Below are 41,724 nucleotides of genomic sequence, written 5' to 3'. Positions count from 1 at the left end.
GCGACAGCACCTCGGGCGGTCTGCTGAGCGGTGTGACCGATACGGTGAGCGGCCTTCTGGGCGGTGACAGCACCTCGGGCGGCTTGCTGAGCGGCGTGACCGACACGGTGAGCGGCCTGCTGGGCGGCGACAGCACCTCGGGCGGTCTGCTGAGCGGTGTGACCGATACGGTGAGCGGCCTTCTGGGCGGTGACAGCACCTCGGGCGGCTTGCTGAGCGGCGTGACCGACACGGTGAGCGGCCTTCTGGGCGGTGACAGCACCTCGGGCGGCTTGCTGAGCGGCGTGACCGACACGGTGGGTGGTCTGCTGGGCGGTGACAGCACCTCGGGCGGTCTGCTGAGCGGCCTGCTGGGCGGCGACTCCCTCCTTGGCGGAACACTCGATACCGTGGCGGATACGCTCGACACGCTGCTCGGGAACCACTCGTCGCTCGCCTGACCGGGCCGCGACGGAACTGCGCAGGGCGGCTGGCTGCCGTCCGCGCCATGCAACCGCGCCTTCCGGGCTCGTCCCCGGAAGGCGCCTTCGTCTGTCGGGAGTTCTGTCGGGGCAAGGAGTGTGCTGCCCCGGCCGATTGAGGCAGAAAGGCATCGCCAGGCTCATTGCCCCCGGACTTTTGGGCGTTAGGGCTTGTTCGCCCGAGCGGACAATCGCTACAAACGCTACAAAGGGACGGGAATCAGATACAAAGGGGAAAAATGGCGGTCGAAATCTTTTCCGCGACACCGTCGTCGGGGGCGACTGCCCGGACCTATGGGTCGGAGCTCTCCGTCAAGACAGGGTCAGATATCTATTTCGGGAAAGGTGCCCCCGGAATCGCCTATTTCGAAAAGGCGGGTGCCGACCTTCGGGTGACGCTGCTGGATGGCCAGGAGGTCATGCTGCACGATTTCTTCGTCATCGGTCCGGAAGGCAATGCGAGCCGGCTGCTCGACAGCGCGGGCGGTCCGGTCGAGGTGACTGGCCTGCTGGCCCCCGAACCGTTCCAGCCCGAGACCGGAGCCATCGATCCGGACCGGCAAGCCGCCCATGCCGGGCCGAACCATTCCGACAATTCTTCTTATTCTGAGGCCCCGGCGCAGGGGACTCCGCAGGGTGCGGCCGGGGGCGATCCGTCCGCCGCCGCGGCAACCGGTTCGCAGACGGTTTCGCAAAGCGCGGAGACTGCCGCGGGACAGGGCGCTGAGGGCTCTGACGGTTCGGCATCCGATGGGGCGGCGGCCGATGGAGGCGGCTCCGGCGGCTGGACGCTGTTCGGGCTGGGGCTGGACAAGCTGGCGTTTTCGAGTGCGCTCGGGGCGATCCTGGGCGAGATCATCGTCTCGGATGACAACAGCAGGCATACGTCGGGCACCGCGGCCGAGACATCTTCGGCCGATACGGCGGCTACTGCGGAAACCGCAACCGCCGATACCGCAGTCGTGACCCAGGGCAGCGCCACGGGAACCGGCTCTTCGGAGACGGCGGCGGCGGACACGACCTCCGGAACGAGCGCAACGGACACGGCATTGACGGATACGACCGCCGCTGCGGAGCTGGTTTCCTCTCTGATCGGCGATGCCACGTCGAGCATCGATACCTCGGCGCTGAGTTCCGCGGCCAGCGGATCCGCCGGATCCGATGTCACGGCGGCGGACAGTTCTGCCAGCGCGGCCAGCGCTTCCGACACCGCCACGACCGATACCGCGGAGGCGGCCGGGGCGACCGACAGCACCGAGGCCGTTCTGACCGCGACGGCACTGACCGAAAGCGAGGCCACCTTTGCCGATCTGATGCAGGGGGGCGACGATGTTTACGGCGGCTGAGACGATGGCGACACAACCCGCCGGGCGCGGCGCGGCATGAGGCTCATTCCGCTTCTTGCCGGAACCGTCGCCTGTCTGGCGATGCTCGCGACCGAAGGCGCCGCGATGAGCTATCGCGATGCGTTGCGGGCGGCGACCGAATACGATGCGGGTGTCGCGGCGCTGCGCAAGAAGGTGTCGCGCGCGACCACCGACATCGCCTCGGCCAAGGATGCCTGGTTCCCTTCGGTCAGCTTCGCGGCCGAAACCAACAACACCGCGACCGGCGGCCCCAAGGCGCTGATCACGCTGTCGCAGGTTCTGTTCGACTGGGGGCTGATCCGCAGCAAGGTCAGCATCGCCTCTTATGACCGGGTGAAAGCCGTGGCCAAGCTGAAAAGCTCGGTCGAAGAACTGGCCTATGATATCGCGCAGCAGTTTCTGACTGTCGAGACGATGGACCGCAAGCTCGTCTGCACCGAGCAATATGCTGCCTTCGCGCGCCGCATTGCGGGCTATTCGCAAGATCGCGTCAACGCCGGTATCGCCGATTCCGCCGAGATCGCCCGCGCCCGGCTGGAGATCGCCCGCGCCGAGGATCAGCTGGCGCAGATCCAGGCGGATCGGCAGATGGCGCTGGCACAGATCGAGTATCTCATCGGCAAGACGCCCGACAGCGTCGATCCGCTGCCCGATCTGGGGTTCTCGCGGCTCTACGGTTCCAGCTCGGCGATCATCTCGGCGGTGATCGTGGCGCCCGATTACATCTCGGCCAAGGCCGATGTCAGCATCGCCGAGAAGAACGTCGACAAGGCCAGGGCCTCGCGGCTGCCGACAATCTCGATTCAGGCGCAGGGCAAACAGGCGCTGAACGGCGAGCGCGCGCAAAGCGGCTCGATCGGCGTGGCGGCCTCGATGGACCTCGATGCGGGCGATTTCCGCGGCCGGGCGCTGACCGGGGCGAAGCAGGATCTGGAGGCGGCGCAGTCCTCGTTGCTGTCGACCGAGCGCGATCTGCAAAACAAGGTCCGCACCTCGGTGTTGCAGATCCAGGTGTTGCAGCAGACCGAGGTGGCGCAGGAAAATCAGCTGAACGAGGCCGACAAGGTGCTGGAAACCTACGAGCAGCAATTCGTTGCCGGCAAGCGCGAGCTGGTCGATCTGCTGTCGACGGGGCGTGATCATTACGATGCGCAGATCAGCACGATCGACACCTACAACACGTTGAAACAGACTGAATATCAGGCGGCGCAGTCAATCGGGGTGCTGGGCTCTCTGGTGGTGCGCTCGGGCGGCGGCAAGCGTGCGCCGTGACGGGCTTTCACAGTGACGGGCGTGCGCCGGGACGGGCGGACGCGAAGGCGGGCGGGGGCGGAGACATGACACGGGGACAGTCGCGATGACCATGGCCGGGCAGGGACAGAACGACCCTTTCGTCGTCGCGCTGGTCGAGTTGTGCCGGCTGAACGGCATCCAGGTTCCGCCGGAACGGCTGAGCGACGGGCTGACCGGCGGCGATGTCGCGGGCGGCGATGTCGCGGGCGGCGGTGAGGCCCGGCTTGCCCCCGAGCACGCCGCCATCGCGCTGCGCCGCGCTAACATGAGCTGCCGGATCAGCTCTCCGGCGCTGGCGGATATCCCGCCGGCCTCGCTGCCGGCGCTGTTGTTCCTGCGCGATGGCCAGTATGCGGTGCTCGAGAGTGTCGAGGACGCGCGGTGCATCCTCGTCCATCCCGAAACCGGCGGCGGGCGCGAGGATTGCGCACTGTCCGAGCTGACCGGGCGCTATGCCGGGCGGGCGCTGTTCGCGCGTCCGCTCGATGTGCTGTCGGACCGGCTGGGCGAGACCGTGACCGCCAGCCGGCACTGGATCATCGGCCCGGTGCTCGACAATCTGCGGATCTATCGCGATGTGGTGCTGGCGGCGATGATGGCGAACCTGCTGGCGGTCGGGGCTTCGCTGTTCTCGATGCAGGTCTATGACCGCGTTGTGCCGAGCGGTGCCTTCGACACGCTGTGGATTCTGGCCAGCGGCGTAGGGCTGGCGATCTGCCTCGAATTCGTGCTGCGGATCATGCGCGCGCGGCTGGTAGATGTGACCGGGCGCGATCTCGATCTGCGGCTGTCGTCGCAGCTGTTCGAGCATGTGACCAACCTGCATCTGTCGCAACAGCCGCGCTCGACCGGGGTGTTCGCCAATCAGGTGCGCGATTTCGCCGTGGTGCGCGAGTTCTTCACCTCGAGCACGGTGGCCGCGCTGTCGGACCTGCCGTTCACACTGATCTTCATCGCGATCATCGCGTTCATCGGCGGGCCGGTGGCTTTGGTGACGCTGGTCGCCTCGGTGGCGATCGTGCTGCCGGGGATCGTGCTGCAAAAGCATCTGGCGCAGGTCTCGCGCGAGCATAACAAGGAAAGCGCGGCGCTGAACGGGATCCTGCTCGAGGCGGTGTCGAACCTCGAGACGGTCAAGGCGGCGCGTGCCGAGGCCCGGTTGCAGCGCGCTTATGCCCAGCTTTCGGCGACGATCGCCGGCTCGTCGATCCGCAGCCGCGAGCTGACCACGCTGATCTCGCAATTCGTCGCCTCGACCCAGCAGATCGCTTATGGCGGCGTGGTGATCGTGGGCGTCTACCGGATCAGCGAGGGGCATATGACCGTCGGCGCGCTGATCGCCTGCACGCTGCTGTCGGGCCGCGCGCTGTCGCCGATGAGCCGCGTCGCCGGGCTGCTGGCGCGCTGGCAGGGGGTGCGCGCGGCGATGGAGGGGCTCGACCGGATCATGGCGATGCCGGTCGAACGTCCGGCCGACCGGCAATATCTGCGCGCGCCGCATTTCGCGGGCGCCTACCAGCTGCGCGATGTCACCTTCTCGCATGAAAAGGACAGCCCGCCCGAGCTGAGCATCGCCGGTCTGGAGATCGCGGCGGGCGAGCACGCGGCGCTGATCGGTGCGAACGGGGCGGGCAAGTCGACGCTGCTGCGGCTGCTGGCTGGCTTCACCGCGCCGACCGCGGGCAGTCTGCTGGTCGACAACCTGTCGCTGAGCCAGATCGACCCGATCGACCGGCGCCGCCAGATCGGCTATCTGCCGCAGTCGGTGGCGCTGTTTCAGGGCACGCTGCGCGACAATCTGCTGCTCGACCGAGGGATCCATTCGGATGACGAGCTGATGGCGGCGCTCGATGCGGTCGGGCTCGGGGCCTATGTGCGCCGGCACGTGCGCGGGCTGGATCTGCGCATTCACAGCAACGCCAATGTCTCGGGCGGGCAGCGCCAAGCGATCGGGCTGGCGCGGGTGCTGTTGCAGGACCCGCGCATCGTGCTGCTGGACGAGCCGACCGCAGCCTTCGATCAGATCACCGAAAAGCATGTCATCGCCTATCTGCGCGACTGGCTCGGCTCGCGCACGGCGATCATCGCCACCCACAAGCGCGAGGTTCTGGCGCTGACCGAGACCGCGCTCGTGCTCAAGGACGGGGGGATCGCCTATCATGGGGCCCTCGGTCAGGTGATCGACCTCGGCAACCATGCGAACGGGATCAAGACGGTCAAATGAGCACCCTGTCCCCCGATGCCCCGAGTTTCGCCGACGGCTCACGCCGGGTTCAGGCGGTGCGTGTCGCGCGCCAGACGATCTGGGTGATCGTCGCGACGATGCTGATTGCGCTGATCTGGTCGGCGCTGGCGCAGGTCGACGATATCACCCGCGGCGAGGGGCGGGTGGTGCCGCTGCGCCGTCAGCAGACGATCCAGAGCCTCGAAGGCGGTATCCTGTCCGAGCTGCTGGTCCATGAGGGCGATACCGTCCAGCCCGGGCAGGTGCTGGTCAAGATGGATCCGACGCAGTTCCGTTCGGCCTATCTGCAGGCCCGTGCCGAGATGGAGGTTCTGGAAGCCGAGGTGCAACGCCTCGAGGCCGAGGTGCTGGAGAAGAACGATGTCGGCTTCCCCGATCCGATCTCCGAGATTCAGGCAACCGAAGAGCGGCTGTTCATCGCGCGCCGCACCAAGCTGCAGGAATCCATCGATTCGGTGAACAACCAGATCCGGCCGATCCAGACCCAGATCGACATGACCGCGCCGCTGGCCAAGGGGGGCTCCGTCAGCCAGGTCGATCTGCTGAAGCTGCAACAGCAGAAGGCGACGCTTGAGGGCAAGATCACCGAATTGCGCAACGCCTATGTCCAGGATGCTTACAGCGAGCTCGCCGATACCAAGGCCAAACTGCTGTCGTTGCAGCAAAGTATCGTGCAAAAGCAGGATCAGCTGGCGCGCACGGATCTGCGCTCGCCGGTGGCGGGGCGGGTGAACAACGTCAACATCACCACGCTCGGCGGGGTCGTGCAGCCCGGCGAGTCGATCATGGAAGTCACCCCGATCGACGACCAGCTGCTGATCGAGACCAAGGTGGCACCGCGCGATGTCGCCTTCATCGCGCCGGGGATGCCGGCGAGCGTGAAGATCACGGCCTACGATTTCTCGGTCTATGGCGATCTCAAGGGCACGGTCGAGCAGATCAGCGACGATACCGTCGAATCCGACAGCTCGGACGGTCGTCAGAGCTTTTACAAGGTCATGGTGCGCACCGACCGCGCCTATCTGGAACGCCAGGGAGAGCGCTTCCCGATCCGGCCGGGCATGGTTGCCGAGGTCGATATCCAGACCGGACGCCGCTCTGTGCTGAGCTACATGATCCGGCCGCTGATTCGGGCGCAGCTGCGATGAACTGGCTCCGTCCCCCCCTGATGCAGGAAAGGCCCGAGATGACCTGTTCGATCCTTCGCACCGCTCTGCTCCGGTCGCCGGGCGCGTGTCTGGCAACGCTCCTGTGTGTTCTGCCGCTGACCGCGCCGGCCCAGACGGCCCCGCAGGCCGCTCCGCAGACTGTGGCCCCGCAGACTGTGGACCCGCAGACGGAGCCGGTCGCTCCCGAGGCAGCCGCTCCGCCGGCGCAGACCCGGCACATGAGCCTTCGCCTCAAGGTCGGCGAGGCGAAGTTCATCCGCCTGACCGAGCCCGCCAGCGCGATCTTCCTGTCCAGTCCGCAGGTCGCCGACGTCGATATGCAGTCGGCACAATATGTTTATGTCGTGGGCAAAGGCATCGGTCAGACCAACCTGTTCGTTCTGGGCAGCGACGACCGGGCGCTGATCGAGGCCGATGTGCAGGTCGACATCGACCTTGGACGGCTGCAATCGGCGGTCAGTCAGGCGGTTCCGGGCAGCGCGATCCGGCTGTCGACGGCGGATGGCGCGATCTTCATCAACGGTTCGGTCGAAAGCGATACCGATGCGCAATCGGCCGAGACCGTGGTCACCAAGCTCGCCGGCAATGCCGCGATCGTGGTCAACAACCTCAAGCTGACGACCCCGCCTCAGGTCAATCTTCAGGTCACCATCGCCGAGGTCTCGCGTTCCATCGAGCAGGACCTGGGGATCTCGCTGACCGGCTCGTCGCGCAATCGCGGCTTCACCTCGCCGGCTTCGACCATTCCCGGCTATTCGGTTTCGGCCAACATGGGCAACAACCTCGGGCTGGTGCTCGATGCACTGTCGACCTCGGGTCTGGCGACGATCCTGTCCGAACCGAATCTGACGGCGCGTTCGGGCGAACAGGCGACATTCCTGGCCGGCGGACGCATTCCCTACCGGACCGGTGCCACTCAGGACGACACCCGCGTCGCGTTCGAGCCGATCGGCGTCGAGCTGACCTTCACCCCCACGGTCTATGACAAGGACCAGATCCACATCCAGCTCGACACCAAGGTGCGCTCGATCGACGAGGCGCACTCGACCACGGACGGCAAGGCGATCTCGGAACGCTCGGCCTCGACGACGGTCGAACTCGGCAGCGGCCAGAGCTTCGCCATCGCCGGCATGTTCCGCGCCGACCGGCAGCAGTCGAAGAGCGAGTTCCCCGGGCTGGCGAAACTGCCGATCCTCGGGGCGCTGTTCCGGTCCTCGGCCTTCCAGCGCGGCGAGACCGAGCTGGTGATCATCGTCACCCCTTACGTCGTGCGCCCGACCACGCGCGACCGGCTGAAGACGCCGCTTGACGGGATGGCGCCGGCGGCGAACGGCGTGCAGCAGATGGCGACCGGCAAGATGGTGCGCCCGGATGTGACCACCGGCGGTCAGGCGCGCAGCCGGGCCGGGTTCCTTATCAACAGGTGATGGCGATGATGCGCGTGTTCCCAGACGGTTCTCTTTGCGCTGCCCTGCGGGCCCGCGGTGCGGCGTTCGGCGCCGTGCTGATGCTGCTTGGCGGCTGCGAGGGCGAGCCGGTGCATCCGTCCCAGACCCGGCTTTCGCCCGAGGTCACCAGCGCCCATGTCAGCTATGCCTTCGCCCATTGCTCGGCGCGGATCCCGGCCGCGGATCAGAAGCGCATCCGCGCCCTTGTCGCCACCGCCCGGGCCGAGGGGGCCGATGCGCTGATCGCGACGGTGCCGCGCGGCTGTGCGCCGGGGCAGGATGCGGCGCGCGCGCGCGCGATCCGGGCGCTTCTCGGCCAGACGGTGGCGCATGTCGATGTGCGGATGCCCGCGGTCGCCGATCCGCCGGGCGATCTGGGCATCGTGCGCATGGTGCAGGTGAGCGCGGTGCAGATCGACCGGGCAGGGTGCGAAACCCCGGCCGGCGGCTGTGCCGTTGCCGGCAATCTGGCCGCCCAGCTCGCCGATCCGGCCGAGCTGATGTATCCCTCGGCCACCGCGCGGCCGGGCTATCATGTGCCGCCGCCGTCGCAGAGCGCGGCGCAAGACAGCGGCACGGGTTCGGGCGGCGGGATGTCCTCCTCCGGGAGCGGCAGCTGATGCGCCGGCCGGGTCTCGCAGCCATGCGCCGGGTGGTGCGCCGGCTGCGCTCTGGCGCCGGTGCCGAGGCCGGCTCGGTCTCGGTCGAATTCGTCATCGTCTTCCCGGCGCTGGTGATGATGCTGGCATTGATCGCTTTCGTCAGCCTGCTGATCGCGGCGCAAAGCGAGGTTCAGCAGGTCGCTTTCGAGCTGGCGCGCAAAGGGTTCGCGCTGGTCAGCCAGAATTACGACGGCGATCTTTGCCTGAAGCTCGGTCAGGACTATCTGCCGGCGCTGGCGGGCAACAGCGTGACGTTGCAGGCGTCGAAATTCGCGGCGATGGGCAGTTGCCCGGGCCAGCCCGCGGCCTCGGGGATGCTGACGATCAGCGTGACCTATGACCTGACCGGCGGCGCGGCGGCGCAGTTTTCGCAGATGCTCGGCGTCAATCTGGGGCAGATCACCCGCTCGGCTTCGGTTCTGGTGAAGTGATGCGGCCGGCGGCGGCGCACGCCGTCACTGCACCAGCTGCGACGAACAGCTGTAGTCGCTGACGGTCAGCTCTGCCGGGGCGAGCTCGATACCGAGCGCATCGAGCAGCGTATCCACCAGATCGTTCAGGAACGTTCCCGCGATCAGCGAACTCAGCCCGTCGATCACCCAGTTCACCACATCGAGCAGACACCCCAGCCCGAGGAAACCGCACTGGCTCTTGTCGCTCTTCAGGCTGCTGCTGAGGTTGCTCAGCAATCCCGAGACGAAAGAGGTCAGCCCGGTCAGCCGGATCGGCGTCTCGACCGAGACCGGCTGACCGAGCTCGCCCAACAGCACCGAGACGACCTGTCTGCCGCCGAACAGCGCGATATCGTCGCTGGCGCCGCGCGTGCTGCCGTCGATCACCCCCGGGACGGTCAGCGCCAGCCGGAGCGCGACGGGGGCCGTCCGGACATCGAAGGTTGCCAGCGTGTCGCCGGGCCGTGTCGCGGCGCAGTTCAGTCCGGTCGCCGTCGCCGTCGCCTGCGCGCCCGAAACGCCGAGGTCGAGCGTGATGAAGGACACCAGCTTTGCCCCGAGGTTCAGCGACAGCTGACTGACCGTTGCGGTGACCGGCGGCACATCGTCGATGAACCCCGCAGCCATGACTGCCGAATGCACGATGCCGAGCGACAGGTTGAGTTCGGCGATATAGGGGATGCTCAGCGACAGCGGCACGCTGACGAGGCCGTTGCCGAGGGTGCCGTTCAGGCTGGCGACGGCCATCAGCAGATCGAAGGCATTGAGCGACAGGTTGGGCAGGATCTGCCCGATCTCGACATTGGCGGCACTGGGCGACAGGCTGAGCAGGGAACCGAGAGACAGCGTCGCGTTCGATACGGTTGTGGTGCCCGCCGGCAGCACGCCGAGCGCGCTCAGCGCCTGAACGATGACCGGCGTGCCGATGCCGAGGCCGAGAATATCCTGATAGTTCAGCACCTCGCCGGCCACATCGAGACTGACCAGACCGAGCAGCTTGTTCACGTCGACCCCGAGGCCGAGCACCCCCGACGTGTCGAGCACCCCCGCCGAGATATCGACGCCGAGCAGCCCCCGAAGCACGCCTTCGAGGATCGAATCGCTGGTGTCGAGGGTCAGCAGCGAGTTGCGCAGGCCGAACGCGATGGCGGCGCGTTGCCGGGCTGTCGCGCTGCGGCTGACGGTCAGACCAGAGGACATCACCGGACGCAGCAGCAGCGGCGTGTAAGGCGAGGCCACGCTGACGCGCACGGCGTTCACCCCGGTCGCCGATGTCTGGTCCGCTGCGGGGATGAAGCTGCCGGCGACATAGCTGCCGAACACCACGTCGCCGCGTGCGAGTGTGACCTGGCCATAGGCATCGTTGGCGCTGACCACCCGTTGAGCGCTTTGGCGGGCGAGCGCGAGATCCGGCAGCACGCGCGCCGCGCTTTGCGCCGCGAGGTCCGATTGCGACTGGACGTATTTCTTCTGGGCATTGATCAGGCAGATGTCGGTGCCGATCCCGCCGATCAGAACGATCGCGGGGATCAGCATCAGCAGCAGGATCGCGATAGAGCCGCTCTCGTCGCGCGGACGGCCGCAAACCGCCATGGCACGGGCCAGACGGGTGAAAAACGCGCGGAATATCGGGGGTGTCTGCGGCACGGCTGCTTCTTCGGTTGATCGGCGGCAGTCTAGGCTGCGGGAACGGCTGGTCGCAACGCCAATTTGAGGTTTGTGGACAGACTCCTTGTCAGGAAGATATACTAAAGTTAATAATGCCAATACTAAGTTGAATATCTTTTAGGATCATGCCGCAGGCCCGTCCGGGGGCATCCTGACCAGGAGGACCAGTTCACATGCGTTTCATTCTCAAGGCGTTGGTTGTCGGGTGTCTCACGCTTGGCGCGACGGGCGGGGCGATTTCGGGACCGGCAAAGACGGCGGCGGGCCAGACCGGGCGGACGGTTTTGCAGATGATCGGCGGTTCGCCCGAGCATACGACCTTCGCGGCGATGATGGAGGCTTCGGGTTTCGCCCGGACGCTGGAGGGGCGGGGGCCGTTCACGGTCTTCGCGCCGGTGAACGCGGCTTTCACGGCGCTGCACCCCGGAACGCTCGACGAGTATGTGAGCGGGGTGGATCGCGCCAGTCTGAGCCGCTTCGTGGCCTGCCATGTCATTCCGGGCCGGGTCGATATGGCGGCACTGAAGAGGCTTTATGCGATTCAGAGCGGGCCCTACATGATCGGCACGCTCGGCGGGTGCTACCTGCGGGTGTCGATCCGGGCCGGGGCGGTGCAGCTGCAGGACGAACGCGGCACCGCGGTCTCGGTCCTCGCGCCCGATGTGGGGCGCTCGAACGGCGAGGTGCAGGTGATCGACAAGGTTCTGATGCCGGGCAACTGAGCGACCGCAGGCACGCGCCCCGGGCGCGGTCTCCATCCGCGACGGCGGGGTTTTCATGCGCTTGCGGTGCCGCTTCCGGCTTCGGACGGGTCCGTTACCGGCAGGAAGAGCATCGCGTATCTGCTGGAGAACGTTTTCCGCCCTTCAGGTGCCGGACGGGGCGCCGATCAGGGCCCGGGCCAGATCGGCTTCGGTTTTGCCGGCTGCCGCCGCTAGGTCCAGCAGCGAGGCCGAGGGATCTGACGGCGCGATTCCGGCGGCGGAGAGGCGCGCGCTCAGCGCCTCGGGGGACAGCGCGAGGGCCGGGGCGATCTCGGCCACGGTCGCGCCGAGAATTCGATGGGCCAGCGCGAACTGAGGCGGTGCGACGCGGCCTTTGCCCGAGGCTCCCGGCACGAAAAAGGCCAGTGCCGCGATCAGGCTGAGAGCCAGCGCGATCGCCATCGGGGTGCGTTTGAAGTAGTTGGCGAAGGCGCGCCAGTTGCGTTGCAGATGCAGCACGAAAGGCACGATCAGCACCATGCTGAGCCATTCGTGCATCGGATGGAGGGCGCCCGGCCCCCAGTGAAAGAACAGCGCGATGCCGCTGAGCAGAGAGACGAGGAACAGTCCCGTGACGAACGGGGTGGCATAGCGCGAGAACAGGGCGGGCATTGGGGTCTCCGGTTGGGTCGGCCCGTTGCCGACGGTTGGTTTCTCGCTTCGGGTGAGGGTTTCCGTCGCGAGAGCGACAGCCCGGCCGGAGGCCGCGGGCCAGTGCGGTGTCCGAGGGCGAGGTGCTCCGCCGCGGAAATCGGGAGCGGGCTCTGCCTAGCGGAAGGAGTGAGAGGGGGCTCTGCCCCCTCGGGCCTGCGGCCCTCACCCCCGGGATATTTGCGGAAAGATGAAAGGAGGGGCGCGGGTTCGCACAGGGCGACGGTTGGCGCGCCGCGATGGGGGCGTCAGAGGGGGGGCGGGGCCAAGGGCTGCGGTCGTGAACCGTTTCGTAACGTCTTTGCGCCACCGTGGGATGGACGGCGCGGCGAGGATTGCGGAATGGAAAGGAGGGGGAAACGCTCGTGGCGTTTTGGCGCGGTGCGCTGGCTGTGCCTCGCCTGGGGGGCGGCGGCCATGGCGGGGTGCGCGGGACCGCCGAAGGTGGAGGAAGGCTCTGCGCTGCGCATCGTCGTGCTGCATCAGCCCCATGTGCGCGCCTATGCCGGGGCGGTCGCGGGACTGCGCGGATGCAACGGGATGGAAAGCCGCCATGTCGAGGGACAGATCTATCCCGGGCGCGGGTTCGCCGAGGCCAGCCTGTGGCAGAGCCGGCTGGGGGTTGGCCGGCCAATGCTCCTCGCACGGTTTACCGCGATTTCGCCGCGCGAGACGAGGCTCGATGTGGTGTCATTGCTGGCGCAAGACCGCGACGGTGCGATCAGCTGGCTGCAATACTGGGCGAAAGGGGGGCAGGCCTGCCCGAGGCTGCGCTATTCCGAGGCGCCGCCGCCGGTGTGATCGCGGAGCTCGTGCCAAAACGGACGTGACCCCCTGTTGCGGGGCGGGATGCTCGATTATACCCGGACGGGATCGGAATCGCGCCCGGCCGTGGGCGCCGCAAACAGGAGAGCCCCCGCATGGCAGGATCGGTGAACAAGGTCATTCTCGTGGGCAATTTGGGGCGCGACCCTGAGGTGCGCACCTTCCAGAACGGCGGCAAGGTGGTGAACCTGCGGATCGCTACCTCGGAGAACTGGCGCGACAAGGCCACGGGCGAGCGCAAGGAACGCACCGAGTGGCATTCCGTCGCGATCCTGAACGAGAACCTCGGTCGCATCGCCGAGCAGTATCTGAAGAAGGGCTCGAAGGTCTATCTGGAAGGTCAGCTCGAGACCCGTAAGTGGCAGGACCAGAGCGGTAACGACCGCTATACCACCGAAGTCGTTCTGCGCCCCTATCGCGGCGAACTGACGCTGCTGGACGGTCGCGATGGCGGTTCGGCCGGCGGCTCGTCGTCGGGCGGTTCCTATGGCGGTGGCTATGACGACGGTCCGTCTTATGGCGGGGGGGCGTCGTCGTCCCCGGCACCGCAGCAGGGTGGCGGCCGGTCGAATTTCGACGACGAAATTCCGTTCTGAGAACGCGGGTTTCCGGCTGCGGGAGAGAGCCCCGGCGACGGGTCGGAGGCGTTCTTTGCGCGTGGCGGATGCGCTACGATCTGAGCCGGCCGGTGGCCGGGCAAGGCATTTCATGGACGGCGGCCGGAAACCCGGCCGTCGTCTTTTCTTTTCCTGTAATGGCATGTTCCCTGATGGTTTGAGAACGGCGCCGCGATGTCCCGGGCATGCCCGGGAGGGGACTGCCTCCGGACCATTTTCACTTGCATGAGGCTGTGGCGATTTGCGCGGCGGGGTCGTTGCCATCCGAAGCGGTCGTGTGGCAGGCGCTCTGAGCGGGAGCGGGAGCGGGAGCGGGAGCGGGAGCGGGAGCGGGAGCGGGAGCGGAACCCCGGGCCCGGTTGCCGCTTCCCGGAGCCTGCCGTTCCTGCGAGGTCCGTGCGACACCGGGCCATGGCTTGTTGAGGGCCATTTCCTGATGTCCATCCGGACGGGGGCTTTTGTCGTGGCAAAGAGAGGCGCTGTGTAGGGGTTAGGGCCTCGTGAGAAAGCGATCGTGAAGGGGGCACCGGAACGATGGTCCGGAGCCGTCACGGACCGAGAATTTCCGGCCGATACGGGCCGTCGCGGGCCGCGGCCGGGCCCTCCGTCCCGTCAGTTTTCAGAATGAGGTGTTTTTCCGCCCAATTGCCTGTTCGGTCCGCAGCGCGATCCCGCCCCGCTCTCATGGCGCGTCCCGCGGCGTTCTCAGTGGAAATCGCGGCTTGGAAACAGGCGTTTCGCCTGGTCCCGGGGGTGGCGGGCGGCGGCGGCCGGTCTGGTGCGGGGAGCGCTGTCGGTCTGTGGGGTCGTTTCGCCGATCGCCGCCCCCAGCGGATGACCGAGCCGCGCGAGCAGCTCTGAACGGTCCTCGATCCGGTTCGCGATGACATGGACCACGCCGCTTTCGCGCTGCAGATACCCTGTGACCTGAAGCAGCCGCCCGCCCATCACCACGCGGCGAAATCTCTCGTAAACCTTTGGCCAGACGACGATATTAGAAACGCCCGTCTCGTCCTCGAGGGTCAGGAACACCACGCCCGAGGCCGTGCCCGGCCGCTGGCGCGTGATCACCAGGCCGGCGACCGCAACGGCGCCCGTAGGCGCCCCGGTCAGCGCCGCGTGCGGGATTGTGGTGCGCAGATGGGGGCGCAGCAGCTCTATCGGATGGGCGCGCAGGGTCAGGCGGGTGGCGATGTAATCCTCGACCACCTCCTCGCCCAGGTGCATCGCGGGCAGGGCGACGACGGGTTCATGCCCGCCCTCGCCGTCGAGCGGGTCGGCGAACAGCGGCAGCGGTGCCGGGGCCCGGATGGCGCGCACCGCCCAAAGTGCGTCGCGCCGCGTCAGCCCCATCGGCGCGAAGGCATCGGCCTCGGCGAGACGTTCCAGAACGGCGGGGGGCAGACCCGCGCGCAACCACAGGCTTTCGGGATCCGGATAGCCATTTCCCCGCGCCGCCGCGATCCACTCGGCATCGGGTGCCCTGAACCCGCGGATCTGGCGAAAGCCGAGGCGCAGCGCCAGCGCGCCGTCCGGGCGCCGTTCCAGGCTGTTGTCCCATGTCGAATGGTTGACGGAGACCGGGCGCACCTCGACGCCATGTTCGCGCGCGTCGCGCACCAGCTGCGCGGGGGCGTAAAAGCCCATCGGCTGGCTGTTCAGCAACGCGCAGGTGTAGATCGCCGGGTGGTGCCGCTTCAGCCAGGCCGACACATAGGTCAGCATCGCGAAGGCGGCGGCGTGGCTTTCGGGAAAGCCGTAATCGGCGAAGCCCTCGATCTGGGCGAAGCACTGCGCGGCGATCTCGGGCGCATAGCCGCGGGCCAGCATTCCGCGGATGAACCGCTCCCGGTGCAGCCCGATCGTGCCCATGCGCCGGAACGAGGCCAGCGAGCGGCGCAGCCGGTCGGCCTCCTCGGGGGAATAGCCCGCGCCCTCGACGGCGATTTGCAGCGCCTGTTCCTGAAACAGCGGCACCCCCAGCGTCTTGCGGGTGATCGCCTCGAGGGCGGGGCCGAAAGGTTCCGGCGCCTCCAGCCCCTGACGGCGGCGGATATAGGGTTTGACCATGCCGCCCTGAATCGGGCCGGGGCGCACGATGGCGACCTCGATCACCAGATCATAAAACGTCGCGGGCTTCATCCGGGGCAGGAAATTCATCTGCGCCCGGCTTTCGACCTGAAACACCCCCACGGCATCGGCCCGACCGAGCATGTCATAGGTCGCCCGGTCCTCCTGCGGCACCGAGGCGAGGCTCAGCTGCCGGCCCTCGTGCCGCCCGATCATGTCGAAGGCCTTGCGGATGCAGCTCAGCATTCCGAGTGACAGGATGTCGATCTTCAGGATCTTCAGCGCGTCGATGTCGTCCTTGTCCCATTCGATGCAGGTGCGCGCTTCCATCGCCGCGTTGCCGATCGGGCACAGCGCATCGAGCCGGCCATCGGTAATGACGAAGCCCCCCACATGCTGGCTGAGGTGGCGTGGAAAGCCGATGATCTCGCCGATCAGTGCGACGGTCAGCTTCAGGCGCGGATCGTCGGGGTTGAGGCCGACCTCGCGCAGCCGCTCCGGATCGGCCCCGCCGTTCGAGATCCCCCAGATCTGCCCGGACAGTGCCGAGGTCACATCCGCCGACAGCCCCATCACCTTGCCGACCTCGCGGATCGCGGCGCGCGAACGGAAATGGATCACCGTCGCGCACAGCCCGGCCCGCTCGCGGCCGTATTTCGCGTAGATCCACTGGAAGATTTCCTCGCGGCGCTCGTGCTCGAAATCGACGTCGATGTCGGGGGGCTCGCCGCGGTAGCGGGAGATGAACCGCTCGAACACCATGCCGATCATGTCGGGGTTCACATCGGTCACCCCGAGGGCCCAGCAGATGATCGAATTGCCGGCCGAGCCGCGCCCCTGGCACAGGATACCCTGCGTGCGGGCATGGGCCACGATGTCGTGCACGGTGAGGAAATAGGGGGCATAGGACAGCTCGGCGACGACGCCGAGTTCCTTGTCCAGAAGCGCCAGATAGCGGGGCGGGATGCCGCCGGGGCAGCGCCGGGCCAGCCCGTCGCGGGCCAGTCGCTCCAGACGTTGCTGCGGGGTCTCGTGTTGCCCGGCTTCGCGGGGGTAGTCGTAACTCAGATCGCCGAGGTCGAAGCTGATCCGTCCGGCGATGTCGAGGCTGCGCTGCACAGCCGCCGGATGGCGCGCGAACAACCGGGCCATGTCGTCGCCGCTTTTCAGCCGGCGTTCTGCATTGGGCAACGCCCGGGTGCCAAGGGTGTCGACGGTCAGCCCCTCGCGCAGGCAGGTCAGCACATCGGCCAGCGGCCGGCGGCTGGCGCGGTGCATCAGCACATCGCCCACCGCCACCATCGGCGCCGAGGCCCGCAGCGCCAGCGCCGCGCAGCTGTCGAACCAGGCCTGATCCGTGCCATCGTAGCGCGGCACCGCCCCGGTGAACACATACCCCGGAAAGCGGCGCTGCATCGCGCTCAGCGGTGCAAGGCAGCGCCCGATGTCGGCACGGGGCAGCGCGATCAGGATCATTCCGCGCGCCGCGGCCTGCAGATCGGCCAGATCGAGCGCGCAGTCCCCTTTCTCGGCGCGGCGCTTGCCGAGGGTCAGCAGCTGCGACAGGCGCCGGTAGGCCTCTGTATCCACCGGCAGCGCCACCCATTCGAGCGGATCGTCGCGCAAGACGATCCGCGCGCCGACCAGAAGTTTCGGCAGCGTCGCGGGGGCACGACGATCTGGAGAGCCGGGATCGGACGAACCGGGATCGGGGGCGCCGTCTTCGGGATGGGGGGCCTCCTCGCGCAGGGCCTTCAATGCCGACCACGCCCGCACCACGCCCGCGAGCGAATTGATATCGGTGATCGCCAGCGCCGACAGTCCCAGCTCGGCGGCGCGCAACACCATCTCCTCGGGGTGCGAGGCCCCCTTGAGGAAGGTGAAATTCGTCGTCGCGCAGAGTTCGGCATAGGGGGTCACAGGAATTCCCCCTGAACGAACCAGCGCGGGTTTTGCGGCGTGAAGAACAGCCACAGCCGGCGGCCCTCGCGGGTGTCGATGCGCCAATAGTCGCGCAGCCCATAGCTGTCGGGGGGCTGCCACCACTCCGGCGCGATCCGCTCCGGCCCGGTGGCCCGGCCGATGGTGAAACGCATCCGCCGCCAGGTGAAGCCGCTCGGCGGATGGCCGCGCACGGCGATGGGTTCGGGCGCGAAGATCGTCAGCGGCCGGGCCGGGCGCGGCGGCCAGGGGCCGCAGGCAGGTTCGTCGGCCGCCGCCACCAGCGCGAAACCGCGCTCGGGCACATGGCAGTCGCGGGGCTGAAAGCGGCGAACATGGTCAAGCCCGATGCGGGTGCCGATACGGGTCATCAGCGCCTCGATCCGGTCCGCGCGCTCGGCCCCCGATCCCGCCTGCAGGGCCGGCATCGGTTCGACCACGGTGGCCTCGAGGCGCAGCTGGTCGATGCCGAACCCGGCCTCGACGGTTTCCAGCCCGCGGGCGAACAGCGGCAGGATGCGCGCCGGATCGCGCATCGGCGCGGCCAGCCGCAGCGGCACGTCCTGCGCCTGCCGGTCGACGCGGCGCAGCGTCAGGCACAGCGCACGCGCCCCCACATCTTGCGCCCGCAGCGTATCGGCCAGCCGTTCCAGCAGCCGCGCCAGCCCCGCCTCGATGTCGGACAGCAGCCCGATCGGCTCCGGCAGGGTCAGGCGCACGCCGTAATGTGCAGGCTCCGGCGCAGGAGAGAGCGCTTCGGGCAGATCGCCGAAGGCCCGGTCGAGCTGATCGAGCAGCCCCTTGCCGAAGCGCCGCGCGAGGGGCGCGCGCGCCGCCCCTGCCAGATCGGCGATCCGCCGCAGCCCGAGGCGTTGCAGCGCCGCGTCGGTCTCGGGCGGCAGGCGCAGCAGCGCGACGGGCAGGGGCCCGAGATGCGTCCGCACCGCCCCCTCGGGCGCCAGCCCGCCCCCCGCATGGGCCAGCGCCCAGGCGGCGCCGCGCGTCGGCGCGATGCCCACATGAAGCGCGAATCCCGCCCGCCCGAGCCGTTCCCGCATGTCCAGCGCCAGCGCCGCCTCTCCGCCCAGAAGATGCGCGGCGCCGGTGATGTCGAGGACGAGCCCGTCGTCCCCGTCGCAGGCGGCCCAGGGACAATAGCGCAGCGCCCACCGCCGCAAGGCCTCCAGCGTCTGCGCATCGGCTTTCGGTGTCGCTGCGCGCACGACCAGACCGGGACAGAAGGCGCGCGCCTCCGATACGGCCATGCCGCGGCTCAGCCCGGCGCGTTCGGCCTCGGCGTTCAGCGCGTGCAGGCAGTCGCGGTTGTGCACCCGCAGGCTAAGGGCGAAGGGCCCCCTCACCGGGCTCAGCCGGAGCGCCCGGTCCGAGGCGAACCGGGGAAACCACATCGAGACGATGCGCCGTCCTGTTCCAGCGAACATGCCAGACCCCAAGAGTTCCCTTTTTGTTCTTTGTAATTTCCCATCGCATCAGAGTCGAGTCCCCGCTTTCCGGGTCGAAAAGCGGGGCGCAGTGCCAGCGCGTTTCCGCCGCGTTGGAGCCCATCCCCTGCGCGATCAGGCACAGCCCCGTCGAGCGTCCGGCCCCGGCCGCAAGCTGCAGCCGGCGGCCCTCGCGCAGGCTCAGCGGCCGGGTGATGTCCACGATGACGACGGGGACGGCGCCGTCGCGCAGGGCCTCTTCGGCGGCGGCGAGACTGTCGGTCTCCGTAGCCGTCGCGACGCCGATCACGGCGGAGGGGGGGATGATGCCGGCCAGCCCGTCGGGCAGGGGCTGGTCGCCCAGCCAGGCGGGGCGGATCCAGAACAGGGGGCTGCCCGCCTGCCGCGCGCGGATCAGCGCGAAGGCGACGGCCGAAGGGCCGCCGACCTCGTGGACGCGGCCGCTCAGAAGCGGAAGGGGGGCATTCGGACAATCCATGCCCACACGATACCACGGTGCGGCGCGGGCGCACAACATGGCGGCGGGACCGCTTGCCTCGGTTGCGGTGCCTCGGTCGTGGTGTCTCAGTCGCGCAGGAAGCCCATTTTGCCGAGAAAGCCGAACATGTCCTCCAGCGCGGCGGTGCCGACCCGATTGCGGATCGGATAAAGGGATGCAAGCCGGGGCTGACGTGCTGCGGCCGCGATCAGATCCTGCTGTGACGGGGGGATCCCCGGCACCGTGATCGGGGAGCGGCGGTCCAGATAGGCCCGCAGATCCGGCGGCACGGGCTGATCCCAGAAGAGCGTCAGGAAATCGCGGATGATCTGGTCTGAGACCGGGCCGATCTGTGCTTTCGCCTCGGGCGGGAGCGGGATGCCGGGACGGGTCTGCGCCGACAGGGCGATGTCCAGCGGCTGGTCGAAGGCCTCGCCCCAGCCGGCCGGATCGGTGCCGAGCGGGCGGGCGTCCCGCATCAGCCCCTTGTCGTCGAACCGGCACAGCAGCGTCCCACCGGCGCCGTCCGCAGGGGCAGGTCGCGTAGGACAACTGCATGGTCCCTGCGGGCCAGGTGCACAGCTCTTTGACCAGCTTGCCCCGGTCGGGGCTCAGGCTCGTCCAGTCGGTCCAGCGCGAGTCGATGGCGGATCGCTCGCAGGCTGTGTCCTCGACCGGCTTGTCCGGCGGGAAGGTCGTATAGAGCGCGATCCGTGCAATGCCATCCACCCCCGGCGCGATGGGCACAGCCCGCAGAACCGGCAGGCTCCCGCCGTCTTCCCTTCCGGCGTAAGGCCGGGCCGCGTGGGCGCGCTGGATGTCCAGCCTGGGGGCCATTTGAACGCGACGTGGGTGGTGTCGGGGTGGCTGAGATGGCGGGCGAAAGCTGCGGCGCCGACCAGCAGGGTGCCATCGTCGGACAGGCTGACCGCCGAGGGGGTCAGAACGGATCCATCCGCGCCCGCGATCAGCCTCACCGTTCCGTCGGGCAGAAAAACCGAGAGCAGGGAATGTGTCGTTCCAAGATCGATTCAGACGGGAAAGCTGTCCATGAGGCAGCTGTAAATAACATTCTCAATATCGTGCCGGGAACCAGGGGCCGCGCAACGCGTCTGTCCGCTCCGCCCGGGATCGGGGTTCGGGCGGAAACGCTCCCGGTATTTTCGGGAAAGAGGGTCGTGACCTGCACCCGGTCCGGGATCCTGTGCGACCGGGCGCGGGGACGGCGGCTTTCCTGCCCATCTGTGAACCATACCCGGTCTCGGAACGCAATCGTGACGCGGGAGCAGCATGACCGCGGAGTCCCATCCGGGGGGATGGGGCGCCCCCCGGGGGGCTTGCGGCCGCAGATTGCCGCGCATCCCCGGGGGGGAGGGCGGTCAGACCCCGATGTCGCGCAGAACCTGCGGGATCTGCTCGGGCAGATCCTCGGCGATCAGGCCGGGGCCGAAGCTGCGCGCGGCGGCGGCGTGAAGCCAGGCGCCGGTGCCGGCGGCTTCGAACGGGCTCAGCCCGCGGGCGACGAGTCCCGTCACGATGCCCGCCAGAACGTCGCCCGATCCGGCCGTCGCGAGCCAGGGCGCCGCCATGTCGCCCACGGCGCGATGCAGGGCGGTCTGTCCATCGGGGGCGGCGATGGCGGTCTCGGCACCTTTCAGCAAGACCGTTGCGCCGCAACGGTCGGCGGCGTGCCGGGTGGCTTCGACGCGGGTCAGCGCGCCGTCGCGCAGCTGCGCGGCAAGGTCGGGAAACAGCCGGGCGAATTCTCCCAGATGCGGGGTCAGCACCGCCGCACGTCCGCGCAGCGCCTGAAACAGCGTCTGTGGCTCTTCGGCGAAGGCGCTGAGCGCATCGGCATCGAGGACCAGCGCCCGGCCAGGCGCGTCATCCCCGGCCTGGGCGGCACAGGCGAGTGCCGCGGGCACCATCTCGCGTGCCCGCTGCAGGCCGAGCCCGGGGCCGAGCAGGATCGCGTTGATCCGCCTGTCTCCCTGCAGCATCCCGCGCAGCGCATAGCCGTCGGCCAGCGGCGACAGCATCACCGCGGTCAGCTGTGCCGCATGTTCGGCCATCGCGGCCTGCGGCGCCAGCACCGTTACCAGCCCCGCCCCGACCCGCAGCGCGGCCCGCGCCGCAAGCCGCGCCGCACCGCCCTTGCCGGGCCCGCCGGCAAGCACCACGGCATGGCCGTAGCTGTATTTATGGGCCTCCTCGCGCTTGGCGAGGCGGTCGCGCAGCGCGGTGTCGGGGGCGATCTGGAGTGTCATTGCTCCTCCGTCTGGCGATCATGCGTCGGGTCCTGTGCGGCAGGGCCGTGCGGCAGGCCGATGTCGGCGACGACGATCCGTGCCCCGGTCTGGCGCAGCCCGGCGTGGACCGGTTTCTCGGCATGGAATGTCACGACGAGATCGGCGGCGAAAGGGGTCTCGGCGCAGGGTTTGCCGGTGTCGCTGTCATACCCCGTCGGAATGTCGATGCTGACCCGGACGGGCTGGACGGGCAGGGCCGCGGCGGCTGCGGTCCAGGGGGCGAGAAGGGCGGTGCAGTCGCGGCTCTGTCCGATGCCGAGGAGCGCGTCCACCACCACCGCCCCCGGTCCCGCCTGAGCGAGCCAGCCACAGATCGACCCCGCCTGCCAGGGCAGTTCGGGCACCCCTGCCGCCTCTGCCCGCAAGGCATTGGTCGCGGCATCCGAGGGCAGCAGCGCCGCCGGGCGCAACCGGCAGGTCGCCACCTGCCAGCCCTGCGCGCGCAGTATCCGCGCCACGACATAGCCGTCTCCGCCATTGTTGCCCGGCCCGCACAGGATCAGCGCCGCCCGGGCACCGGGCCAGGTGGCCGCGATCGCCTGCACCACGGCGCGGCCTGCGCGCTCCATCAGCTCTAGCCCGCTGACTCGGCCAGAGCCGATCGCCGCCGCTTCGAGGGATTTCATCTGCGAACTGGTCAGGATTTCAGCCATTTTGCCCACTTTGTTTGTAAACAGCCCATGAAAAGAGCGTATTGCCTAAATATTGTGCGACGTATATGGATTTCCCCGGAGGAGCGAGACGCCCTCAGTTTAGCCGATTGCGGCCCTTTCGGGAAAGTGGTCTGTGAACGTCGGCACATCTTGTTGGGGGGAGTCGGTTAAGAATGAAGAAGGTCGAAGCGATCATCAAACCCTTCAAGCTCGATGAAGTGAAGGAAGCGCTGCAGGATGCCGGGATTCAGGGCCTGTCGGTGATCGAGGTCAAGGGATTCGGTCGCCAGAAGGGACACACCGAACTGTATCGCGGTGCCGAATACGTGGTCGACTTCCTTCCGAAGGTGAAAATCGAAATGGTGCTGCCCGACGAGATGGTCGAGACCGCGGTCGACGCGATCATCGCCGCGGCGCGCACCGAAAAGATCGGCGACGGCAAGATCTTCGTCTCGCCGGTCGATCAGGCCATTCGGATCCGCACCGGCGAGACCGGCGACGACGCCGTGTGATCCATACCGAAATTCGGGCTGCCCGGCCCGGAAACCCCATGCTCAACGAAAGGGTAAGTAACAATGAGCGCAGTTAAAAAAGCTCTCGAACTGATGAAGGCCGAAGACGTCGAATACGTCGACGTCCGCTTCACCGATCCGCGCGGCAAACTGCAGCACGTGACGCTGGTCGTCGATCTGATCGATGAGGACTTCTTCGAGGAAGGCTTCATGTTCGACGGTTCGTCGATCGCTGGCTGGAAGTCGATCGACCAGTCCGACATGAAGCTGATCCCCGATGCGACCTCGGTCTACATCGACCCCTTCTATGCCGAGAAGACGATGTGCGTGCACTGCAACGTCGTCGAGCCGGACACCAACGAGCCCTACACCCGCGACCCGCGCTCGACCGCGGAGAAGGCGGAAGCCTACCTGAAGTCCTCGGGCATCGGCGATTCGTTCTTCTGCGGCCCGGAAGCCGAATTCTTCATCTTCGACGACGTCCGTTACTCGGTCACGCCGCACAAGGTGTCGTATCAGGTCGACGCCGAAGCCGCTGCCTGGAACACTGACGCCGAGATCGAAGGCGGTAACCTTGCCCACCGCGCCAACTTCAAGGGCGGCTACTTCCCGGTGAACCCGGTCGACGAAGCGGCCGATCTGCGCGGCGAGATGCTCTCGACCATGAAGCGCATCGGCATGAAGGTCGACAAGCATCACCACGAAGTGGCGACCTGCCAGCACGAGCTGGGCATGATCTTCGGCACGCTCACCGAGCAGGCCGACAACATCCAGAAGTACAAGTATGTCATCCACAACGTCGCGGCCGCCTATGGCAAGACCGTGACCTTCATGCCGAAGCCCATCAAGGGCGACAACGGCTCGGGGATGCACGTCAACATGTCGATCTGGAAGGACGGCAAGCCGCTGTTCGCCGGTGACAAGTATGCCGACCTGTCGCAGGAAGCGCTGTATTTCATCGGCGGTATCCTGAAGCACGCCAAGGCGCTGAACGCGCTGACCAACCCGACGACCAACTCCTACAAGCGCCTGATCCCCGGCTTCGAAGCCCCGGTTCTGCGTGCGTATTCGGCCCGCAACCGCTCGGGTTGCGTCCGTATTCCGTGGACCGAGTCGCCGAAGGCCAAGCGCGTCGAAGCCCGTTTCCCCGATCCGGCGGCGAACCCCTATCTGGCGTTCTCGGCGCTGCTGATGGCCGGCCTCGACGGCATCAAGAACAAGATCGACCCCGGTGCGCCCTCGGACAAGGATCTCTATGATCTGCCGCCCGAAGAGCTGGCCGAGATCCCGACGGTGTGCGGTTCGCTGCGCGAAGCCCTGACCGAGCTGGAAGCCGACATGGACTTCCTGCTGGCCGGTGACGTGTTCACCAAGGACCAGATCGAAGGCTACATCGCGCTGAAGTGGGAAGAGGTCTACGCCTTCGAACACACCCCGCATCCGGTCGAGTATCAGATGTATTACTCCTGCTGATCGACGATCGGCACGGAGACGGAAAGGGCGCCTCAGGGCGCCCTTTTTCGATTTCAGAGGGCACTCCGGGCGGTTGCCGGGGGAGGGGGGCTGTCCGCCCCCCGATCCGGCTGCGCCGGATCTCCCCCCGAGGATATTTGTGGAAAGCCGAAAGGGAGGGCGCGCCCTTGTGCCTTTCGATTCGCCCCAAATATCCCGGGGGTGAGGGCCGAAGGCCCGAGGGGGCAGAGCCCCCTTGGCCCCGGCAGCCGCCGAGAGATCTTGCCCGGTTTCCGCGCCCGGGCTAGAGGGGGCTCATGGAACATCTCGCCTATACCCCGCGCGGCGTGCTCACCGCGAACCGCTCCCTCGCCGATCTGACCTGGCTGCGCGTCGGCGGTCCGGCCGACTGGTTCTTCCAGCCCGCCGATGTCGAGGATCTCTCGGCCTTCCTCGCCGCGCTGCCCGCCGATATGGCGGTGTTTCCGATGGGGGTGGGCTCGAACCTGATCGTGCGCGACGGCGGTATTCGCGGCGTGGTGATCCGGCTCGGGCGCGGCTTCAACGAGATCGGGGCGGGGGACGGCATCGTCACTGCAGGCGCGGCGGCGCTCGATGCGCATGTGGCGCGGCGCGCGGCCGAGGCCGGGCTCGATCTGACCTTCCTGCGCACCATCCCCGGCTCCATCGGTGGCGCGGTGCGGATGAACGCGGGCTGTTACGGCAGCTATATCCGCGATCATCTGGTCTCGGTCGAAGCGGTGCTGCGCACGGGCGAGCGGGTCACGCTGCCGGCGGAGGCGCTGAACCTCGCCTATCGTTCCAGCACGCTGCCCGAAGGTGCGGTGCTGACCCGCGTGGTTCTGCGCGCGGCCCCCGGCGATCCTGCCGCGCTGGAGGCGCGGATGGCCGATCAGATCGCGCGCCGCGACGCCAGTCAGCCGACGAAGGAGCGCACCGCCGGCTCGACCTTCCGCAACCCGGCGGGGTTCAGCTCGACCGGGCGGGCGGACGATGTGCACGACCTCAAGGCCTGGACGGTGATCGACGCTGCCGGGATGCGCGGCGCCCGGGTGGGCGGCGCGCAGATGAGCGAAAAACACTCGAATTTCATGCTCAACACCGGCGGCGCGACGGCGGCCGATCTGGAAACCCTGGGCGAGGAAGTCCGCAAAAAGGTTTTGCAGACCCAGGGAATTTCGCTAGAGTGGGAAATCATGCGCGTGGGCGATCCCTCGCCGCGCGACGGACAGTGATTCAACAATTCCACGGGGGCCAACCCCGGGAGAGGCGGTTGTGGCGGGTATGTCGAGCAGGGCAACCCACCTGGTAGCGGTATTGATGGGCGGTCCTTCCTCGGAACGGGAAGTGTCGCTGTCCTCGGGGCGCGAATGCGCCAATGCGCTCAGGGTGGCTGGTTTCGAAGTCGTCGAGATCGACGCCGGCCCCGATCTGCCGGAGCGGCTGGCGGCTGTCGGGCCGGACTGCGTTTTCAATGCCTTGCATGGCCGTTTCGGCGAGGATGGATGCGTTCAGGGCCTGCTCGAATGGCTGCGCATTCCCTATACCCATTCGGGCGTTCTGGCCTCGGCTCTGGCGATGGACAAGTCGCGCGCCAAGGAGGCGTTCCGCGCCGCCGGTCTGCCGCTCGTCGAAAGCCGCCTGGTGCCCAAGGCCGAGGTCATGGCCGCCCATGTCATGCCCACGCCCTATGTCGTCAAGTCGAACAACGAGGGCTCCTCGGTCAACGTCTACATCGTGCCGGCGGGCGCGAATACGCCGCCGCGCCTTGCGCCGGAGGCCCCGGAGACGGTGATGGTCGAGGCCTATGTCCCGGGTCGCGAGCTGACCTGCTCGGTTCTCGGCGGCAAGGCGCTTGGCGTGACCGAGATCGTCGCCGATGGCTGGTATGACTATCACGCCAAATATGCCACGGTCGGCGGCGCGCGCCATGTCTGCCCGGCGGACATTCCCGAAGACGTCTATGCCGCCTGCTGCGATTACGCCGAGCGCGCCCATGCCGCGCTTGGCTGCCGCGGGCTGAGCCGCACCGATTTTCGTTGGGACGACAGCAAGGGCGCGGCGGGTCTCGTCGTTCTCGAGGTCAACAACCAGCCGGGCATGACGCCCACATCGCTGTCGCCCGAGCAGGCGGCCCTTCAGGGCATGTCCTTCCCCGAGCTGTGCAGATGGCTGGTGGAGGATGCCTCATGCGGCCGCTGACGCCTGACCCGAAGCAGGGCCGGGGGCGCGGGCAGCCGCCACGTTTCTACGCGCGTCGCGACCGGGCGCCGTCACGGCTGGCGTTTCGTCTGGAACGGCTGTGGCTGACGCCGGCGGTGCGCGCGGTCACCCGGATCGGGGCGCCGATCTTCGTCGTCACGCTCGGGCTCGGGCTGTGGCTGGGCGATTCCGCGCGCCGCGCCGATCTGGTCGAGCGCTACGACAATCTGAAGATTTCCATCGAGAACCGGCCCGAGTTCATGGTCTCGCGCCTCGAGGTCACCGGGGCGAGTCCGGCGGTCGAGGATGCGGTGAGGATGATGCTGCCGGTCGGGCTGCCGGCGTCGCGTTTCGCCATTGATCTGAACTCGTATCGCGACGCGATCGAGCGCCTCGATGCGGTGCGCGATGTGTCGCTGACGGTGCTGTCGGGCGGCGCGCTGGAGGCGCGGGTGACCGAGCGCGAGCCGGTCATCCTGTGGCGCAAGCCGACCGGGCTCGATATGCTCGATGCCGACGGGCACCGTGTCGCCTCGCTGACCCGGCGCGATGCGCGTCCCGATCTCGCGCTGATCGCGGGCGACGGGGCGGACAAGGCGGTGCCCGAAGCGCTCGACATTCTGGCGGCGGCGCAGCCGCTGTTGCCCAAGATGCGCGGTCTGATCCGGGTGGGAGAGCGTCGCTGGGACGTCGATCTCGTCGGCGGGCGCCGGATCGAGCTGCCGGCGAAGGACGCGGTTGCCGCGATGAAGCGGGTGATCGAGGTCGATCGCAGCGACGATCTGCTCAGCCGCGATTTCACCCGCATCGACATGCGCGATACCGCACGCCCCACGGTGCGGCTGAGCGCGAATGCGCTTGAACATTACGAAGAACTGACCGGGCAGAAGCCGCGCAGCGCCTCGTTCAGTGCGCAGACGGTGAAACCCGTAGCCGTCTCTGCCCCGGCGGCTTCCGGTTCGGTGGCATCGGCGGCCCCTGTCGCCGCGGCCACGCCATCCTCCTCCGTGCGCAGCGGCAGCGCACAGTCTTCCGCAGCACAGACTTCTGCAGCATCGTCTTCCGCCGCGCCCACCGCGGCCCGGCCGGCTGCGCGCCCGTCCGGGTCTGCGCAGGCCGCCGCTGCCGGTCCCGCCGCCGCGGCCGCGACGCCGGCCGCAGCCTCTCCGACACGTCCGCAAGCCCGTCCCCTGTCCAACCCGAGCAAGGTGGCCCCATGACTGATCTGTACCAGACTCAGCGTGCGATGCGCGCGATCCGCAAGGCAGCGATGCAGCGTGGCGTCGTGGCGCTTCTCGATATCGGATCGTCGAAGATCGCCTGCCTCGTGCTGCGCTTCGAAGGTGTCGATCCGGCGCGGCAGGCCGAGGGGATCGGCTCGCTCGCCGGGCAGTCGCGCTTTCGGGTGATCGGGGCCTCGACCACGCGCTCGGCCGGGGTGCGGTTCGGCGAGATCGACACCATGGCCCAGACCGAGCGCGCGATCCGCATCGTGGTGCAGGGCGCGCAGAAGATGGCGAACACCCGGGTCGATCACGTGATCGCCTGTTTCGCCGGCGCGGGCCCGCGCAGCTATGGCCTCGCTGGCGAGGTCGACGTGATCGGCGAGCAGGTCGGCGAGCAGGATGTCGCGCGCGTTCTGGCCGATTGCGACCTGCCCGACATCGGGGCCGGGCGCGAGGTGCTGCACGCCCATCCGGTCAATTTCGCGCTCGACAACCGCTCCGGGCTCAGCGATCCGCGCGGCCATGTGGGCAATCATCTGGCCGTCGACATGCACCTTCTGACCGTCGACGAAGCGGCGATCCAGAACCTCGTCTACTGCATCCGCCGCTGCGACCTGGAACTCGCCGGCATCGCCAACTCGGCCTATGTCTCGGGCCTCGCGGCGCTGGTCGAGGACGAGCAGGAACTCGGCTCCGCCTGCATCGACCTCGGCGGCGGGGCGACGGGCGTGTCGATCTTCATGAAGAAGCACATGATCTTCGCCGATGCGGTGCGGATGGGCGGCGATCACGTCACCCATGACATCGCGGCCGGGTTGCAGATCCCGATGAACGTGGCCGAGCGCATCAAGACCTTCCACGGCGGCGTTGTCGCCACCGGCATGGACGACCGCGAGATGATCGAGCTCGGCGGCGAGTCCGGCGACTGGGAGAAGGATCGTCGCCGTGTCAGCCGCGCCGAGCTGATCGGCATCATCCGCCCCCGTGTCGAGGAGATCCTCGAAGAGGTGCGCGCGATCCTCGATGCCGCGGGCTTCGACCGGCTGCCGAGCCAGCAGATCGTGCTGACCGGCGGAGCGAGCCAGATCCCCGGCCTCGACGGGCTGGCGGCCAGGATGCTCGGGCAGAACGTGCGCCTCGGCCGGCCGCTTCGGGTGCAGGGGCTGCCGCAGGCGGCGACGGGGGCGGGGTTCTCCTCGATCGTCGGGCTGGCGCTGTTCGCGGCCCATCCGCAGGACGAATGCTGGGATTTCGAGATCCCGGCAGAGCGGATGAACGGCAAGCCGCTGCGCCGCGCGTTGCGCTGGTTCCGCGAAAACTGGTAAACGCCGGCAGGGCGGAAAACGCCTAGGGCCAGAGGCCCGGCCGGCCTATGCCACCACATCGGCGCGGACGCGCGAAATACCGCCCATTCGAGGCGGTTTCGGGCCATATTTTGTGGCCTGTTCGTGTTTTTCGGGTGACGTTTCCGGGATTCGCGTCTAACATCAGTCTAATTTCGGGGACAGTTCGGCCTTTCCGGCCGGCGGTAACAATCACAGGCGGAAACTCCATGACCTTGAACCTGACGGTATCGGATCACGAAGACCTCAAGCCGCGGATCACCGTTTTCGGCGTCGGCGGTGCGGGTGGCAATGCGGTCAACAACATGATCGAGAAGCAGCTCGAGGGGGTCGAGTTCGTCGTGGCCAACACGGACGCGCAGGCGCTGCAGCAGTCGCTGTCGCAAAAGCGCATCCAGATGGGCCCGAAGGTCACAGAGGGTCTGGGCGCGGGTGCGCGTCCCTCGATCGGGGCCGCCGCCGCCGAGGAAACCATCGAGGAGATCGTCGATCACCTCGCCGGGGCGCATATGTGCTTCATCACCGCCGGCATGGGCGGCGGCACCGGCACCGGCGCCGCGCCGATCATCGCGCAGGCCGCGCGTGAGCTGGGCGTGCTGACCGTCGGCGTCGTCACCAAGCCGTTCCAGTTCGAGGGCTCGAAGCGGATGCGCCAGGCCGATGCCGGCGTCGAGGCGCTGCAGAAGGTCGTCGACACGCTCATCATCATCCCGAACCAGAACCTGTTCCGTCTGGCGAACGAGCGCACCACCTTCACCGAGGCCTTCGCGATGGCCGACAACGTCCTCTATCAGGGCGTCAAGAGCATCTCCGACCTGATGGTCCGCCCCGGCCTGATCAACCTCGACTTCGCCGACGTCCGCTCGGTGATGGACGAGATGGGCAAGGCGATGATGGGCACCGGCGAGGCCGAGGGCGACGATCGCGCCGTTCAGGCAGCCGAGAAGGCGATCGCCAACCCGCTGCTCGACGAGATCAGCCTGAAGGGCGCCAAGGGCGTTCTCATCAACATCACCGGCGGCTACGATCTGACGCTGTTCGAGCTCGACGAGGCTGCGAACCGCATCCGCGAGGAAGTCGACCCGGAAGCCAACATCATCGTCGGCTCGACCCTCGATCCGGAGATGGAAGGGTCGATGCGCGTCTCGGTCGTCGCGACCGGCATCGACGCGGCTCCGGCCGCCGCCGAGGCGCCCGCGCCGCGCCGCGCCGAAGCTCCGAAGGCCGAGGCTCCGAAGGCGGCTGCGCCGGCTTTCGTGCCGCCGCGCGCCGAGCCCGAGGACTCGCGCACTCTGTTCGATGCGCCGTCGTCGCAGCCCGCGCCCGAGCCGCAGGCCCGGACCGCTGATGACGTTCCCGGCCCGGCCTATCAGCCGCAGCCGCGTCCCACCGCCGCGCAGCAGCGCGATATGCAGGTCGACTCCGATCCGGGCGATTATGTCGCGCCGCGCGCCGGTGGCTTCCCGCATCCCTCGGCCGAATCGATCCGTCGCGTCGCCGAGGCGAGCGGCCGCGCTCCCGAACCCGCTTCCGCCGGTTATCGCCGTCCGGCACCGTCGCAGGCCCCTGTCGGTCGCGCCGCCGCTCCGCAGCCTGCGCCGCAGGAACGCGGTGCGCGCTTCGGCATCGCCTCGCTGATCGGGCGGATGTCGGGTCACGGGGCAGATCATGCTCCGGCCGCTCCGGCCATGCAACCGGCGCGTCATGCCGCTCCGCAGCAGTTGGCGGCGGATCCGCAGGACTACGAGGACGAGCCGGGTGCCGCTCAGGACCGGATCGAGATCCCGGCTTTCCTGCGCCGTCAGGCAAACTGAAGCCGGCTGTCCGGACCCCGAAACCGGACAAAACCGAACCGCTCAGTTCACATTCGAAATCCGGAAAGGCTGGCGAAATGCCGGCCTTTTCCATTTTAAATCAGTCTGTTAAGAACTGGTTGGCAAGGTTTCGCCCGCTACGGGGCCAATTGTTACATCCTGTTGCAAAGAGTGAATTGTGATGCGGCGGGGGGCGTCATACCTCATCCTTGACGCGATGCGGTGGGCAACCCCCTGAGACCGCGGGCAGACAGGAGCTTGCAGTGCAGACGACACTCGGACATTCGGTGACTTTCGACGGTGTGGGCCTTCATTCGGGCGCGCCGGTGCGGATGATCGTGCATCCGGCGGCTGCGAACAACGGCTATACCTTCGTGCGCACCGATGTGATCGACCGCGATCCGGTGGTCGTCGCGCGGTGGGACACTGTTAAGCCGTCGAAGCTGTGCACGCTCGTCACCAATGCCGACGGGGTGACGGTCTCGACCATCGAACATCTGATGGCGGCGTTTGCCGGCCTTGGCATCGGCAACGCGCTGATCGAGGTCGACGGGCCGGAAGTGCCGATCCTCGACGGCTCCTCGGCGCCTTTCGTGCGCGCGATGCGCCGCGCCGGGGTCAGCCGGCTGGCCGCGCCGCTGCGCATGGTGCGCGTTCTGCACCCGGTCGAGGTGCGCGACGGTGACGCGGTCGCCCGTCTGGAGCCCGCGCCGGAACTGGAGATCGACTTCGCCATCGACTTCACCGATGCCGCCATCGGCAAGCAGGAAAAGCATCTGCGCATGGCCAACGGTGCCTTCGTGCGCGAGCTGATGGACAGCCGCACCTTCTGCCGTCAGGCCGATGTCGATTACATGCAGTCGCACGGGCTGGCGCTTGGCGGCACCTACGAGAACGCGGTGGTGGTCGATGGCGACAAGGTGCTCAGCCCCGGCGGGCTGCGCCATGCCGACGAGCCGGTGCGCCACAAGATGCTCGACGCGATGGGCGATCTGGCGCTGGCTGGCGGGCCGATCCTCGGCCGCTATGTCGGCAATCGTTCGGGTCATGCGATGACCAACCGTCTGCTGCGTGCGCTGTTCGCCGATCCGACGGCCTGGGCCTGGGAAGTGGCGACGCCGGCTCTTGCGCACAGCCTGCCGGGTGCTGGTGTCAGCCGCGCCGTGGCGGTCGCCGCGCGCTAGGCAAGGGCTTGCCCGGCGGGCCGCTTCTCCTCGCAAAGGCGTTTTGCGTGCCGGATTTTTCTGTGCTAGGGAGGGGCCGACAGCCGCCGGAAACGGCAGGCGCTCTGATCGGGGCCTCGGGCCCTCGACGCGAATCGGGAAGAGGCAAGGGAATGGCACTGGGCAGATCGGCGGCGGTTCGGGTCGGCAGTCTCGTGCTGCTTGGAATTCTCGCCGGATGCGGCAGCAAGAAGAGTGCCGAGCCGCCGATGGAGAGCTTCACCGCCGAGCAGATCTATCATCGCGGCGAATACGAGATGGAAACGGGCAACCCCCGCCGTCCCGACGAGGCTCTGAAGTATTTCAAGGGCGTGCAGCAGGTCTATCCCTATTCGCAATGGGCCAAGCGCGCGCTGATCATGGAAGCCGCGACCGAGCACCGGGCGAAGAAATACGAAGATGCCCGCTCTTCCGCGCAGGAATATCTGAACCTCTATCCGGGCGACGAGGATGCGGCCTACGCTCAGTATCTTCTGGCGCTGACCTATTATGACCAGATCGACGAGGTCGGTCGCGATCAGGGGCTGACCTTCCAGGCGCTGCAGGCGCTGCGCGACGTGATCGAGAAGTATCCCGACAGCGACTATGCGCGCTCGGCGATGATGAAATTCGACATGGCCTTCGACCACCTCGCGGCGAAGGAAATGGAGATCGGTCGCTACTACCTGAAGCGCGGCAATTATACGGCGGCGATCAACCGCTTCCGCGTCGTGGTCGAGCAGTATCAGACCACCACCCAGACGCCCGAGGCGCTGGAACGGCTGGTCGAATGCTATCTCGCGCTCGGTCTGACCGATCAGGCGCAGACCGCGGGCGCGATTCTGGGCCACAACTTCCAGTCCTCGCCGTTCTATCAGGACGCCTACAACCGCCTGAAGAACCGCGGCCTCGACCCCGAGGCGAAGGGCGAGAGCTGGCTGTCCAAGGTGTATCGTCAGGTCATCAAGGGCGATCAGCTCTGATCCCTGTCACAGGCTGAGGTTCGCCGATGCTGCGCGCGCTCGATATCCGCGACATGTTGCTGATCGACCGGCTGGAGCTCGAGTTCCGGCCCGGTCTCAATGTGCTGACCGGCGAGACCGGCGCCGGCAAGTCGATCCTGCTCGATTGTCTCGGCTTCGTGCTGGGCTGGCGCGGCCGGGCGGAGCTGGTGCGCAAGGGCGCCGATCAGGGCGAGGTGACGGCGGTGTTCGATCTGCCGGCCGGCCATCCGGCCCATGCGGTGCTGGCCGAGGCCGGGATCGAGGCCGGGGACGAGTTGCTGTTGCGACGCGTCAACGCCCGCGACGGGCGCAAGACCGCTTGGATCAACGACCGTCGGGTGAGTGGCGATGTTCTGCGCCAGCTCTCGGCGACCTTGGTGGAATTGCATGGTCAGCATGACGATGGCGGGCTGCTGAATGCGCGTGGGCATCGCGCGCTTCTCGATGCCTTTGCCGGCCATGACGGGCTGATGGCGGCGGTGCGCAAGGCCTGGGCCGCGCGTTCGGCCGTCGCGCGCAAGCTTGACGCGGCGCGGATGCAGCTTCAGGCGGTGAAGGGCGAGGAAGATTTCCTGCGCCATGCCGTCGCCGAACTCGACAAGCTCGATCCGCAGCCCGGCGAGGAAGCGGAACTGGATAGCCGGCGCCGCACCATGCAGGCGGCCGAGAAGATCCGCGCCGATGTCGCGCGCGCGTTGCAGGCGCTTGGCCCCGAGGGCGCCGAGGGCGCGATGCGCGACGCCGACCGCTGGTTGCAGGGCGCGGCGGAGAAGGTCGAGGGGCAGCTCGAACCGACGCTGTCGGCGCTCGACCGCGCGCTGATCGAACTCGGCGAGGCGGCCTCCGGGGTGGAGCGGCTTCTCGATGCGCTGTCCTTCGATCCGGGCGCGCTCGAAGATTGCGAGGAGCGGCTGTTCGCCTTGCGCGGACTTGCGCGCAAGCATGGCGTGACGGCCGAGGCGCTGCCCGCGCTTGCGGGGGATCTGCGCGCGCGGCTCGCGGCGCTCGATGCGGGTGAGGATGGGATCGCGGCGCTTGAGGCGGAGGCCGCGGCGGCGGGGGCGGCCTATGACCGCGCCGCGGCGGAGCTGAGCGCGGCGCGGCGAGACGCGGCGGTGCGTCTTGACCGGGCGATGGCGACGGAGCTTGCGCCGCTGAAACTCGACCGCGCGGTGTTCGAGACCCGGATCGGGCCCGGCGACCCCGGCCCCGAAGGCAGTGACGCCGTGGCCTTCACCGTGGCGACCAACCCCGGCGCGCCGGCCGGTCCGCTCGACCGGATCGCCTCGGGGGGCGAGCTGTCGCGGTTCCTGCTGGCGCTGAAGGTGGTTCTGGCGCGCGGCTCGGACACGCTGACGCTGATCTTCGACGAGATCGACCGCGGGGTCGGCGGGGCGACGGCGGATGCCGTCGGGCGCCGGCTGGCGACGCTCGCCGGGACGGCGCAGGTGCTGGTGGTGACGCATTCGCCGCAGGTCGCGGCGCGCGGCGGACATCATTTCCGCGTCGCGAAATCGGTCGAGGACGGGATGACCACCTCGCGCGTCGCGGCGCTGGCCGAGGCTGAGCGGGTCGACGAGATCGCGCGGATGATCGCCGGGGCGGAAGTCACCGAGGCGGCCCGCGCAGCCGCTCGCGATCTGCTGAAGGGCTGAGCTGCCGGGAAGCTGAACGACCGGAGACCGGGGCCTCGCCCGGGCAGGGCGGGGGGCGTTGCCCTACCTGCAAGTGCACCCGAAGCGGGGGTTCTGCTGCGCAAAAAAGCCAGAGAGAAGGGGGCTCCCCGCAGAAAAGGAAAAGGGGGCTCTGCCCCCTCGGGCCTGCGGCCCTCACCCCCGGGATATTTTCGGAAAGATGAAAGGGAGAGGGCGGGTCCCCCGGTGCGTCACGCGGTTTTGACCGGCGCGCGGGAGGGGGCCGCGCTGCTGCATTTCGCCGCCTCTTGACGGCGCGGAGGGCGCGCGCACAGATGCCGCATCTGCCGGAGGAAACGAGCCGCCGGTTCTTCGAGGCTGGGCCTGTTATGTCCGCGCATATCGTGTCTCCCGTTCAGTTCTGTTCCGGCGATCTCCTGGCCGACCGGCGCGCCGAGTTCGCCGAGGGGCTTGTGAACGCGGGGGATCCCGGGGGCGCGGCGGAGTTGTATCGGCAGGCGCTGGAGATTGTGCCCGGCTGGGGGGCAGGCTGGTATCGGCTGGGCGAGATCTGTGCCCATGGCGCGCTGGCGGGGGCGCGGGAGGCCTTCGCCGAGGCGCTGCGCCTCGATCCGGACGATACGTTGGGGGCGGGGTTGCAGATCGCCCTTCTCGACGGGCGGGCCGGAACGGCGCGGATGCCCTCGGCCTTCGTCGAGACGCTGTTCGATCAATATGCCGGTCATTTCGATCATGCGCTGGTCGACACGCTCGGCTATCGCGGGCCACAGCTGCTGGAAGCGCAGCTTGGCGGCGGGACCTGGGGGCGGGCGCTCGATCTCGGTTGCGGCACCGGGCTGATGGGCGAGGTGTTGCGGGCGCGCTCGGGCTGGCTCGAAGGCTGGGACATCTCGGCCGAGATGCTGCGCGAGGCCGGGGCAAAGCGACTGTATGACCGGTTGGAGAAGTGCGATCTGAGCCGGCTCGATCCGCCTCGGGAGCGGTGGGATCTGATCGCGGCGGCGGATGTGTTCTCCTATCTCGGGGAGCTGTCCGAGATCCTCAGCTGGTGCCATGCGGCGCTGGATGCCGGCGGGGTGCTGGCCTTCACCGCCGAGGCCACCACTCCCGAGGAGGCGAGGCTCGGAGGCTGCGTGCTGCGCGAGAGCCGGCGTTACGCCCATGCCGAGGCCGCGCTGATCGCCGAGCTTTCCGCGGCGGGGTTCTCCGCGGAGATCGGGCATGGCGTGCTGCGCATGGACCGCGGCGTGCCGATCGCGGCGCTGGCGGTGGTCGCGCGCAGGCTTTGAGATCGGGGTGCGCTCATGCAAAAGGCCCGCGTCGGGGACGCGGGCCTTTGCTGTGTCGAACCGGGCGTGGCCCGGCCGTGAGCGGCCTCAGGCGTTGAACAGGAAGTGCATGACGTCGCCGTCCTTCACTTCGTAGGTCTTGCCTTCGACGCGGAACTTGCCGGCTTCCTTGGCGCCCGCCTCGCCGTTGCCGGCGACGTAATCGTCATAGCCGATGGTCTCGGCGCGGATGAAGCCGCGCTCGAAATCGCCGTGGATCACGCCCGCCGCCTGCGGCGCCAGCGTGCCCTTGCGGATCGTCCAGGCACGGGCTTCCTTCGGGCCGACGGTGAAATAGGTCTCGAGGCCGAGCAGGCTGTAGCCGGCGCGGATCAGCCGGTCGAGGCCGGCCTCGTGCAGGCCCAGCTCTTCGAGGAACATCGTCGCTTCCTCGGCGTCGAGCTGGCTGATCTCTTCCTCGATCTTGGCCGAGATGATGACCACCGCAGCGCCCTGCTGGGCGGCCATTTCCTGCACGCGGGCGGACTGGCTGTTGCCGGTCGCGGCCGAGGCCTCCTCGACGTTGCAGACGTAAAGCACGGGCTTCGCGGTCAGCAGTTGCAGCATGTCCCAGGCCTTGCGGTCGTCCTCGGACACCTTGACGGTGCGCGCCGGGCGGCCGGCTTCGAGCGCCTCTTTCGCGGCGGTCAGCAGCACCGCGGCCTCTTTCGCCGCCTTGTCGCCGGCGTTCATCTTGCGCCCGAGGTTCGCCAGACGCTTCTCGACCGATTCGAGATCGGCGATCATCAGCTCGGTCTCGATGGTCTCGGCATCGGCGATCGGGTCGATGCGGCCCTCGACATGGGTGATGTCGCCATCCTCAAAACAGCGCAGCACATGGGCGATGGCATCGGTCTCGCGGATGTTGGCGAGGAACTGGTTGCCGAGGCCCTCGCCCTTCGAGGCGCCGCGCACGAGGCCGGCGATGTCGACGAAGGTCATCCGCGTCGGGATGATCTGCTTCGAGCCGGCGATCGAGGCCAGCTTGTCGAGGCGCGGATCGGGCACCGCGACCTCGCCGACGTTCGGCTCGATCGTGCAGAAGGGGAAGTTCGCGGCCTGCGCGGCAGCGGTCTTCGTCAGCGCGTTGAACAGGGTCGACTTGCCGACGTTCGGCAGACCGACGATCCCCATCTTGAAGCCCATGTCTTATACCTCGCGGGTGAAATCTGGCCGCTTCATAGGCATTGCGCGCCATCCGTGCAAGCAAGCCGCGCCCGGCATGGGGTGCGCCCCATTGATTTTCCCCCGTTCATGCCGCAAACCGGGCGGCAACCAAGCGAGGAAGTGACCATGACCCGGATTGATGCGAAGTTCGCCGCCCTGAAAGCCGAGGGCAAGAAGGCTTTCGTGGCCTACCTGATGGCCGGGGATCCGGATATCGCGACCTCGCTCGCGGTGATGAAGGGGATGCCGGCGGCGGGCGTCGACGTGATCGAGCTGGGGATGCCCTTCACCGATCCCATGGCCGACGGCCCGACGATCCAGCACGCCGGGCAGCGCGCGCTTGCCCATCATCAGAAGTTGCAGCAGACCCTCGACATGGTGCGCGCGTTCCGCGAGGAGGACGATACCACGCCGGTGGTGCTGATGGGCTATTACAACCCGATCTACAACCGCGGCGTCGACACCTTCCTGAAGGACGCGAAGGAGGCCGGCATCGACGGGCTGATCGTCGTCGACCTGCCGCCCGAGGAAGACAGCGAGCTGTGCCTGCCCGCGCAGGCGGCGGGGATCAACTTCATCCGTCTGGCGACGCCGACGACCGATGCGCACCGGCTGCCGACGGTGCTGCGCAATACCTCGGGCTTCGTCTATTACGTTTCGGTCACCGGGATCACCGGCAGCCAGGCGGCACAGGCCGAGACCGTCGCCCCCGAGGTCGCCCGGATCAAGGCGAAGACCGATCTGCCGGTGATCGTCGGCTTCGGCATCTCGACGCCCGAGGCCGCGAAGACCATCGCCGGCGTGGCGGACGGCTGCGTCATCGGCTCGGCCATCGTCAAGCTGATCGGCGAGGGCAAGCCCGCCGATGAGGTTCTGGCGCGGGTCGCGGAACTTGCGGCGGGTGCGCACGCGGCCTGAGGGCCGACAGGTTTCGGGTGCCCGGCAGGGGCGCCTTGCCCAGGAGGGCGCGAGGGGGCTGTCTGCCCCCTCTTTCGTCCGTGCGGACGAAATTCACCCCCGAGGATATTTGTGGAAAGCCGAAAGGGCGATGGTGGGGCCGGGAGGCGGGCCGGGGATTGCGTGGCGACGCCAAGGATTGAAATCGCGGCTCTCAGGGGGTAACGCTTTGATCCTGTGACGTCGCGTCGAGGAGCTTGCCATGCCTGTCATTACCTGCATCCAGGACCTGAAGGATCTGCACCGCAAGCGGACCCCGAAGATGTTCTACGACTATTGCGAGAGCGGCTCCTATACCGAGCAGACGTTCCGCGAGAACACTTCGGATTTCGCCGATATCCGGCTGCGCCAGAAGGTGGCGGTCGACATGTCGGGGCGCACGACCGAATCCACCATGCTCGGGCGCAAGGTGGCGATGCCGCTGGGGCTGTGCCCGGTCGGCATGACCGGGATGCAGCGCGCCGACGGCGAGATCAAGGCGGCGCGGGCGGCGGCGAAGTTCGGCGTGCCCTATACGCTGTCGACGATGTCGATCTGCTCGATCGAGGATGTGCATGCCGCCTCGCCCGAGCCGTTCTGGTTCCAGCTCTACGTGATGACCGACGAGGATTTCGTCGACAATCTGCTGGAACGGGCGAAGAAGGCCAATTGCTCGGCCCTCGTGGTGACGCTGGATCTGCAGATCCTCGGCCAGCGGCACAAGGATCTGAAGAACGGGCTGAGCGCGCCGCCGAAGCTGACCTTGCCCAATATCGTCAACATGATGACCAAGGTGCAGTGGGGCCTTGAGATGCTGGGCACGCCGCGGCGTACCTTCGGCAACATCGTGGGGCACGCCAAGAGCGTGACGGATACCTCGTCGCTCTCGACCTGGACGACGGAGCAGTTCGATCCGCGCCTCGACTGGGCGAAGATCGCTCGGATCCGCGACAACTGGGGCGGCAAGCTGATCCTGAAGGGGATCAACGACCCCGACGATGCGCGCATGGCGGCCGATTTCGGTGCCGATGCGATCATCGTGTCGAACCACGGCGGACGTCAGCTCGACGGTGCGCTGCCGACGATCCGGATGCTGCCGAAGATCCTCGAGGCGGTCGGCGGCGAGCGCGGCAAACGCAGCACCGAGGTCTATATCGACAGCGGCATCCGTCAGGGGCAGGACATCCTGAAGGCGCTGGCGCTTGGCGCGGATGCGGCGATGATCGGGCGGGCCTATATCCACGGTCTCGGCGCGATGGGCGAGGCCGGGGTGAGCAAGGCATTGCAGATCCTGCGCGCCGAGCTCGATACCTCGATGGCGCTGTGCGGTGAGCGCGACGTGAACCGGCTGCGGCGCGAGAACCTGCTGGTGCCGAAGGGGTTCTTCGACAGCTACGTGCAGCCCTGACCGGACCGGGGCCGGCGGGACCGCCCCCCCCCGGGGGCGGTGCCCGTCAGATTCGCTTCTCGAAGAAATGGTCGGGATAGGGGTCGTCGTTGAACCGTCCGATTTCGGTCCAGCCGGCGCGGCGATAGAGGGCGATGGCCTCGGGCAGGGCGGAATTGGTATCGAGCCGCAGCCGCGCGATTCCGAGTGCACGGGCCCGGGCTTCGATTTCCGCCATCAGCCGCGTTGCCAGGCCGAGGCCGCGCGCCGAAGGGTCGATCCACAGCCGCTTGATCTCGGCATAGCCCTTGTCCGTTCCCTTCAGGCCGACGCAGCCGATCGCGCGCCCGTCCGACACCGCGATCAGGAAGGCGCCGCGCGGCGCCTCCATCGCGGCGGCCTCGGGATCGGCCGAAAGACTGACATCGAAGCCCTGTTTCAGCCGCTGCGACAGCTCGGTGTAATAGGCGTTCAGACAGGCCTGCGCGCGCGGATCGCCGACGCGGACCTCGGTCAGCGCGATCCGGTCGCGCCCGAGCGCCGAGGCGACCAGATCCATCGCGGCGAGCAGGGCCTCAGGGTGCGGATGCCGCGCGAGGATCGCCCCGGCCTGAGCATCCGACAACGCTTCGTAGGCCGCGACCTCCTCTGCCCCGGTGGGCGTCAGTCGGGCGATGCGGCGGCGCGCATCCTGCGGGTCGGGGCTGGTCTCGATCAGCCCCTCCGCCTCGAGCCCGCGCAGCAGGCGGCTCGCGAGACCGCTGTCGAGGCGCAGATAGGCCCGGATCTCGCCCACCTCGGCGATGCCCTGACCGATGGCGTTCAGCACCCGCGCCGGGCCGAGCGGACGGCCGCGCCCGAGAAAGGACGTGTCGAGCGCGCCAACCTCGGCGGTGACGGCGCGATTGAACCGGCGCAGGCGGGCAATGTCATCTCGTGTCATGTGTCAGACCTTCGTCAGATAATATATCTGACTTATGTCAGGTAACGGCGCGATGCAAGTGCCGGGCGCGGTGACGCGATTTCCCTTGCCTGCAAGGATATTCCGGATTATGCGCACACGCTCATGGGCCGGCACCCTTGGAGGCGGCTCGAATCTCAAACCGAAGGAATAAGCAAATGGCCAAAGAACACGAAGTTCTCGAAGCCGTCGTGCGCACGGGGACGGGCAAGGGGGCCGCTCGCGCAGCACGTCGTCAGGGGTTCGTCCCCGGCATCGTCTACGGTGACGGCAAGGAGCCGGTGGCTCTGAACCTCGACTACAACAAGCTGCTGACCCGCCTGCGCAAGGGCCGCTTCCACTCGACGCTCTTCACGCTGAAGGCCGAGGGCATGGAAGAGACCACGGTGATCTGCCGCGGCGTGCAGCGCGATGTCGTCAAGGATCTGCCGACGCATGTCGACTTCATGCGCACGCATGACAACTCGCGCGTCAAGCTGTTCATCCACGTCAACTTCGAGAACCAGGACGCCGCTCCGGGTCTCAAGAAGGGCGGCACGCTGACCATCGTGCGTCCGGAAGTCGAACTCGAAGTGCTCGCGGGCAACATCCCGGATCACATCACCGTCGACCTGACCGGGCTGAACATCAACGACGTGGTTCACATCAACGACGTGAAGCTGCCGGAAGGTGCGAAGTCCGCGCTCGACCGCAACTTCGTGATCGCGAACATCGCGCCGCCCTCGGGTCTGGCTGCCGCTGACGAGGCTGCCGATGAGGCCGCCGCCGCAGCGCAGGCCGCCGCTTCGGCCCCCGACGCGAAGTAATCCGGTTTCACGACCGTATCGGAAGGGCGCGGGATCTGGCGATCTCGCGCCCTTTTGCCATTCGGCGCTTGGCAAACCGGCGCCGGGCGGCTACCCGTCCGGCAGCGGCGACAGGCCTGCGCCGCAATCATTCGGGAGAGGCGGCATGAGCGCACGGATCATCGACGGCAAG

35 protein-coding genes and 1 pseudogene are annotated in these 41,724 nt (G+C 67.9%); 25 read left to right on the top strand and 11 right to left on the bottom strand.

The genetic code is table 11. The features are described 5' to 3' along the window. The 8 genes and pseudogenes from CG50_RS17120 to CG50_RS14125 all read left to right on the top strand — a co-directional run. Nucleotides 1–440, top strand: a pseudogene (locus CG50_RS17120) (hypothetical protein); the annotation flags it as partial. Between the two features lie 260 nt (nt 441–700). After that, the gene (locus CG50_RS14155; RefSeq protein WP_036639710.1) at nt 701–1,807 is read left to right on the top strand and encodes a hypothetical protein; all 1,107 of its coding nucleotides are present in this window, start codon (nt 701–703) and stop codon (nt 1,805–1,807) included. 36 nt (nt 1,808–1,843) lie between these two features. Further along, nucleotides 1,844–3,100, top strand: a complete 1,257-nt coding sequence (locus CG50_RS14150; protein WP_051910026.1) for a TolC family protein — start codon at nt 1,844–1,846, stop codon at nt 3,098–3,100. Between the two features lie 85 nt (nt 3,101–3,185). After that, entirely contained in the window at nt 3,186–5,345 is a 2,160-nt protein-coding gene (locus CG50_RS14145) for a type I secretion system permease/ATPase (protein ID WP_245615746.1), read from the top strand. Further along, nucleotides 5,342–6,514, top strand: a complete 1,173-nt coding sequence (locus tag CG50_RS14140) for an HlyD family efflux transporter periplasmic adaptor subunit (protein ID WP_081880461.1) — start codon at nt 5,342–5,344, stop codon at nt 6,512–6,514. Before CG50_RS14145 ends, CG50_RS14140 begins: the two co-directional genes overlap by 4 nt. Nucleotides 6,515–6,753: 239 nt before the next feature. Continuing rightward, nucleotides 6,754–7,962 carry a type II and III secretion system protein family protein gene (locus tag CG50_RS14135; protein WP_161785415.1) on the top strand — a complete coding sequence of 403 codons (1,209 nt, stop codon included), beginning with the start codon at nt 6,754–6,756 and terminating at the stop codon, nt 7,960–7,962. Nucleotides 7,963–7,967: 5 nt separating this feature from the next. Then, complete coding sequence (locus CG50_RS14130) at nt 7,968–8,603, top strand: CpaD family pilus assembly lipoprotein (RefSeq protein WP_161785414.1); 636 nt, start codon at nt 7,968–7,970, stop codon at nt 8,601–8,603. Further along, nucleotides 8,603–9,076 carry a TadE/TadG family type IV pilus assembly protein gene (locus CG50_RS14125; protein WP_036639704.1) on the top strand — a complete coding sequence of 158 codons (474 nt, stop codon included), beginning with the start codon at nt 8,603–8,605 and terminating at the stop codon, nt 9,074–9,076. Before CG50_RS14130 ends, CG50_RS14125 begins: the two co-directional genes overlap by 1 nt. A 24-nt stretch (nt 9,077–9,100) precedes the next feature. On the opposite strand, the gene CG50_RS14120 is transcribed toward CG50_RS14125, so the two are convergent. Next, complete coding sequence (locus CG50_RS14120; protein WP_036639702.1) at nt 9,101–10,744, bottom strand: pilus assembly protein TadG-related protein; 1,644 nt, start codon at nt 10,742–10,744, stop codon at nt 9,101–9,103. Nucleotides 10,745–10,938: 194 nt separating this feature from the next. Here CG50_RS14120 and CG50_RS14115 point away from each other — a divergent pair, with 194 nt between their 5' ends. Continuing rightward, nucleotides 10,939–11,487, top strand: coding sequence for a fasciclin domain-containing protein (locus CG50_RS14115; protein ID WP_051910025.1), 549 nt, complete (start codon nt 10,939–10,941; stop codon nt 11,485–11,487). Between the two features lie 144 nt (nt 11,488–11,631). Here the strand turns inward: CG50_RS14115 and CG50_RS14110 are convergent, their stop codons facing one another. Further along, nucleotides 11,632–12,141 (bottom strand): hypothetical protein, encoded by a 510-nt coding sequence (locus CG50_RS14110; protein ID WP_036639699.1) that lies wholly within the window; start codon nt 12,139–12,141, stop codon nt 11,632–11,634. A gap of 381 nt (nt 12,142–12,522) precedes the next feature. On the opposite strand from CG50_RS14110, the gene CG50_RS14105 reads away from it, so the two are divergent. Together CG50_RS14105 and ssb are read left to right on the top strand one after the other, a co-directional pair. Continuing rightward, entirely contained in the window at nt 12,523–12,981 is a 459-nt protein-coding gene (locus tag CG50_RS14105; protein WP_152559542.1) for a hypothetical protein, read from the top strand. Between the two features lie 119 nt (nt 12,982–13,100). Further along, a complete protein-coding gene (ssb, locus tag CG50_RS14100; protein WP_036639693.1) occupies nt 13,101–13,601 on the top strand; it encodes a single-stranded DNA-binding protein in 501 nt (166 codons plus the stop codon). 726 nt (nt 13,602–14,327) lie between these two features. Here the strand turns inward: ssb and CG50_RS14095 are convergent. The 7 genes from CG50_RS14095 to CG50_RS14070 all read right to left on the bottom strand — a co-directional run bounded on the left by CG50_RS14095 (nt 14,328) and on the right by CG50_RS14070 (nt 22,536). Then, nucleotides 14,328–17,612, bottom strand: coding sequence for an error-prone DNA polymerase (locus CG50_RS14095; RefSeq protein ID WP_036639691.1), 3,285 nt, complete (start codon nt 17,610–17,612; stop codon nt 14,328–14,330). Beyond that, nucleotides 17,609–19,075, bottom strand: a complete 1,467-nt coding sequence (locus CG50_RS14090) for a Y-family DNA polymerase (RefSeq protein WP_036639688.1) — start codon at nt 19,073–19,075, stop codon at nt 17,609–17,611. Before CG50_RS14090 ends, CG50_RS14095 begins: the two co-directional genes overlap by 4 nt. Then, a complete protein-coding gene (locus CG50_RS14085) occupies nt 18,972–19,613 on the bottom strand; it encodes an ImuA family protein (RefSeq protein WP_338048288.1) in 642 nt (213 codons plus the stop codon). The genes CG50_RS14090 and CG50_RS14085 overlap by 104 nt, the downstream gene beginning before the upstream one ends. Nucleotides 19,614–19,660: 47 nt before the next feature. Next, the gene (locus CG50_RS14080) at nt 19,661–20,053 is read right to left on the bottom strand and encodes a hypothetical protein (RefSeq protein ID WP_036639686.1); all 393 of its coding nucleotides are present in this window, start codon (nt 20,051–20,053) and stop codon (nt 19,661–19,663) included. A gap of 132 nt (nt 20,054–20,185) precedes the next feature. Next, nucleotides 20,186–20,605: an Hsp70 family protein gene (locus CG50_RS17550; RefSeq protein WP_152559543.1), complete on the bottom strand. Its 420-nt coding sequence runs from the start codon at nt 20,603–20,605 to the stop codon at nt 20,186–20,188. A gap of 348 nt (nt 20,606–20,953) precedes the next feature. After that, nucleotides 20,954–21,841 carry an NAD(P)H-hydrate dehydratase gene (locus CG50_RS14075; RefSeq protein ID WP_036639684.1) on the bottom strand — a complete coding sequence of 296 codons (888 nt, stop codon included), beginning with the start codon at nt 21,839–21,841 and terminating at the stop codon, nt 20,954–20,956. Next, nucleotides 21,838–22,536, bottom strand: coding sequence for an NAD(P)H-hydrate epimerase (locus CG50_RS14070; protein WP_051910024.1), 699 nt, complete (start codon nt 22,534–22,536; stop codon nt 21,838–21,840). Before CG50_RS14070 ends, CG50_RS14075 begins: the two co-directional genes overlap by 4 nt. A 173-nt stretch (nt 22,537–22,709) precedes the next feature. Between CG50_RS14070 and CG50_RS14065 the strand changes: the two genes are divergently transcribed. From CG50_RS14065 to CG50_RS14015, 11 genes are all read left to right on the top strand, one after another. Continuing rightward, the gene (locus CG50_RS14065; RefSeq protein WP_036639682.1) at nt 22,710–23,048 is read left to right on the top strand and encodes a P-II family nitrogen regulator; all 339 of its coding nucleotides are present in this window, start codon (nt 22,710–22,712) and stop codon (nt 23,046–23,048) included. Nucleotides 23,049–23,111: 63 nt separating this feature from the next. Further along, entirely contained in the window at nt 23,112–24,521 is a 1,410-nt protein-coding gene (gene glnA / locus CG50_RS14060; protein ID WP_036639680.1) for a type I glutamate--ammonia ligase, read from the top strand. A 296-nt stretch (nt 24,522–24,817) separates the two neighbouring features. Then, nucleotides 24,818–25,756: a UDP-N-acetylmuramate dehydrogenase gene (murB, locus tag CG50_RS14055; protein WP_036639678.1), complete on the top strand. Its 939-nt coding sequence runs from the start codon at nt 24,818–24,820 to the stop codon at nt 25,754–25,756. Nucleotides 25,757–25,841: 85 nt separating this feature from the next. Continuing rightward, nucleotides 25,842–26,723, top strand: coding sequence for a D-alanine--D-alanine ligase (locus CG50_RS14050; protein WP_051910023.1), 882 nt, complete (start codon nt 25,842–25,844; stop codon nt 26,721–26,723). Continuing rightward, nucleotides 26,711–27,943: a cell division protein FtsQ/DivIB gene (locus CG50_RS14045; protein ID WP_211248637.1), complete on the top strand. Its 1,233-nt coding sequence runs from the start codon at nt 26,711–26,713 to the stop codon at nt 27,941–27,943. The genes CG50_RS14050 and CG50_RS14045 overlap by 13 nt, the downstream gene beginning before the upstream one ends. Continuing rightward, on the top strand, nt 27,940–29,274 hold the full coding sequence (ftsA, locus tag CG50_RS14040; RefSeq protein WP_036639672.1) for a cell division protein FtsA: 1,335 nt from the start codon (nt 27,940–27,942) through the stop codon (nt 29,272–29,274). Before CG50_RS14045 ends, ftsA begins: the two co-directional genes overlap by 4 nt. A gap of 227 nt (nt 29,275–29,501) precedes the next feature. Beyond that, a complete protein-coding gene (ftsZ, locus tag CG50_RS14035) occupies nt 29,502–31,106 on the top strand; it encodes a cell division protein FtsZ (protein ID WP_036639670.1) in 1,605 nt (534 codons plus the stop codon). 263 nt (nt 31,107–31,369) lie between these two features. Next, complete coding sequence (gene lpxC, locus CG50_RS14030) at nt 31,370–32,290, top strand: UDP-3-O-acyl-N-acetylglucosamine deacetylase (RefSeq protein WP_036639669.1); 921 nt, start codon at nt 31,370–31,372, stop codon at nt 32,288–32,290. Between the two features lie 152 nt (nt 32,291–32,442). Further along, complete coding sequence (locus tag CG50_RS14025; protein WP_036639668.1) at nt 32,443–33,291, top strand: outer membrane protein assembly factor BamD; 849 nt, start codon at nt 32,443–32,445, stop codon at nt 33,289–33,291. A gap of 26 nt (nt 33,292–33,317) precedes the next feature. Then, nucleotides 33,318–34,967 carry a DNA repair protein RecN gene (gene recN, locus CG50_RS14020; RefSeq protein ID WP_036639667.1) on the top strand — a complete coding sequence of 550 codons (1,650 nt, stop codon included), beginning with the start codon at nt 33,318–33,320 and terminating at the stop codon, nt 34,965–34,967. Nucleotides 34,968–35,335: 368 nt separating this feature from the next. Beyond that, nucleotides 35,336–36,256 (top strand): class I SAM-dependent DNA methyltransferase, encoded by a 921-nt coding sequence (locus CG50_RS14015; RefSeq protein ID WP_051910022.1) that lies wholly within the window; start codon nt 35,336–35,338, stop codon nt 36,254–36,256. Nucleotides 36,257–36,343: 87 nt separating this feature from the next. Here CG50_RS14015 and ychF read toward each other — a convergent pair whose 3' ends face one another. After that, nucleotides 36,344–37,441, bottom strand: a complete 1,098-nt coding sequence (gene ychF / locus CG50_RS14010; protein ID WP_036639661.1) for a redox-regulated ATPase YchF — start codon at nt 37,439–37,441, stop codon at nt 36,344–36,346. A 147-nt stretch (nt 37,442–37,588) separates the two neighbouring features. Between ychF and trpA the strand changes: the two genes are divergently transcribed. Together trpA and CG50_RS14000 are read left to right on the top strand one after the other, a co-directional pair. Further along, nucleotides 37,589–38,380 (top strand): tryptophan synthase subunit alpha, encoded by a 792-nt coding sequence (gene trpA, locus CG50_RS14005; protein ID WP_036639659.1) that lies wholly within the window; start codon nt 37,589–37,591, stop codon nt 38,378–38,380. 241 nt (nt 38,381–38,621) lie between these two features. Then, nucleotides 38,622–39,806, top strand: a complete 1,185-nt coding sequence (locus CG50_RS14000; RefSeq protein ID WP_036639656.1) for an alpha-hydroxy acid oxidase — start codon at nt 38,622–38,624, stop codon at nt 39,804–39,806. Between the two features lie 46 nt (nt 39,807–39,852). Here CG50_RS14000 and CG50_RS13995 read toward each other — a convergent pair whose 3' ends face one another. Next, entirely contained in the window at nt 39,853–40,728 is an 876-nt protein-coding gene (locus tag CG50_RS13995; protein WP_036639653.1) for a bifunctional helix-turn-helix transcriptional regulator/GNAT family N-acetyltransferase, read from the bottom strand. A 176-nt stretch (nt 40,729–40,904) separates the two neighbouring features. Here CG50_RS13995 and CG50_RS13990 point away from each other — a divergent pair, with 176 nt between their 5' ends. After that, complete coding sequence (locus tag CG50_RS13990) at nt 40,905–41,552, top strand: 50S ribosomal protein L25/general stress protein Ctc (RefSeq protein WP_036639651.1); 648 nt, start codon at nt 40,905–40,907, stop codon at nt 41,550–41,552. Nucleotides 41,553–41,724: the final 172 nt, after the last annotated feature.

The sequence above is a fragment of the Paenirhodobacter enshiensis genome, from assembly GCF_000740785.1.
In the GTDB taxonomy this organism is placed as follows: Bacteria; Pseudomonadota; Alphaproteobacteria; order Rhodobacterales; family Rhodobacteraceae; genus Rhodobacter; species Rhodobacter enshiensis.
Note: the sequence above shows the minus strand (reverse complement) of the source record. Positions and strands in the feature narration are given on the sequence as shown.

Coding starts and splice junctions, on each gene's coding strand:
- CG50_RS14155 (WP_036639710.1), top strand. CDS start 701: ATGGCGGTCGAAATCTTTTCCGCGACACCGTCGTCGGGGGCGACTGCC.
- CG50_RS14150 (WP_051910026.1), top strand. CDS start 1,844: ATGAGGCTCATTCCGCTTCTTGCCGGAACCGTCGCCTGTCTGGCGATG.
- CG50_RS14145 (WP_245615746.1), top strand. CDS start 3,186: ATGACCATGGCCGGGCAGGGACAGAACGACCCTTTCGTCGTCGCGCTG.
- CG50_RS14140 (WP_081880461.1), top strand. CDS start 5,342: ATGAGCACCCTGTCCCCCGATGCCCCGAGTTTCGCCGACGGCTCACGC.
- CG50_RS14135 (WP_161785415.1), top strand. CDS start 6,754: ATGAGCCTTCGCCTCAAGGTCGGCGAGGCGAAGTTCATCCGCCTGACC.
- CG50_RS14130 (WP_161785414.1), top strand. CDS start 7,968: ATGATGCGCGTGTTCCCAGACGGTTCTCTTTGCGCTGCCCTGCGGGCC.
- CG50_RS14125 (WP_036639704.1), top strand. CDS start 8,603: ATGCGCCGGCCGGGTCTCGCAGCCATGCGCCGGGTGGTGCGCCGGCTG.
- CG50_RS14115 (WP_051910025.1), top strand. CDS start 10,939: ATGCGTTTCATTCTCAAGGCGTTGGTTGTCGGGTGTCTCACGCTTGGC.
- CG50_RS14110 (WP_036639699.1), bottom strand. CDS start 12,141: ATGCCCGCCCTGTTCTCGCGCTATGCCACCCCGTTCGTCACGGGACTG.
- CG50_RS14105 (WP_152559542.1), top strand. CDS start 12,523: ATGGAAAGGAGGGGGAAACGCTCGTGGCGTTTTGGCGCGGTGCGCTGG.
- ssb (WP_036639693.1), top strand. CDS start 13,101: ATGGCAGGATCGGTGAACAAGGTCATTCTCGTGGGCAATTTGGGGCGC.
- CG50_RS14090 (WP_036639688.1), bottom strand. CDS start 19,075: ATGTTCGCTGGAACAGGACGGCGCATCGTCTCGATGTGGTTTCCCCGG.
- CG50_RS14085 (WP_338048288.1), bottom strand. CDS start 19,613: ATGTTGTGCGCCCGCGCCGCACCGTGGTATCGTGTGGGCATGGATTGT.
- CG50_RS14080 (WP_036639686.1), bottom strand. CDS start 20,053: ATGCGGGACGCCCGCCCGCTCGGCACCGATCCGGCCGGCTGGGGCGAG.
- CG50_RS14075 (WP_036639684.1), bottom strand. CDS start 21,841: ATGACACTCCAGATCGCCCCCGACACCGCGCTGCGCGACCGCCTCGCC.
- CG50_RS14070 (WP_051910024.1), bottom strand. CDS start 22,536: ATGGCTGAAATCCTGACCAGTTCGCAGATGAAATCCCTCGAAGCGGCG.
- CG50_RS14065 (WP_036639682.1), top strand. CDS start 22,710: ATGAAGAAGGTCGAAGCGATCATCAAACCCTTCAAGCTCGATGAAGTG.
- glnA (WP_036639680.1), top strand. CDS start 23,112: ATGAGCGCAGTTAAAAAAGCTCTCGAACTGATGAAGGCCGAAGACGTC.
- murB (WP_036639678.1), top strand. CDS start 24,818: ATGGAACATCTCGCCTATACCCCGCGCGGCGTGCTCACCGCGAACCGC.
- CG50_RS14050 (WP_051910023.1), top strand. CDS start 25,842: ATGGGCGGTCCTTCCTCGGAACGGGAAGTGTCGCTGTCCTCGGGGCGC.
- CG50_RS14045 (WP_211248637.1), top strand. CDS start 26,711: ATGCGGCCGCTGACGCCTGACCCGAAGCAGGGCCGGGGGCGCGGGCAG.
- ftsA (WP_036639672.1), top strand. CDS start 27,940: ATGACTGATCTGTACCAGACTCAGCGTGCGATGCGCGCGATCCGCAAG.
- ftsZ (WP_036639670.1), top strand. CDS start 29,502: ATGACCTTGAACCTGACGGTATCGGATCACGAAGACCTCAAGCCGCGG.
- CG50_RS14025 (WP_036639668.1), top strand. CDS start 32,443: ATGGCACTGGGCAGATCGGCGGCGGTTCGGGTCGGCAGTCTCGTGCTG.
- recN (WP_036639667.1), top strand. CDS start 33,318: ATGCTGCGCGCGCTCGATATCCGCGACATGTTGCTGATCGACCGGCTG.
- CG50_RS14015 (WP_051910022.1), top strand. CDS start 35,336: ATGTCCGCGCATATCGTGTCTCCCGTTCAGTTCTGTTCCGGCGATCTC.
- ychF (WP_036639661.1), bottom strand. CDS start 37,441: ATGGGCTTCAAGATGGGGATCGTCGGTCTGCCGAACGTCGGCAAGTCG.
- trpA (WP_036639659.1), top strand. CDS start 37,589: ATGACCCGGATTGATGCGAAGTTCGCCGCCCTGAAAGCCGAGGGCAAG.
- CG50_RS14000 (WP_036639656.1), top strand. CDS start 38,622: ATGCCTGTCATTACCTGCATCCAGGACCTGAAGGATCTGCACCGCAAG.
- CG50_RS13995 (WP_036639653.1), bottom strand. CDS start 40,728: ATGACACGAGATGACATTGCCCGCCTGCGCCGGTTCAATCGCGCCGTC.
- CG50_RS13990 (WP_036639651.1), top strand. CDS start 40,905: ATGGCCAAAGAACACGAAGTTCTCGAAGCCGTCGTGCGCACGGGGACG.